The organism is Curtobacterium sp. GD1 (assembly GCF_020882855.1).
Taxonomy (GTDB): Bacteria; Actinomycetota; Actinomycetes; order Actinomycetales; family Microbacteriaceae; genus Curtobacterium.
Map to the genome: position 1 here is coordinate 56719 of NZ_JAFEVQ010000015.1, position 42500 is coordinate 99218.

At 72.5% G+C, this 42500-nt stretch carries 37 protein-coding genes and 1 tRNA gene (1 of these 38 running past the window's edge); 15 read left to right on the plus strand and 23 right to left on the minus strand.

The genetic code is table 11. The features are described from left to right. On the plus strand, nt 1-535 hold the 3' portion of the coding sequence (locus tag JSX79_RS10185) for a sugar phosphate isomerase/epimerase (protein ID WP_229086055.1). 389 nt of this gene lie to the left of the window's left edge; the window shows 535 of its 924 coding nt (coding positions 390-924); its start codon lies beyond the left edge, outside the window; it ends in the stop codon at nt 533-535. Nucleotides 536-629: 94 nt separating this feature from the next. Continuing rightward, nucleotides 630-2975: a bifunctional UDP-sugar hydrolase/5'-nucleotidase gene (locus JSX79_RS10190; protein ID WP_229086056.1), complete on the plus strand. Its 2346-nt coding sequence runs from the start codon at nt 630-632 to the stop codon at nt 2973-2975. 305 nt (nt 2976-3280) lie between these two features. Here the strand turns inward: JSX79_RS10190 and efeB are convergent, their stop codons facing one another. Genes efeB through efeU form a run of 3 tightly spaced genes read right to left on the minus strand, consistent with a single transcriptional unit; the run spans nt 3281 to nt 7399 of the window. Further along, nucleotides 3281-4606, minus strand: coding sequence for an iron uptake transporter deferrochelatase/peroxidase subunit (gene efeB, locus JSX79_RS10195; RefSeq protein ID WP_070418156.1), 1326 nt, complete (start codon nt 4604-4606; stop codon nt 3281-3283). After that, on the minus strand, nt 4603-5826 hold the full coding sequence (gene efeO / locus JSX79_RS10200; protein WP_229086057.1) for an iron uptake system protein EfeO: 1224 nt from the start codon (nt 5824-5826) through the stop codon (nt 4603-4605). Before efeO ends, efeB begins: the two co-directional genes overlap by 4 nt. After that, nucleotides 5813-7399: an iron uptake transporter permease EfeU gene (gene efeU, locus JSX79_RS10205; protein WP_229086059.1), complete on the minus strand. Its 1587-nt coding sequence runs from the start codon at nt 7397-7399 to the stop codon at nt 5813-5815. The genes efeO and efeU overlap by 14 nt, the downstream gene beginning before the upstream one ends. A 69-nt stretch (nt 7400-7468) precedes the next feature. Here efeU and JSX79_RS10210 point away from each other — a divergent pair, with 69 nt between their 5' ends. Together JSX79_RS10210 and JSX79_RS10215 are read left to right on the plus strand one after the other, a co-directional pair. Then, on the plus strand, nt 7469-8254 hold the full coding sequence (locus JSX79_RS10210; protein ID WP_070418153.1) for a trimeric intracellular cation channel family protein: 786 nt from the start codon (nt 7469-7471) through the stop codon (nt 8252-8254). A gap of 284 nt (nt 8255-8538) precedes the next feature. Beyond that, the gene (locus JSX79_RS10215; protein WP_070418152.1) at nt 8539-9168 is read left to right on the plus strand and encodes a TetR/AcrR family transcriptional regulator; all 630 of its coding nucleotides are present in this window, start codon (nt 8539-8541) and stop codon (nt 9166-9168) included. A gap of 116 nt (nt 9169-9284) precedes the next feature. Here the strand turns inward: JSX79_RS10215 and JSX79_RS18670 are convergent, their stop codons facing one another. The 5 genes from JSX79_RS18670 to JSX79_RS10240 form a co-directional block, all read right to left on the minus strand. Continuing rightward, a complete protein-coding gene (locus JSX79_RS18670) occupies nt 9285-11636 on the minus strand; it encodes a DUF3488 and transglutaminase-like domain-containing protein (protein ID WP_229086061.1) in 2352 nt (783 codons plus the stop codon). Then, on the minus strand, nt 11633-12964 hold the full coding sequence (locus JSX79_RS10225; protein ID WP_071302792.1) for a DUF58 domain-containing protein: 1332 nt from the start codon (nt 12962-12964) through the stop codon (nt 11633-11635). The genes JSX79_RS18670 and JSX79_RS10225 overlap by 4 nt, the downstream gene beginning before the upstream one ends. Beyond that, complete coding sequence (locus JSX79_RS10230) at nt 12964-13956, minus strand: MoxR family ATPase (RefSeq protein WP_083295231.1); 993 nt, start codon at nt 13954-13956, stop codon at nt 12964-12966. Before JSX79_RS10230 ends, JSX79_RS10225 begins: the two co-directional genes overlap by 1 nt. Nucleotides 13957-14131: 175 nt before the next feature. Beyond that, nucleotides 14132-15136: a sugar phosphate isomerase/epimerase gene (locus tag JSX79_RS10235; protein ID WP_229086062.1), complete on the minus strand. Its 1005-nt coding sequence runs from the start codon at nt 15134-15136 to the stop codon at nt 14132-14134. Beyond that, the gene (locus JSX79_RS10240; RefSeq protein WP_229086064.1) at nt 15133-16356 is read right to left on the minus strand and encodes a Gfo/Idh/MocA family protein; all 1224 of its coding nucleotides are present in this window, start codon (nt 16354-16356) and stop codon (nt 15133-15135) included. Before JSX79_RS10240 ends, JSX79_RS10235 begins: the two co-directional genes overlap by 4 nt. A 96-nt stretch (nt 16357-16452) precedes the next feature. Here JSX79_RS10240 and JSX79_RS10245 point away from each other — a divergent pair, with 96 nt between their 5' ends. After that, nucleotides 16453-17451, plus strand: a complete 999-nt coding sequence (locus JSX79_RS10245) for a LacI family DNA-binding transcriptional regulator (protein WP_229086066.1) — start codon at nt 16453-16455, stop codon at nt 17449-17451. Between the two features lie 66 nt (nt 17452-17517). Here JSX79_RS10245 and JSX79_RS10250 read toward each other — a convergent pair whose 3' ends face one another. Genes JSX79_RS10250 through JSX79_RS10260 form a run of 3 tightly spaced genes read right to left on the minus strand, consistent with a single transcriptional unit; the run spans nt 17518 to nt 19691 of the window. Then, nucleotides 17518-18183: a Type 1 glutamine amidotransferase-like domain-containing protein gene (locus tag JSX79_RS10250; protein ID WP_229086067.1), complete on the minus strand. Its 666-nt coding sequence runs from the start codon at nt 18181-18183 to the stop codon at nt 17518-17520. Then, nucleotides 18180-19193 (minus strand): glycosyl hydrolase family 18 protein, encoded by a 1014-nt coding sequence (locus tag JSX79_RS10255; protein WP_229086069.1) that lies wholly within the window; start codon nt 19191-19193, stop codon nt 18180-18182. The genes JSX79_RS10250 and JSX79_RS10255 overlap by 4 nt, the downstream gene beginning before the upstream one ends. A 48-nt stretch (nt 19194-19241) precedes the next feature. Further along, a complete protein-coding gene (locus JSX79_RS10260; RefSeq protein ID WP_070418145.1) occupies nt 19242-19691 on the minus strand; it encodes a MarR family winged helix-turn-helix transcriptional regulator in 450 nt (149 codons plus the stop codon). Between the two features lie 134 nt (nt 19692-19825). Between JSX79_RS10260 and JSX79_RS10265 the strand changes: the two genes are divergently transcribed. Beyond that, nucleotides 19826-21019, plus strand: coding sequence for an MFS transporter (locus JSX79_RS10265; protein WP_229086070.1), 1194 nt, complete (start codon nt 19826-19828; stop codon nt 21017-21019). Nucleotides 21020-21279: 260 nt separating this feature from the next. On the opposite strand, the gene JSX79_RS10270 is transcribed toward JSX79_RS10265, so the two are convergent. From JSX79_RS10270 to JSX79_RS10285, 4 genes are all read right to left on the minus strand, one after another. Next, nucleotides 21280-21369, minus strand: a tRNA-Ser gene (locus JSX79_RS10270). A gap of 396 nt (nt 21370-21765) precedes the next feature. Continuing rightward, nucleotides 21766-23226, minus strand: coding sequence for an LCP family protein (locus JSX79_RS10275; RefSeq protein WP_229086071.1), 1461 nt, complete (start codon nt 23224-23226; stop codon nt 21766-21768). Nucleotides 23227-23421: 195 nt separating this feature from the next. Further along, nucleotides 23422-24096, minus strand: a complete 675-nt coding sequence (locus JSX79_RS10280; RefSeq protein ID WP_071296032.1) for a GntR family transcriptional regulator — start codon at nt 24094-24096, stop codon at nt 23422-23424. Nucleotides 24097-24245: 149 nt separating this feature from the next. After that, nucleotides 24246-25703 carry an MFS transporter gene (locus tag JSX79_RS10285; protein WP_308061373.1) on the minus strand — a complete coding sequence of 486 codons (1458 nt, stop codon included), beginning with the start codon at nt 25701-25703 and terminating at the stop codon, nt 24246-24248. 212 nt (nt 25704-25915) lie between these two features. On the opposite strand from JSX79_RS10285, the gene JSX79_RS10290 reads away from it, so the two are divergent. Both JSX79_RS10290 and JSX79_RS10295 read left to right on the plus strand, forming a co-directional pair. After that, entirely contained in the window at nt 25916-27301 is a 1386-nt protein-coding gene (locus JSX79_RS10290; protein WP_070418142.1) for an AAA family ATPase, read from the plus strand. Then, on the plus strand, nt 27294-29306 hold the full coding sequence (locus tag JSX79_RS10295) for a VWA domain-containing protein (RefSeq protein WP_092386028.1): 2013 nt from the start codon (nt 27294-27296) through the stop codon (nt 29304-29306). The genes JSX79_RS10290 and JSX79_RS10295 overlap by 8 nt, the downstream gene beginning before the upstream one ends. Before the next feature lie 369 nt (nt 29307-29675). Here JSX79_RS10295 and JSX79_RS10300 read toward each other — a convergent pair whose 3' ends face one another. The 5 genes from JSX79_RS10300 to JSX79_RS10320 are packed head-to-tail and all read right to left on the minus strand — an operon-like array spanning nt 29676 to nt 33563. After that, nucleotides 29676-30449 carry an SCO1664 family protein gene (locus tag JSX79_RS10300; RefSeq protein WP_070418141.1) on the minus strand — a complete coding sequence of 258 codons (774 nt, stop codon included), beginning with the start codon at nt 30447-30449 and terminating at the stop codon, nt 29676-29678. Beyond that, nucleotides 30446-30973 carry a DUF3090 domain-containing protein gene (locus tag JSX79_RS10305; protein WP_070418140.1) on the minus strand — a complete coding sequence of 176 codons (528 nt, stop codon included), beginning with the start codon at nt 30971-30973 and terminating at the stop codon, nt 30446-30448. Before JSX79_RS10305 ends, JSX79_RS10300 begins: the two co-directional genes overlap by 4 nt. Before the next feature lie 34 nt (nt 30974-31007). Continuing rightward, a complete protein-coding gene (locus JSX79_RS10310; protein WP_229086073.1) occupies nt 31008-31730 on the minus strand; it encodes a histidine phosphatase family protein in 723 nt (240 codons plus the stop codon). Nucleotides 31731-31740: 10 nt separating this feature from the next. Beyond that, the gene (locus JSX79_RS10315) at nt 31741-32466 is read right to left on the minus strand and encodes an ABC transporter ATP-binding protein (RefSeq protein WP_229086074.1); all 726 of its coding nucleotides are present in this window, start codon (nt 32464-32466) and stop codon (nt 31741-31743) included. Continuing rightward, nucleotides 32463-33563, minus strand: coding sequence for an FtsX-like permease family protein (locus JSX79_RS10320; protein WP_229086093.1), 1101 nt, complete (start codon nt 33561-33563; stop codon nt 32463-32465). Before JSX79_RS10320 ends, JSX79_RS10315 begins: the two co-directional genes overlap by 4 nt. Nucleotides 33564-33738: 175 nt before the next feature. Here JSX79_RS10320 and JSX79_RS10325 point away from each other — a divergent pair, with 175 nt between their 5' ends. The 4 genes from JSX79_RS10325 to JSX79_RS10340 all read left to right on the plus strand — a co-directional run bounded on the left by JSX79_RS10325 (nt 33739) and on the right by JSX79_RS10340 (nt 37286). Further along, nucleotides 33739-34908, plus strand: coding sequence for a sensor histidine kinase (locus JSX79_RS10325; protein ID WP_229086076.1), 1170 nt, complete (start codon nt 33739-33741; stop codon nt 34906-34908). Next, complete coding sequence (locus JSX79_RS10330) at nt 34905-35525, plus strand: response regulator transcription factor (protein ID WP_070418136.1); 621 nt, start codon at nt 34905-34907, stop codon at nt 35523-35525. The genes JSX79_RS10325 and JSX79_RS10330 overlap by 4 nt, the downstream gene beginning before the upstream one ends. 63 nt (nt 35526-35588) lie before the next feature. After that, nucleotides 35589-36797: an MFS transporter gene (locus tag JSX79_RS10335; RefSeq protein WP_229086077.1), complete on the plus strand. Its 1209-nt coding sequence runs from the start codon at nt 35589-35591 to the stop codon at nt 36795-36797. A 60-nt stretch (nt 36798-36857) separates the two neighbouring features. Continuing rightward, on the plus strand, nt 36858-37286 hold the full coding sequence (locus JSX79_RS10340; protein ID WP_229086079.1) for a BLUF domain-containing protein: 429 nt from the start codon (nt 36858-36860) through the stop codon (nt 37284-37286). Between the two features lie 32 nt (nt 37287-37318). Here the strand turns inward: JSX79_RS10340 and JSX79_RS10345 are convergent, their stop codons facing one another. The 3 genes from JSX79_RS10345 to JSX79_RS10355 all read right to left on the minus strand — a co-directional run bounded on the left by JSX79_RS10345 (nt 37319) and on the right by JSX79_RS10355 (nt 39888). Further along, entirely contained in the window at nt 37319-37636 is a 318-nt protein-coding gene (locus tag JSX79_RS10345; RefSeq protein ID WP_229086080.1) for a hypothetical protein, read from the minus strand. Nucleotides 37637-37640: 4 nt separating this feature from the next. After that, entirely contained in the window at nt 37641-38252 is a 612-nt protein-coding gene (locus tag JSX79_RS10350; RefSeq protein WP_229086081.1) for a ScbR family autoregulator-binding transcription factor, read from the minus strand. Nucleotides 38253-38337: 85 nt separating this feature from the next. After that, complete coding sequence (locus JSX79_RS10355; protein WP_229086083.1) at nt 38338-39888, minus strand: alpha-L-fucosidase; 1551 nt, start codon at nt 39886-39888, stop codon at nt 38338-38340. A gap of 120 nt (nt 39889-40008) precedes the next feature. Here JSX79_RS10355 and JSX79_RS10360 point away from each other — a divergent pair, with 120 nt between their 5' ends. From JSX79_RS10360 to JSX79_RS10370, 3 genes are read left to right on the plus strand one after another with little or no spacing between them, the layout of a single operon-like run. After that, nucleotides 40009-41001: an aldo/keto reductase gene (locus JSX79_RS10360; RefSeq protein ID WP_229086085.1), complete on the plus strand. Its 993-nt coding sequence runs from the start codon at nt 40009-40011 to the stop codon at nt 40999-41001. Beyond that, on the plus strand, nt 40998-42008 hold the full coding sequence (locus JSX79_RS10365) for a LacI family DNA-binding transcriptional regulator (RefSeq protein WP_229086087.1): 1011 nt from the start codon (nt 40998-41000) through the stop codon (nt 42006-42008). Before JSX79_RS10360 ends, JSX79_RS10365 begins: the two co-directional genes overlap by 4 nt. Continuing rightward, nucleotides 42005-42436 carry an RbsD/FucU family protein gene (locus JSX79_RS10370; protein WP_229086088.1) on the plus strand — a complete coding sequence of 144 codons (432 nt, stop codon included), beginning with the start codon at nt 42005-42007 and terminating at the stop codon, nt 42434-42436. The genes JSX79_RS10365 and JSX79_RS10370 overlap by 4 nt, the downstream gene beginning before the upstream one ends. Nucleotides 42437-42500 lie beyond the last annotated feature (64 nt).

The following is a 42500-nucleotide window of genomic DNA, read 5'->3' on the forward strand; positions in this document are numbered from 1 at the left end:
TGACCAGGTGCTGCCGGAGCTCGTCGACCACGCCGGCGAACGCGGCGTGCGGTTGATCATCGAGAACTGCGTGATGGAGGGCTGGCACCCGGACGGGTACCCGGGCAACCTCGCGTACTCCCCCGAGCTCTGGGACTGGGTCACCGGGCTCGGCTTCGGCCTGAACTGGGACCCCTCGCACCTCACCTGGATCGGCATCGACCCGCTCGAGACGATCCTGCCGTTCGCCGAGCACATCGTGCACGCGCAGGCGAAGGACGTCGAGCTCTTCCCGCGCAAGCGCGACGAGTACGGGTTCTTCGGCAAGGTCGACAAGGGCGACGACCCGTGGGACATGGGCTGGTGGCGCTTCCGGGTCCCCGGTCGCGGGATCGTGGACTGGCCGCACGTGGTCGACCGGCTGTACGAGGCCGGCTTCGACGGCACCCTGAGCGTCGAGCACGAGGACCCGCTGTGGGGCGGGACCGACGAGAAGGTCCTCGAAGGGCTCCGGATCGCCCACCGCACGCTGCGGCCCCTCATCGCCGTCGAATGAGGCGTGCGTGCCCGTGTTGCGTGTGTGAACAACACGTGACGTGTTGCGGCATACCCTGGCGCGTCGGCTGTACGACTTCATAGGTTCTTGGGCGATGAACGCTCACACCTCCCCGCGCCGACGACGGCGCCTCGTCGGCGGCGCAGCACTCGCCACCGCCGGCGTGCTCGTCGCCCTGTCCGTCCCGTCCGCTGCCATCGCCGCCGACGGGGACACCACGATCGACCTCTACGACGTCAACGACTTCCACGGCCGCATCGCACAGTCGATCTCGCAGACCGACGGCAAGCCGACCCCGCGCGACGGCGACGCCGCCGGTGCCGCGACCCTGGCGGGTGCACTCGAGCAGCTCCGCGGGCCGGACCCGACGACGTCCGCGTTCGTCAGCTCTGGCGACAACATCGGCGGATCGACGTTCGAGTCCTTCATCCAGGACGACCAGCCGACGATCGACGTCCTCAACCAGATGGACCTCGCCGTCAGTGCCATCGGGAACCACGAGCTCGACAAGGGGCAGGACGACCTGCGCGACCGCGTCATCGGACCCCAGGGCGACCGGAACGCGCAGTGGGACTACGTCTCGGCGAACATCCTCGACACCGCGACGGGTGAGCCCGCGTTCGACCCGTACGCGATCGAGGAGATCAGCGGCAAGCGCGTCGGGTTCATCGGTGCCACGGTCGACCTCGTCGGACAGGGCCTCGTGAGCCCGGCCGGCATCGAGGGCCTCGAGATGGGCGACATCACGACCGAGGTGAACAAGGTCGCAGCGGACCTCACCGACGGCGTCGAGGGCAACGGCGAGGCCGACGTCCTCGTCCTGCTCGTGCACGACGGTGCCGAGTCCGCTGCTGCGACGGACCTCGACGGCGACTCCGACTTCGCCCGTGCCGTCCGCGACGTGGACCCCCGCGTCTCGGCGATCCTCTCCGCGCACACCCACCAGACGTACGTGCACCAGGCGAAGGTCGGCGACGGTCCGGCCACCCGCCCGGTGATCCAGACCGGCTCGTACGGCTTCAACCTCGGACACGTGCAGCTCACCGTCGCGGCGGACGGCACCGTCACGTCGACCGTCGCGGAGAACATCCGGCTCGTCGACGGGACCTTCACGCCCGACGCCGACGTGCAGGCCACCGTCGACGACGCGGTTGCCGAGGCCGAGGTCCTCGGTGCGGTCGAGCTCGGCACGGTCGACCGCGACCTGGGCCGTGCGAAGCAGCGCAACGGTTCCGAGAACCGCGGCGGCGAGTCCACGCTGGGGAACTTCGTCGCCGAGGTGCAGCGCGCCGCGACGACCCGCCAGGGCTCGCAGATCGCGTTCATGAACCCCGGTGGGCTCCGGGCCGACATCGCGTCGGGCACGGTCACCTACAAGGAGGCCGCGGTCGTCCAGCCCTTCGCCAACACGCTCGTCGTCCTCGACCTGACCGGCGCGCAGATCCGGCAGGCGCTCGAACAGCAGTGGCAGCCCTCCGGGTCGAGCCGGCCGTTCCTCAAGCTCGGCGCTTCGGACGGCTTCGCGTACACGTACGACCCGGGTGCTCCGGCCGGCTCGCGCATCACCACGATGACCCTCGACGGAACGGCGATCGACTCGGACACGACCTACAAGGTCACCGTCAACTCGTTCCTCGCGGGCGGCGGCGACAACTTCGCCGCGTTCAAGCAGGCGGCAGCGAAGCAGGACAGCGGCAAGGTCGACCTCGAGGCGCAGGTCGAGTACTTCCGCGCGGACCCCACGGTGACGGTCGCCCACGACCAGCGCTCCACCGGCATCCGCACGACGGCGACCCCGGACGGCGGGTTCCAGCCCGGTGACCGGGTCACCATCGAGCTCTCCTCGCTGACGTTCAGCAACGAACCCGACCAGGGCGGCACGGTCACCGTCAGCGCCGGCGGGAAGGAACTCGACCGCGCGACGGTCGACACGACGATCGTCGACACGACGGACGAGCAGGGACAGGCGACGCTGTCGTTCCTCGTCCCCGGCGGGACCACGGACCCCGCGACCGCACTCGGCCGGGCAGCCGGCACGACGACCCTCGCGGCAGCCGTGGCCCCGGCCGCCACGACCGACGAGCCCCTCGTCGTCACGCTGCCGAACGGGCAGACGATCACGCTCGCGGTGACGATCCCCGTCGCCGCGGCCGTGGACCCGACCGACCCCGCTGACCCCACGGACCCGACCGACCCCGGCACGCCGGGTACCCCGGGCGCCGGTGGCGATGACGACGGTGCGGTCGGTGTCGACACCGACGGTGACGGCGTCGTCGACGGCACGGTCCCGGCGAACGCCGGCGGAGCGCTCGCGTACACCGGTGCCGACATCGCGGCCCCGGCCATCGCAGCCGGCCTCCTGCTCCTCGCGGGCCTCGTGGCGCTGGTGCTCGCGCGTCGGAAGCGCGCCGAGCGCGAGGCGACGGACCTGACGGACTGACGCCGCGCCTCCAGGCAGGAGAACGGGCCGTCCCACCCAGGTGGGACGGCCCGTTCTCGTGGGTCCAGGAGGCGCGGTGCCGGTCCGCAGCGTCGGCGCCCGTCCGCGGGTGGCCCGCGACGCTTGTCCCATCACGGTACTTCCCTGCTGTACCGGCGATCGGCGGGGTACGCTCAGCCCTGTCGCATCGCGACGCGTCGCGCTGGGTCGCCTCTCATCCCGGACGGTGGTTCCGCCCGGGGGACTCCGCGACGCGGGTGCTCTCCGTCTCCAGGGAAACGACGGAGGGCACCCATCTCACTTCCTCAGCGGAAGAGCTGCTCGCCGATGTACGAGCCCTTGCGCGGAGCCGGCGGGACGGCGAACACGCCGCTCCCGATGTGCGAGACGTACTCGTTGAGCCGGTCGGAGGCACCGAGCTTCCGCTGCAGCGTCGTGAAGTGCTCCGGGTCGTTCATGTACGCCGCGAAGAGCAGCCCGGCGTCGAGCTGACCGTACTGGTTGAGCCCGTCGGTGTAGTTGTACGGGCGCCGCAGGATCTTCACGCCGCCGTTCGCCTCGTGGGCCGCGAGCGCGATGTGCGACGTCGGGTCGATCTTCGTCGTGCCGTCCGACGCCGTCGCGTGGAAGTCGGGCGTGGTGTGCTCCGAGCCGCCGGAGAGCGGTGCGCCCTCGATCTTCGTGCGGCCGAACACCCGCTGCTGGTCGCTGACGACGTCCGCGTCCCAGATCTCGATGTTCATCCGGATCTTCCGCACGACCTGGTACGTGCCGCCGCGCATCCAGCCGGCCCCGGACCCCGGTTCGTCGACCCAGACGAAGCGGTCGTAGTCCTCGTCGGTGGTGATGTTCCGGGTGCCGTCCTTGAACCCCATGAGGTTGCGGGGCGTGGACTGGTCGGGCCCGGCCGAGGCGCGACCGAAGCCGAGCACCGTCCACCGCACGGTCGCGGTGCCGCGGGCCATCCGGGCGAGGTCACGGACCGCGTGGTAGGCCACCTGCGGGTCGTCCGCGCAGGCCTGCAACGACAGGTCGCCGCCGGTGAGGGCACGGTCGAGGTTGTCGCTCGGCAGCGTCGGGATCGCGGCGAGGTGCGCCGGCTTCTTCGACGCGAGACCGAAGCGTTCGTCGAAGAGCCCCGGGCCGAGGCCGACGGTGACCGTCAGGGACGCGGGACCGAGGTCGAGCGCCTCCCCCGTGTCCGCACCGACGCCGTCGCCGTGGGCGGGTTCGACGCTGCCGACGGTCTTCCCGGCCTGCAGCTGCGCGATCGACGCCGACCAGCGGGCGAGGAGCACCTGCAGGTCGGTCCGGACCGTCGAGGACATGTCGAACGTCATGAACACGCAGTACCGCTGCGGAGCGGTCTGCACCCCGCCCTGCGGCTGCCGGGCGGCGGTTGCGTAGAACGGGTGGCTCCGCGAGAGGTCGATCGACTCGTCGCCGTTCGTCGCCGCGGTGAACGGGTTCACCCCGGTCGCTGCCGTGGCACCGGCGACCCCGGCGGCGGCGCCGAGGCCGGCTCCGGCCGCAGCGACACCGGCGGTCACGCCGGCGCCGAGGAGCCCGCGGCGGGAGAGGGGCGCGGGGCCCGTCCCGTCGCGGGCCGGCTCGTCGTGCGGGGTCGTCACGCGGTGGCGACCTTCTCGGCGAGGCGGGACAGCGGGTCCTGCAGCGCCTGGACCTGCTGCGAGATCGTGTTCGCGTCCGAGGCCTTGGTCGCGGCGTCCCACGTGTCGAAGCCGCCGAGGTCGTCGGCGTTGCGGTAGCCGTCCATGAGCGTGTTCGTGCGGTCGAACTGCGTCGCGATCTGCTTCGTCAGCGTCGGGTCGAGCTTCGTCAGGCCCGGCTTGAGGTACGCGAAGGCCTGGCGGGCGCCCTCCACGTTCGCGGCGAGGTCGACGAGGTCGATGTGGCTGTACGCCTCCTCCTCGCCGGTGATCTTGTTCGACTGGACCTCCTCGAGCAGGCCGGCGGCACCGTTGGCGAGGTCCTCCGGCTTGTAGTCGAGTGTCGGCACGAGCTTCGCGAGCAGCTGCACGTTCTCGGTCAGGTCGGCGGCGGTCTGCTTGGTCGAGGCGGTGATCGCCCCGGCCTCGAACAGGTCCTTCTCGACCGCGTGGAACCCGCTCCAGCCGACGGCCGGGTCGAGGTTCGAGGCGCGCATGTCGATGAGGTAGTCGAGGTTGCCGGCGTTGTCGGTGGCCTTGAAGCCCTTCTTCACGAAGCCGTCGACGTCGCTCTCGACGTGCTCGTAGAACGGGCGGGCGTTCGCGTAGTCGGTCTTCGCGGCGGCGAGGTCACCCGCGTCGATGTCCTTCTGCAGCTGCTCGACCGCGGCGACCATGTCGGTGACCTGGCCGTCGACGTACTCGGCGTAGCCCTTCGTGCCCTCGTCGAGGAGGGTCGCGGCGCTGCTGTTCGCCGTCGAGGTCACCTTGCCGGTGACGGTGAAGTCGGTGAGCTCCTGGTCGGCGCCGGGGCAGTACACCTGGTACTTGCCGCCGGTGAGCGTGGCGGTGAACGTGACAGCGGCCAGCCCGGGCGCGAGGTTCTCCTTCTCGCCGAGGATGCGCTGGTCCTGCAGCAGCTCGACCTCGGTGATCGCGGTCGACGACTCGTTCTTCACCGTGAACGTGACCGGACCGGCGGGGACCTTCGTGGTCGACACGGCGCACTTGTCGGAGCCGTCGTTCGTCAGTGTGACCGAGACGCGGGAGACCTTGCCGGAGCTGCTCGCGGTGTCACCCGCCGACGTGGACGAGTTCGCGCAACCGGTCAGGGCGAGGGCGGTGACGACGCCGAGGGCGCCGAGGGTGGTCAGGGGGCGGGCAGTCCTACCGAACGGCATACTCAGGGCTCCTCGTGGGGTCGTCCGCGGGTGGGCCGCGTGACGGGTCGGTTTCGGGGGTGGTGGTCGTCGGCTCCGGCCGCCGACGGCGGTCGCGGAGGGCGAGCAACGCCTGGGCAGCGGCGGCGACGCCCAGGGCGATCGGCAGCCAGGCCTTCCAGAGCAGCAGCTCGGCGGAGCGGGTGTCCGCGGCCGCCACCGCGGTGGCGGCCTGCTGGACGCGGGCGTCCGGCACGGACCAGACGGTGCGGTCCAGGGTCGTGGTGCGAGCGGACGGGAGGCCCCCACCGCTCAGCGTGAGCACGGTGCGTTCCGTGCGGCTCGCGTCCAGGACGCCACCCCGGACGGTCCAGAGGCTGACGGTGTCGCGGACGGCCCAGCGCGCCGAGAACGGCCCGGGGTTCGTGCTCGGTGAGATCCCGACGGGGACGCGACCGAACAGGTCGACGAGGTCGTCGAGCGTCAGGCTCGACGGCCGCTGCGCGGCCGACCCGTCCTCGGTCCGCCGCCAGCGGTCGGCGGTCACGCCCGCGCGGGTGACGCTCCGGTGGGTCGACGCCGGGAAGGCGAACCGCGCCTCCTGGCCCGTGCCGCTGGTGCGCATGCTCGCGGTCGTCCCGTCGACGGACGCGGTGACGGAGCCGCCGCCGGTCACGGCGGTCGTGGACGGGAGGTCAACGCCTCCGGTCGGGACCGCGATCGCCAGGGTCGCAGCGGCGACGGCGAGGACACCGGCGATGCCGAGTCGCACGGCGGGGACCCGTCCGCGGGACGGACGCCAGGCACGCGGCCAGAGGGAGATCGCGAGGACGGGGACGACGTAGAGCACCCAGCCGAGCACCTCGATGACCCGGGGGTCCGGCGGGATGCCGAGGACGCCGGTGACGAGGGCACCCTGCACGGATCCGTTCGGCGCGAGCCAGCTGAGGTCGACCGTGCGCTGCTGCCCGATCACGACCCAGCCGGCCTCGTGCGCGCGGCGGAGCACGGTCAGCACGAGGCCGCCGGCGACGAACACGAGGAAGATCCCCGTGCCGGTGAAGAACTTCGACAGGTTCAGCCGGACGCCGCCGGTGTAGATGCCGTACCCGACGACCACGGCGCCCGCGATGCCGATGACCGCACCGAGCGCCGCGAGCCCGGTGTCCGACGACGCCTGGAACGTGGCGAGCAGGAAGACTGCGGTCTCGAAGCCCTCCTTGAGGACGGCGAGGAAGGCCATGCCGGCGAGGGCCCAGGCGGTGCCACGGCCGAGGGCCTCGGTCGCGCTCGCCTCGAGCTCGGTCGTGAGCGTCCGCGCGTGGGTGCGCATCCAGACGATCATGCCCGTCACGAAGACGACGGCGACGATGCCGATGATCGCCTCCATGCCCTCCTGCTGGGCCTGCGGGAGCGCCTGCTCGACGACCTGCAGGCCGAAGCCCACGGCGATGCTGAGCACCACGGCGACCCCGACGCCGAACCACATGGGGGCGAGGGGGACGCGGTTGCGACGGAGGAACGCGGCGATGATGCCGACAATGAGCGTCGCTTCGAGGCCTTCACGGAGGCCGATGACGAGGGTGGCGAGCATGGCAAAGGTGAGGCTAACCTAACCAGCGCGCGACCCGCCACCTCCCGCCGGTGATGTTTGATGGTTCTCATGAACCTGCTGTCCGTCGATGGCCTGGCGTCGGTCACGAACGTGCTCGACCTGGCCGGGGTGTTCGCGTCGGCGCTGCTCGGCGGATCGCTCGCGCGGACGATGGACTTCGACCTCTTCGGGTTCCTCGTCGTCGGGTTCGTGTCCGGCCTCGGCGGCGGCATGCTCCGCGACACGCTGTTGCAGAACGGGCCGCCCGTCGCGCTCGTCGACCCGCTGTACGTGCCGGTCGCGATCGCCGGTGCGCTCATCGCCTTCTTCGTGTCGTTCTCCGAGCTGACCTGGGACCGGTTGTTCACCGTGCTCGACGCCGCGGTCATCGGCTTCTGGTCGGTGGTCGGGGTGCAGCGGACGTTCGACGCCGGGCTCGACTGGCCGGCCGCGATCATCATGGGCACGATCACGGCGGTCGGCGGTGGTGCGATGCGGGACCTGCTGCTCCGCCGGGTCCCGGCGGTGTTCGGCGGCAACGCGCTCTACGCCACGGTCGCCGTCGCCGCGTCCGCCGTGATGGTCGTCGCATCGCACCTCGGGTCGCCCTCGATCGGCATCGTCGCCGCGATCGTGCTCTCCCTCGGGCTGCGGTGGGGCGCGGTCCGGCGCGGCTGGGGGCTGCCGAACGGTCGTGAGTGGCAGCCGAAGTCCACGCTCGGATCCCTGCTCCAGCGCGGCCGGAAGCTCCGACCGGACGCGATCCGGTTGCTGCGACGGCCGGGGCGACGGTCCGGCGCGGGGAGCGTGCACCACGAGAACGAGTCGGGGCCCGCGGACGCGTCGGACGGCTGAATCCGCGAAGGGGCTGTCATCTGTCGGTGCTCGGTCGTACAATCAGTACCGCCGGGTATCGACCCGGCATCCATGGTCCGCTGGCGCACCGACGCGACCCGAACGCGCCGGTTCCGTACGGACCTGTGGTTGGGGGCTTCGCTGATGCCGCGCGGGATCAGACGCGCGGCGCGGCAGGTCTCCCGACGCACCCTGCCTCCAGCACAATGGTCGTGACCCACCACCACGCCAGCCCGACGAAGCCGGACCCGACGGATCACGGCGGGCCCGTCGAATCAGGAACCATGAGCGACGACGCCTCCGACCCCAGCCCCTCCGTCACCGGCTCGCCCACGCCCCGGACCCCGCGGGCCGAGGTGCGGGAACGACTCCTCACCGCCGGGGCCCAGGTCTTCGCCGAGCAGGGCGTGCACGAGGCTCGGCTCGACGAGGTCGCCGCCCGCGCCGGGTTCAGCAAGGGCGCCGTCTACTCGAACTTCTCGTCGAAGGAAGACCTCGTCGCGCAGGTCATGCAGCGCGCGACGAACCTGGTGCTCGGGTCGCTGCGGGAACTCGTCCGCGCCGACATCGCCGCGGTGGACATCGGCGACGTCGTCCGGGCAGCGTTCGGGCGGCACGACCAGAGCGGCCAGTTCGCCCTGCTGTCGGAGTTCCGGGGGTACGCCACGCGCCACCCCGAGTTCCTGCCCGAGTTCGTGCGGCAGCGGCGGGAGCTGCAGGACGGCGTGTTCGAGCTCGTGGAGCTGTGGTTCGGGGCGCACCCGGAGATCGATGCGGGGATGTCGCTCGAGGACTTCTCCCGGGTGCTCATCGGGGCGAACGTGGGGATCGTGTTCGATGCGGCGGCGCTGCCCGGGGTGAACCCGGGCGAGGTCGTCGCGGCCCTCGTCGAGGCGGTCATCCGCCGGCGCTGACGCCGCGGCGGGTGACGTAGTGTGCGAGGTTCCGCGCGCGGTGGGACCCTGCGGGCCCCGCACCACGCGCGGAACCTCGCACGCTACGAGCGCGCGGCGCGCGGCGCTACGCGCGGCTACGCCGCGCTGCGGCGTGCGCGCCGCCCTTCGTGCGACCACGCGGACGAGGGCAGCAGGCTCGGCGGCAGCAGGCGCGACCGGAGCACCCGCGCACCGGAGGCCGAGGCGTCCAGGGCGACCCGTGCCTCCTGGACCGCCGCGAGCAACGCCGCAGCGTCCACCGAGGCCGCACCGCCCGCGGCGAACCGCTCCCGGTCGACCGCGTCGACGATCGTCTCGAGGTGCGGCAGCACCGTCGCCGGCACCGACGGCCGGAGCCGCCCGAGCACCGCACGTGCCGTCCGCGCTGCGGCTGCGGCGTCACCCGGCGGCGCGAGGCCCGGCGCGTAGCCGTGGTCGGCGACGTCGTCGAGCGCCTCACGCCAGGCGTTCACCGCCGGTGACCTGCCCGATCGCACCGCGCCGAGTCGTGTCCGACGGCGGAGTGCCCGGACGAGCGCCGGGGACACCAGGAGCGCCACGGCGATCACCAGTCCCACCGCGAGCCCGAGCGGTCCGTTGCCCCCACCACCGGTCGACCCGGCGGCACCCGGTACGGCGGACGCGCTCGGCGTCGGCGTCTCGGACGTGGCGGGAGCGGATTCGCCCGGGGCGGGCAGCGGTGTCTCCGGGGCGGCGGCCGAGGGGGTGGAGGTGGCCTCGGTCGAGGGCGTCGCGGCGGCGTCGGAGTCGGGCGTCGGCTCGAACGCGACCCAGCCGGCGCCCTTGATGTAGAGCTCCGGCCACGAGTGCAGCTGCCGGTTCGACACCGTGTACTCGCCGTCGGCCTGCGTGGAGCCCGCCCGGTAGCCGACCGCGATGCGCGACGGGATGCCGAGCGTGCGGGCCATCACCGCCATCGCCGAGGAGAAGTGGACGCAGTAGCCCTCGCGGACCTGCAGGAACTTCGCGACGACGTCCATGCTGTCACCGTCGTAGCCCTGTTCGACCGGCGCGGTCTCGGAGTACGTGAACAGGTCGCTGCGGAACCACTGCTCGAGCGCACGGCCCTTCTCGTAGTCGGTGGCCGCGCTGCCCGCGACGCGCTGCGCTGTCCGCGCGATGCTGACCGGCAGCTTGTCGGGGAGCTCTCGGTCGGTCCGGAGCTGGTTCGCCGAGGGGGTCGCGAACCCCCGGCCGTCGGCACGTCCGAGCAGGCCGGAGCCGGCGATCGCGTCGAGGTACTCGCCGGACCACGTCGAGGCGCCGTACACCTCGTAGGTGGCACCGCGCGGGGTGGCCGGGCCGGTGGAACGCACCGTGCTCGACTCCCCCATCCAGCGCCACTGCGACAGGTCGAGGTTCGTCGAGCGGGACTCGATCGAGACCGCGCCGGCGGGGACGGGCAGGTAGTTGCTCGACAGCCCGGTGACCCGGATCGTGACGTCGCCGCGGCTGGAGAGCCGCGGGTTGATGCCGACCGCCCACTGCTGCTGGTCGGCGGTCTCGGACTTCGCGGCGTCGGTGGTGGTCGGCACCCAGTCGCCGGTGCCGAACTCGTCGAGGTTCGCGAGCTTCAGGTACTCCGGCCGACCGTCGGACGAGCGGTAGCGGAACACCTCGAGCTCGTTCGGCTGCCGGAGGTCCTGCCCGAGGTTGAGCAACGTGCCGGGGCGCCCGGGCTGCACGGGCGACTGGATCGCCCCGGTGACGCCGGACAACCAGCTGGCGTTGAGCGGCACGATCGCGGGCAGTCCCACCGCGACGACGAGTCCGATCGCCCCGACGACGGCGGCGGGGAACGCCCGTTGGACCGGCCGCACCGAGAGCCAGAGCAGGACGAGGAAGGAGATGCCGGTGGCGATCACGAGCCCGGGTGCCGCGGGGGCTCCGGTGACGACGCCCGGCACGATGAGGATCACGAGCGCGGGGACGGCGGCGAGTGCGGCGGTCGGGGCGACGGCCGCGAGGAACAGCGAGACGCCGGCGACCCAGCCGATCGCGACCGTGACGATGAGCCGGATCGCGTCGGACTGCGGCAGCGGTGCGGGGTTCAGCCGGATCGCCGCGAGCGTCTCGCCGAGCGCGCCGTTCCGGTCGAGCCACCCGAGTGGCTGGACGTCGTTCACGACCGCAGCGGCGCACGAGCAGACCACGAGCGCCGCGACGAGTGCCACGAACCGCACCCCGGGCGCCCGACGACGGACCGCGAGCATCGTGCCGACGAGGACGGCGGCGACGAGGACGCCGGACACCCACCACGCGACGCCCTGCACGAGGGGACGCATGGCGAGGGCGGCGATGAGGACGGGCACCGGTGCGAGTGCGACGACCCACGGGCTCGGCGAGTCCGGTCGGTCGACCCGTCGGTCGGGTTCGCTCCGCGCCTCGCCCCGGGGCGGGGCCGGACGGGTTGCGACGCCGCTCACCGGATGCTCCCGGGCGCGTGGGCACCGGCGACCGGGACCACCAGGGTCCGCCACCCGCCGCGGTCGAGGATGCCGCGCACCACCGGGTCCGGCGGGACGATGGTCGCGAGGATCCCCCGGCTCGACCCGGTCGTCGCGGAGACGAGCTCGGCCGCCTGCTCGGCGGTGCAGTTGCCGGTGACGACGGCGGTCATGCCGTGCACGTCGCGGCCGCGGACGTCCGGGAGGACCTCGGTGACCTCGCGGGCGTCGGAGCGGACCCGGACGTCGGCGAGCCCCACGAGCACGTCCGTCAGTCCGCCGGCGTCCCCCGCGTGCCGGGTGCTGCCGGACGGTCCGTCGCTGACGAGCACGACGCGCGAGGTCCGTGCGGCCAGTGCCCGTGCGACGCTCGCGGCGACGACGACTGCGTGCTCGAACGCGGCGTCGCCGCCGAGGTCCGAGAGCTCGGCCAGGTCGTCGCGGCCGAGGCGCTGGTAGGACTCGCGTCGGACGTCGAGGGCGATGACGGCCTCCGGCGGCTGCGCCTGTGTGGTCTGGCGGACGTGGAGTTCCCCGCGGCGGGCGCTCTGGGCCCAGTGCACACGGCGGATCGGGTCACCCGGGCGGTAGGGGCGGAGCTCGCTGTCGTCCGCCGACCCGCCCTGCCCCACCCGGCCTTCGTCGGCGGAGACGGCTCCGGCGAGCGCACCCGCGTCGAGCGACGCGAGCGGGGTCGATGCCGGGACGACGACGACCTCTTCCGCGGCGACCACCGGTCGGTCGATGCGGAGCAGGCCGAACGGGTCCTCGACGCGGATCGTCACCGGGCCGACCACGCTGCGCCCGCGGTGCATCGCCAGGGCCTCGACGTCGAGCACCGCCGGCGGCAGGTTCGGCCCGACGGCGGCGTACGTCTCGGCGGTGGACATGCTGACGAGGGCGTCGTCGAGCTGTTCGCGCACGAGGAGCATCGACCGCGGGCCGATCGGCAGGCTCGTCCCGCCGAGGGTGATCCGCTCGCGGTACACCTCGCCGACCTGGACGATCGCGCGCGCCGTGCTCCGGCTGCCGCGCAGCGGTGCGGCGACGACGAACGCCATGACGATGCCGAGCACCACGAGCACGAGGAGCAGCAGCCCCGCGGACACCGCGACGCTCGTCGTCCCCACGAGCCCGCCGCCGATCAGCCCGATGCCGACCGCGATCACGGTCCAGCCGCGCACGGTCGGTCGGGGGAACGGCGTGCGGCGCAGCAGCGCGAGGCCCCGCCGCCCGTACCGGAGCGCCCCGGAGCGCAGGGCGCCGGCACGCAGCGCGAGCGACGTCGGCGCCGGGGACCCGGACATCAGGAGCGGACGGGGGTCGCCGTGAACGGCACGGCCGTGTCGGACACGATGCGCACGACGATGTCGCGGACGGTGTCGTCGCCCGTCCCGCCGAGGCCGCGGGCGACCGGCACGAGCCGGTGCGCGAGGATGACCGGCGCCAGCGTGGCGACGTCGTCCGGCGTGACGAAGGGACGACCGAGCAGGGCGGCGTGGGCACGGGCGGCCGAGGCGAGGTGCAGCGTGGCACGCGGGCTGGCACCGAGCACGATGTCGGGGTGGCTGCGGGTGGCCCGGACGATCGCGACGATGTACGCCTCGACGTCGGGCGCGACGTGGACCGTGCGCACCGACTGGATGAGGTCGCGGAGGGTGTCCACGTCGACGATCGGACGGAGGTGCGCCAGCGGGTCGCCCCCACCGCGGTTCGTCAGCATCTGCCGTTCGGCGTCGGCGCTCGGGTACCCCATCGTCAGGCGGGCCATGAAGCGGTCGCGCTGGGCCTCGGGCAGCGGGTACGTGCCCTCCATGTCGATCGGGTTCTGCGTCGCGACGATCATGAACGGGCTGTCCAGCTTGCGCGTCACGCCGTCCACGGTCACCTGCGCCTCGGCCATCGCCTCGAGCAGCGCCGACTGGGTCTTCGGGCTCGTGCGGTTGATCTCGTCGCCGATGACGACGTTCGCGAACACCGGCCCCGGCGAGAACCGGAACGTGCCGGACGACTGGTCGAAGATGTTCACGCCGGTGACGTCCGACGGCAGCATGTCCGAGGTGAACTGGATGCGGTTCACGGACCCGCCGACCGATGCGCCGAGCGCCTTGGCCAGCACCGTCTTGCCGACGCCGGGGACGTCCTCGACGAGCAGGTGCCCCTCGGCCAGCATCACCGTCAGGGCGGTGCGGATGGCCTCGGTCTTGCCGTCGACGACGGTGGAGACGGCGGCGGTGATGTCGTCACCGACGTCCCGGATGCGCTCGATCGGGAAGGCGGGGTCGGTCGGTTCCGGCACGCAGGCCTCCTCGGCTCAGGACAGGTGTCGTGCATGCTACAACGGCCCGGTGACAGGGACCGGGGGATGCGTCACCGACCGGGCCGCCGGACACACGGCGACGGACTGGAGGCGCGGGTCGCGTGCGCCGATCAGCGCACGCGATCCGCGCCTCCAGTCCGGATCCCGCAGCACCTCAGACGCGAGCCGCCAGCGACGCGTCGGCGGCCAGCAGGACCTGCGCCGCCACGGCGACGCCCTCCTCGCGCCCGAGCTCGGTGTCCTCGTGCTCGATGTTCACCCACATGTCCGGGTCCACCTCGCGGAGGGCCTCGAGGAACGCCGACCAGTACGCCTCGTCGTGCCCCTTGCCGAGCGCGACGAAGTCCCACGCAGACGGCTTCGGCCACTCGTTCGCCCACTCGTCCCCGCCGAGGTTCGTGCGCGGCTCGTCCGGCGAGAGCCGACGGAACGAGTTGTCGAGCACGCCGTTGATCGCCGCCTGCGGGTTGATCCGGACGTCCTTCGCGGCGGCGTGGAACACGAGCGGACCGAGGTCGCGGACGACCGCCACCGGGTCCATCTGCTGCCAGAACAGGTGCGACGCGTCGAGCTCGACGCCCACGTTGGTCAGCCCGCCGCGCTCGACGAGCTCGCGGATCGTGGCCGGGTTGAAGACGACGTTCTGCGGGTGCAGCTCGAGCGCGACCTTGACCCCGTGCTCGCGGGCGAGGGCGTCGATCTCCTGCCAGAACGGTACCGCGACGCTCCACTGGTACTCGATCACGTCGAGCGCGGCGGAGTTCCAGGCGTTCACGATCCAGTTCGGCCGGGTGCCGCCGGGTTCCCCCGCGGGGAGACCCGACATCGTCACGACCCGGTCCTGGCCGAGACGGGCCGCGAGCCGGATGCTGCGGCGGACGTCCTCCGCGTGCTTCGGCCCGATCGCCGGGTCCGGGTGCAGCGGGTTGCCGTTGCAGTTCAGGCCGGCGATCGAGACGCCGGTCCCGTCGAACTGCGCGAGGAAGGCGTCGCGCGCCGCGTCGTCGTCGAGGATCTCGTCGACGTTCGGCACGTGCACCGGCGGCAGGAACCCGCCGGTGTTCAGCTCGATGCCGGTGAGGCCGTTGCCCGCGATGGCCTCGAGCGCCGCGGCGAGCGGGCGGTCGTGGAAGATCGCGTTGTAGAGACCGAGCTTCATGCGTGTGCTCCTCCGGTGACGGACGCTGCGGTGAGGTCGACGGTTGCTCCTCCGTCGGCGGCGGACCGGGCCACCGCGTCGAGGATCTCCATGTTGTGGACGCCGTCGTCGAACGTGGCGTTCGCCGGCAGCGGGTCGGCCGTGTTGCCCACGACCTCGTCGAGGAAGGCACGCGCCTGGTACTCGAACATCTGGTTCTGCCCCCAGCCGACACCGGGAGCGTCCATCGCCATGCCGCCGGCGACGTAGGGGTGGTCCGGGCCGAGGACGACCTGACGGTAGCCGCCGAGACGGGAGCCGTCGGACTGCAGCGCGAGTCCGATCTCGGATGCGCGCTCCTGGTCCCAGCGTGCGGCGCCGCGCTCGCAGAACACCTCGACGACGAGGCCGTTCGGGTGCGAGGTCGCGACCCGGGAGACCTCGAGCGAACCGACCACCGAGCCGTCGCCGAAGCGCGCGTTGAACGTGGCGTAGTCGTCGTTCTCGACGTCGGCGAACTCCCCGGTCAACGGGACGGCCTGGCCACGGAGGGCGAACCCGGCGGCGATCGGCCGCTTGGTGATGGCCGTGGTGAACATGCCGCCGTTGACGCTCTGCACCTCGCCGGCCAGGAACTCGGCGACGTACGCGAGGTGCGACCCGACGTCGGCGAGTGCACCGGTCCCCGGGGCCCCTGCGAAGCGCCACGAGAACGGGACGTCGGGCGAGGAGCCGTAGTCCGTCCAGTACCGCGCGGAGACGTGCAGGACGCGACCGAGGGTGCCGTCCTCGACGAGCTGCTTGATCGCCGCGAGCCCGGGAGCGCGTCGGTAGGTGAAACCGACGCGGGCGGTGAGACCACGACCGGCCGCGAGCGAGGCCGCGGACGCCATCGCGCGGGCGTCGTCGAGCGAGTCCGAGAGCGGCTTCTCGCACAGCACGTGCTTGCCGGCCGCGAGGAGCCCCTCCACGATCTCGCGGTGCAGCGTGTTCGCGACGACGACGCTCACCACGTCGATGTCGTCGGCCTCGGCGATCGCTCGCCAGTCGGTGTCGTGCCGGTCGTACCCGAAGCGCGTCGCAGCCTCGGCCGCGAGCGGTTCGTAGACGTCGCCGACCGACACGAGCCGGACGGGCGGCAGCGTGTGACCGAACAGGGACGGTGCGTTCCGCCACGCGGCCATGTGGGCTTTGCCGGCCATGCCGGCGCCGATGACGGCGACGCCGATGCTGTCGCTCATGTTCTCTCCCTCGAGAAGTCGGTGATGGCTCTGGAACGTTCCAGAGAGCGTCGGTAGACTGTAGACGCACCCACCCATGTCCTGTCAAGGAGCCGCGTGTCCCGACCACCGACGATCATCGACGTCGCGACCCGTGCCGGTGTCTCGAAGTCGCTCGTCTCGATGGTGATGCGCGACGACCCCGGCGTCTCCGACACCCGCCGGGCAGCCGTCCTCGCCGCGGCCGCCGAGCTCGGCTACCGCCCCAACCGTGCCGCCGCGATCCTCGCCGGCACGCGGACGCGCACGATCGGCGTCGTCGTCGACGACTTCCGGAACCCCTGGTACGTCCCGATGCTCGACGGCATCCGCGACGCGCTCGCCCCGCACGGCCTGCGCCTCACGCTCGCGGACACCCGCGCGAACGCCCACCTCGACTCCTCCCCGTTCGACGACCTCGTCTCGCTCCGTGTCGACGGTGTCGTGCTCGCCGCCGAGGGCTTCCCCGACCTCGTCGTCCCCGCGGACACCCCGGTCGTCATCGCCGGCGCACGCGCCGACGTCCCGGGAGGACTCGACGTCGTCGCCTCCGACGAAGCCGCCGGCGGACGTCTGGCCGCGGATCACTTGGTCGGCCTGGGTCACCGCCGCATCGCCCACGTCACCGGCGCAGGAGGCCCGGCTGCCGTCCGCCGCGAGGCCACCGTCGCCCGGATGGTCGCCTCCGGCATCGAGCCGCTGGTGTACGGCGAGGGACCGACCTCGGAGCAGACCGGCTACCGCGGCACCGTCCGCGCACTGGAGGACCACCCGGACCTGACCGCGGTGTTCGCGGCGAACGACGTCATGGCGATGGGCGCGATCGCCGCCGTGCACGAGGCCGGGCTCCGGGTACCGCAGGACGTGTCGGTCATGGGCAACGACGAGACCCCGCTCGCCGCGTCACCCCTGCTGCGCCTGACGACGGTGGACCCGCACAACGACGAGGTCGGGCGACTCGCGGCGGACCGGCTCGTCGAGCTGATCGGTGCAGCCGAGCGGCCGGAGCCGACCCGGGTCCTCGTGCCGCCGTCGCTCGTCGTCCGATCGACGACCGCTCCCCCGCGCGCCCGCTGACCGTCCGGACCGCGGGCGTCCGCCGGTCACCCGCTGACCGGTGTCCGCCGGTCGGTGCCGATACCGTCACGGCGCGAGCTGCACCCAGCGCCCCTCGGAGACGACCCGGACCGAGCCACCGTCGACCGCCACGGCGGTCTGCTCGTCGATGGCGTAGGCGGTCGGAACGCCGATCTCGGCCGCCCACCGCTCGGCGTTCTCGAGGGTGTTCTCCGGGAACGCGTCGAGGTGCGGGAAGATCGAGAAGTCGACGACTCCCAACGTCACGTCGTCGACCGCTGACGGCCACGCGACGAAGGACGCGCCGATGCGCGGCGTCATGACCATGCTGCCGGCGCTCACGCCCACCCACACCGTGTCGGGCAACGAGGGCAGCAGGTCCGCGAGCCCGGATGTCCGCATCCAGTGGGCGAGGTAGGTGGCATCCCCGCCGTCGACCAGCAGGACGTCGGCTCCCGTGACCCACCGCCGCCACCGCTCGGGGTCGATCGTCGGCAGCGCCGTGAGCTCCAGCACGCCGATCGACGCCCACCCGAGGCCGGTGAAGGCGCGGGAGTCGGGACCGCCGGCCACGAGGTCCCGGACCGAGGCCGGTCCGCACATCGGATGCCCCCACTGCGCCGTGGGGACGACGAGGGCGCTGGCCTCCTCGATCGGTTTGCCGAGCATCGACACGAGCGCGGCGTGGATCGTCGGGTTGGTGACGCCTCCCGAGGTCAGCAGGAGCTTCACGTCGTCTCCGATCCAGGCAGTTCCAGCGTGTTCAGGGACCACAGTGCCACGCCGTGCAGTCCGAGGTCCTCGGCGAGCGCGACCCGTGCCCGGTAGGAGCGCGCGTCGGACCAGTGCAGCTCGCGGCCGTCGTCCAGCGTCGCCGACCACTCGCCGGTCCGGGCCGACCACCGGGCATCGTCGCCCGCGAGCTCCCGCGCCCGCGCCGGGCTCACCTGCGCGTCACCCGAGCCACTCCACACGTACCCGTACCCCGCGATGCCGAGGTCGATCCGGTCGGCCGGGACGCCCGAGCGTTCGGCCGCATCGACCACCCGCTCCGCCCACGGCAGGGACCCGATGGTGCCGGCACCGCTCCAGGGCCCGTGCTGGTCGTACGTCATCAGGACGAACCGGTCGACGTGGTCCGCGAGCGCACCGAGGTCGTACCCGGTGTCGCGGTAGCCCCGCTCGTCCGTCGAGGCCATGACCGCGATCGACACCTCGGCGTCCGACCCGAGCCGCTCGTGCACGGCGTCCTCGAGCGTCGCGGCGAACGCCACGAGCCCGGCACGGTCGCGACTCCGGAGCGACTCGAGGTCGATCTGCACGCCGCGCATGTGCGCATCGGACGCGAGTTCCGCCAGGCGCTCGGCGACCCGCGAGCGGTTCCCGGCGTCCGACAGCAGCGCGGTGCCGACCTCGGGTGAGAAGTCCCCGATCGACTCGGAGAAGTTGCTGACGAGCAGTTCGGGTGCGGCTCCACCGGTACGCGCCGTGCGGGCGAGTGCCGCCACGCCGCCGGGCAGGTCGTTCAGCCCGGCACCGTCGTCCGCCACCGTGACGCCGTCGATCCCGATCGTCGTCGCACGACGGGACGCGTCCGAGACGTTCGCCGCCGATCCGTCACCTGGTTCGACGTACGCCTCGACAGCGAGGTCGGCGTCGGCACCCTGCGTGCCGACGCAGCCACCGAGGGCCAGCGCGACCACGACCGCGAAACCGACCACGAGTCCTGTCCGCCGCACCACCCGCTCACCGTAGCGTGCGGGGCGGGGTCGGGCCGCGCCTCCTGGACCTCAGACGGTGGCACCCTCGAGCCGGTCGACCGCGACGGCGAGCTCCTCGAGCTCGGGGACCTCGCGCGCCTCGGCGAGCGCTTCCTCGAGCGCGGCGGCGTGCACGGGCGTGGCCTCGTCGAGCAGCCGTTGGCCCGCGTGCGTGAGCTCCGTGTAGAGCCCGCGGCGGTCGTCGGCGCAGAGCACGCGGGTGAGGAGGGCGCGCTCCTCCAGGCGGTTCACGAGCCGGGTCGTCGCACTCGGGCTGAGCGCTGCCGCCCGGGCGAGCTGCTGCATGCGCATGTGGAAGCCGTCCTGGCGGCGGAGGGCGTCGAGCACCGTGAACTCGACGACCGACAGGTCGACCGCGCGCAGCGCCCGCTCGAGCCGCGTCTCGATGAGGCCGTGCAGGGCCGCGAGCGTGCGCCAGCCGTGGGCGCGGACGGCGACGGAGGAGTCGTCGACGGACATGAGGGGCCTCCTGGTGTGCTTCCGGGCAGGATTGGTTGCTTGCGCGGATACCCCGCGTGTGCAACTATCGATATCCCGTGTCTGCAACAACCAGCGTACGCGGCCCAGCTGCACCGCACAACGGAAGGACATCCATGCCCGCGGGACTCATCGCCCTCGCACTCGGCGGATTCGGCATCGGCCTGACCGAGTTCGTCATCACCGGGCTCCTGCCCGAGGTCGCCGCCGACTACGGCGTGACCGAGACCACCGCCGGGTGGCTCGTCACCGGGTACGCCCTCGCGGTCATCGTCGGCGCGCTCGGACTCACCGCCGCGACCACCAGGCTCCCCCGCAAGCCGGTGCTCATCGGGTTGCTCGTGCTGTTCGTGATCGGCAACACCCTGTCCGCCCTCGCGCCGGTGTACGGCGTGATGATGCTCGGCCGGGTCATCGCGGCCCTCTGCCACGGGGCGTTCTTCGGCATCGGCTCCGTGGTCGCGTCGAACATGGTCGCGAAGGAGAAGCGGGCGTCCGCGGTCGCCCTGATGTTCACCGGGCTCACGGCGTCGAACGTGCTCGGCGTCCCGTTCGGCACCTTCCTCGGCCAGGCGCTCGGCTGGCGCGCCACGTTCTGGACCATCGCGGCGATCGGTGTCGTCGCCCTCGTCGGGGTCGCTCTGCTCGTCCCCACCGTCCGCTCGGCCGACGCCGCGGTCCCCTCGCTCCGCCGAGAGCTCGGCGCCTTCCGCTCCGGCCAGGTGTGGCTCTCGCTCGGCATCACCGTGCTCGGCTACGGCGGGATGTTCGGCGCCTTCACCTACATCGCGTACACCCTGACCTCGGTGTCCGGGTTCTCGTCGGGCGCCGTGCCGTGGCTGCTCATCGTGTTCGGCGTCGGGCTGTTCGTCGGCAACTTCGCGGGCGGGAAGCTCGCGTCCCGGTCGATCGACGGCACACTGCTCGTGGTGCTCGTCGTCCTCACGGTGGTGCTCGCCGTGTTCGCGGCAGTGGCGGCCTCGCCCGTGCTCACCGTGATCGCGCTCGTGCTCATGGGAGCGTTCGGGTTCGCCACCGTGCCGGCGCTGCAGACGCGGGTGATGCAGTACGCGGACCACGCGCCGACCCTGGCGAGCGGAGCGAACATCGCGGCGTTCAACCTCGGGAACGCGCTCGGCGCCTGGATCGGTGGGCTCACGATCGCGGCGGGGCTCGGGTACACGTCGCCGATCTGGGCGGGGGCCGGGATCACGGCGGCGGCCGTGGTGCTGACGTCCGTCGCGGCGGGCGCGGCGCGGCGCGCGCGCTCGCGCGGCGCGGTGCCGACGGGCAGCGTCGCGACGGTCTGACGCGCGGGGCGCGGGGCGCGCGGGGCGCGCGAGGTTTCGTGAGCAGAAATGGTCGGGTCACGTGCGCACATCCGACCATTTCTGCTCACGAGATGCGCGGCAGTCACGGCGCGTACGCACGGACGGGAGGCGCGGTGCGGGCTGGCACCGTGCCTCCCGTCCGGCGGTGGTCGCGCCGCGCACTCGATGCGCCCGGTGCTCCCGGTGTTCCTCGGGAACGACGAAACCCCGGTCCTGGAGGACCGGGGTTTCGTGTGCCGCGGAGACGGAGGGATTTGAACCCTCGGTCCCCTCAAAGGGGACTCCACCTTAGCAGGGTGGTGCACTCGGCCGGACTATGCGACGTCTCCAAGCACTCTCGCGAGCGCTCCCACCACCATACAGGAGGTCGAGCACTGTCTCGACACCGAACCCGCGTCGGGCGCACGGCAGGGTCCCCCGAAGTGGGGACAGTCGGGGGTTGTCCACCCGTACCCCGGTCAATAGCATCGTCGAGGCGCGGCCATCACATTCCGGGGTCTCACCCCGTCGCCGCGACACAGCACCGATGTCGCTCCTGGGCGGCGAGCCCGACGCGCGCCCGATCGCGCGAGGCTCAGACCGAGGAGTGACCAGGGGGCGCGGCCCACCACCGCGCCCCCGCTCTCGGTGGTTCGGGTGCGCTGGCGCTTCTTCGCGCTGGGCGACACCTCACGGGCCGGGGAGCGCGTGGAGTGTCGGTGAGCGCGAAACCTCGGGGACGGGGGTCAGGAGCCGAAGGCCTTCGAGCAGGTCTGCTCGTCGGCGGACTGCCCCTGCAAGCCGTCGAGGGTCTCGGCCGGAGCCGTCGCCGCGGGGCTGCTCGCGGGCGCGGTGGCTCCGCCGGCGCTCGCACCATCCGTACCAAAACCCGCACCATCCGTACCGAGGTCCGCACCCGAACCGGCAGCCGCGCCCGCGCCGCTCGCACCGGCACCCGATCCCGCGCTCGCGTCCGTACCCGCGCCCGATCCCGCGCCGGCAGCCGCGCCGCCGGCGCCCGCAGCGGCCCCCGCGGCCGTGCCCGCAGCGGCCTCCGCGGCCGACGCCCCCGCGGCAGACCCCGCGCCCGCCGCGCGCTCCGCCCCGATCCCGGTGCTGTCCGCGCCGAGCGAGAACGACTGGTCCGCCCGGATCTTCGCGAACAACTGCGCCGCGAGCTCCGCCGACGGCTGCACCTTCCCCGAGTACACCCCCGTGCCCCCGGTCGTCCCCGGGTACTGCACGAAGTTGACCTGCGCGAGCGGGAGGTCCTGGAGCGCCCGCCCCATCTCCACCATCGTGCCGGCGTCGTTGAGGCTCTGCGACAGCTGCATGTTCGAGGCCGCTGCCCGGGCCAGCTTGTACAGGGTGGGCGGCGAGGTGAGGGTGTCGTTCGACTTCACCGTGCGCAGCAGCGAGGACAGGAAGGCCTGCTGGCTGGAGATCCGCCCGAGGTCCGAGCCGTCGCCCACACCGTGCCGGGAGCGGAGGAACGCCAGCGCTTGGTCACCCTGCAGCGTCGAGGTGCCCTGCGGCAGGTCGAGCCCCGTGTAGCGGTCGTGGATCGGCTGCGCGACGCACACCGGCACGCCGCCGATCGCGTTCGACATCTCGATGACGCCCTGGAACGACACCGCCGCCGAGTACTGCACGTCGAGGCCGGTCAGCCCCTGCACGGTCTGCACGACGCAGTTCAGCCCGCCCTCGCCCCACGCGCTGTTGATCGGCTGCGCGGCCATGGCGGGTGTCGTCCCGGAGCCGTCCTGCTTGCGGCACGCGGGGATCGGCGTGACGAGGTCGCGCGGGATGCTCACCGCGGTGGCGTTGGTGTGGTCGGCCGAGACGTGCAGCAGGATGTTGACGTCGTTCAACGTGGCGTCGCGTTCGCCGTACGCCGTGCCCTGCTCGGGGTCGTTGTCCGTGCCGACGACCAGCATGTTGAAGCCGCCCTGGTACGAACTCAGTGCTGCCGGTCCCTTCGCCGGCTGCGCTGGCTGCCCCTGGATCGCGACGCCGTCGCCGAAGTCGTCGGTGACCTGCTTGGCGGCGATCGCGGCGACCGACGCCGTGCTCACGAGGGCGACCGCGGCCACCCCGGAGAACACCTTCATCGCGGTGCCGACGGGGTTGCGGTGCCGGAGACGTCCGTGCCGTGCGATCCCGGTCGCTCGGTTCAGCCGGTGGGATCGGTCGCGGACGTCGTTCACGGGCACTCCTGTCGTGTGCGGACACGGTGCGTGCTCGAGCGGACGAGCACGCGGGCAGTGCCCTCCCTGTCGGGCACCGAGGGGTCCCGCGCTGGCCCGGTCGGTCCCGGTGCCGCGGGGACGGCAACCGGACCACCCTGCCATGCGCCCGCCTGTCGATTCAGTGCGAGCGGCCCCGGAATCCGCGGTGAGTGCTCAGGCGGCCGCCCGGAACCGTTCGGGCAGGCCGATCAGGGCATCGGCGAGCTCGACCAGCGCCACCGCGCACTCGTCGAGCGCGTCCCGCTCGGCCGCGGTGGTCGCGCGTTCGGCGATCTTCCGGCGTTCCCGACGTGCGACCACGGCGTCGATCCCGTTCGCCAGCGCCACGTCGTCCGTGAAGAACGCGTCGAGCACGGCACGCTGCGACAGGAGCCAGTCGGCGCTGACGGCCGCACCGCTCCGGCGGAGCCACCACGAACCGAGCTCGACGAAGACCCCGCCCTCGGTCACGCACTCGCGGAGCCAGGCGACGTCGAAGCGATCCGCGCACCGCACCGCGCCCGCCGAGGGCTCGGTGATCATCGTCCGCGCGATCCGGATCCGCTCGATCATGTGGTCGACGGTCCAGTGCGCGACGACCACCCCGACGTACCGCTGCACCGAGACGAGCCGCAGGTTCTCGAGCGGCACAAGTGCTTCGCGCACCGGCGTCCGGGACACCCGCATGTCGGCCGCGATCGTGTCGAGCCGGATCCGCTGGCCACGGCGGTAGACCCCGCGCAGCACGTTGTCGAGCAGCCGCGCGAAGACCGCGTCCCGCAGCAGACTGCGTCGGATGCCGTGCGGGTCGTCATCGTCGCGACCCGGTCGGTGCTGTGCTCGCTCCATGCCGCCAGGATCACGCACGGCCCACGCCGCCGGCTTCGCGAGTGGTCGGCCCGTGGACCGTGCAGGACACTGTCGTGCTGTGGAGGACTGCCATGCGAGGACGATGACAGACCCCGGAGCGCGGCGCTAAACACTCCGCATACGGAATACTACTTCCGCGCCGCGTCCGCCTCCTTGGTCAGGACCGACAGGGGTTGTGTGACGTCCTCGAGCCCCTTCCGGGCCGCGTCGACGCCGAAGATCAGCGCCACGACACCGCCCGCGATCATCACCGCGGACCCGAGCAGGTACCCCCAGAACAGCGGCTCGCGGGAGGACCCGTCGCCGATGAGCGCACCGTAGATGAGCGGCGCGACGGCTCCGAAGATCTGCGCCAGCGCGAAGAAGTACGAGATCGCCTGCGACCGGAGCTCGAGCGGGAAGATCTCGCTCACGGTCAGGTAGGCGCTGGACGCACCCGCCGAGGCGAAGAAGAACGAGATGCACCAGAAGACGACCTGCACCGGCGCGCTGATCGCGTCCGCCTGGAACAGGAACGCCGAGGTGGCGAGCACGAGCCCGGACACCAGGTACGTCGAGAAGATCATCTGCCGACGACCCCAGGTGTCGAAGAACCGACCGAGGATGATCGGTCCGAGCAGGTTGCCGATCGCGAACGGGAAGAAGTACACGCTCGTCTCGGCGGTCTTCAGGCCGAAGAAGTTCGTGAGCACCAGGGCGTAGGTGAAGAAGATCGCGTTGTAGAGGAACGCCTGCGTGATCATCATCGTCGCGCCGACCAGGGTCCGGGTCGGGTACTGCCGGAACAGCACCTTCACGATCGTCCGGAACTTCACGTTCTCCGTCGGCGTGACGGTCATCGCCTTGGACTCGTCGACCTCCGGCAGCCGGTGCCCGGTGGACTTCTCCACCGACTCCTCGATCTGCGTGACCGTCGCCTCGGCTTCCTCCTCACGTCCGTGCGTCATGAGCCACCGCGGACTCTCCGGGATGTGCCGCCGCAGGAAGATGATCGCGATGCCGAGCACCGGGCCGAGGAAGAAGCCGATGCGCCAGCCGATGTTCTCGGCGAAGTTGGCCGTGTCGAGCAGGTAGATGTTCGCGAACGCGCCGAGTGCCGCGCCGCCCCAGTAGGTGCCGTTGATCGCGATGTCGACGTGCCCGCGGTACTTCGCGGGGATGAGCTCGTCGATCGCCGAGTTGATCGCGGCGTACTCGCCGCCGATGCCGAGCCCGGCGACGAACCGGAAGGCCGCGAGGAACCAGAAGTCCTGCGCGAGCCCCGCGATGCCGGAGCCGATCAGGTAGATGGCCAGCGTGAGGATGAAGAGCTTCCGACGCCCCAGCCGGTCGGACATCCGACCGAAGACGATCGCGCCGACGACCTGCCCGACGAGGTAGATGGTGCCGAGCGAGGTCACCTGCTGCGTCGACAGGTTCAGGTCGGCCTGGAACCCGGCGTTCGACACGATCTGGATCTCGAGGCCGTCGAGGACCCACGAGACACCGAGTCCCACCACGACACTCCAGTGGAACCGTGTCCACGGCAGTCTGTCCATCCTGGCGGGGACCAGGCTCTTGATCGCCCCGTTCGTCGTGCTGCTCACGAAAGGGGAACGTACGCCCAGATCGACGAGATGGTTCAGATCCGGAAACGAACGGGTTCCGGGCTCGGAGCCGGATCCCCCTAATCGAATCCGGCTCCGATGCCGGAACACCAATCATTGCAATTGCTATGAAAACTCACAAGCAGGTGGCCTGGAGGCGCGGTGCCAGCCCGCACCGCGCCTCCAGGCCCGAACGGCGTAACGTCGAAGAGGTGACCCGACCCGACATCCGAACGGTCGGCGAGCTCCGCACCTCTGGCCACCTCCAGAAGACGGTCCGCGCCGAGATCCGCGACAACCTGCTCAGCGCCCTCCGCGAGGGCCGCGACCCCTGGCCCGGCCTCCACGGCTTCGCCACCACCGTCGTCCCGCAGCTCGAACGCGCCCTGATCGCCGGGCACGACGTCGTCCTGCTCGGCGAACGCGGACAGGGCAAGACCCGACTCCTCCGCACCCTGCAGGGCCTGCTCGACGAGTGGACGCCCGTCATCACCGGCTCCGAACTCGGCGAGCACCCCTACGAACCGATCACGACGGCGAGCATCCGCCGGGCCGCGGACCTCGGCGACGCCCTGCCCATCAGCTGGCGGCACCGCGACGACCGCTACGTCGAGAAGCTCGCGACGCCGGACACGAGCGTCGCGGACCTCATCGGCGACGTCGACCCGATGAAGGTCGCCGAGGGCCGCAGCCTGGGCGACCCCGAGACGATCCACTTCGGCCTCGTCCCCCGGGGCCACCGCGGCATCGTCGCCATCAACGAGCTCCCCGACCTCGCCGAGCGCATCCAGGTCGCGATGCTCAACGTGATGGAGGAGCGCGACGTCCAGATCCGCGGCTACGTCCTGCGACTGCCGCTCGACGTGCTCGTGGTCGCCAGCGCGAACCCCGAGGACTACACGAACCGCGGTCGGATCATCACCCCGTTGAAGGACCGCTTCGGCGCCGAGATCCGCACCCACTACCCGATCGAGCTCGAGGACGAGATCGCCGTAATCCGCCAGGAGGCGCGGCTCACCGCCGACGTGCCGGACGCGCTGGTCGAGATCCTCGCCCGGTTCACGCGTGCCCTGCGCGGATCGAGTGCGGTCGACCAGCGCAGCGGCGTCAGCGCCCGCTTCGCGATCGCCGGCGCGGAGACGATCTCCGCCGCCGCGGTGCACCGCGCTGCGCGGCAGGGCGAGGAGCACGCGGTCGCGCGGCCGATCGACCTCGAGACCGCGATCGACGTCCTCGGCGGGAAGATCGAGTTCGAGAACGGCGAGGAGGACCGCGCCGACGAGGTGCTCGAGCACCTGCTCCGGACCGCGACCGCCGAGACCGTCCGGGCGCGCTTCCGCGGGCTCGACTTCGCGGTCCTCGTCGAGGCGCTCGACGGGGGCACGATGGTGACCACGGGTGAGCAGGTCAGCGCCCGCGCCTTCCTCGAGGGCCTGCCGTCGATCGGCGAGTCCGACCTGTACGACCAGATCTGCGAACGGCTCGGAGCGACCGACGACGGCGAGCGTGCCGGCGCCATCGAACTCGCGCTCGAGGGGCTCTTCCTCGCCCGGCGGATCAGCAAGGAGTCCGGCGGGGGCGAAGCCGTCTATGGCTAGGGCGAACCGACGCCTGGCGCGGGACGCCCGCTACGGGAAGTACGAGGACGGCCCGGACCCGCTCGCTCCCCCGGTCGACCTGGCCGAGGCGCTCGACGCCATCGGCGAGGACGTCATGGGCGGCACCTCGCCCGAGCGCGCCATCCGGGAGTACCTGCGCCGCGGCGGTCAGGACCAGCGCGGCCTCGACGACCTGGCCCGCCGCGTGGCCGAGCGACGTCGCGAGCTGACGGCGAAGAACAACCTCGACGGCACCCTGCAGCAGGTCAAGCAGCTGCTCGACGAGGCCGTGCTCGCGGAACGCGGACAACTCGCCCGCGACACCGAGATCGACGACGGCGACCGAGCCCTCGCCGAGATGCAGCTCGACAGCCTGTCGCCGTCGCCCGCCACCGCGGTGCAGGAACTGAGCGGCTACGACTGGACGAGCCCGTCCGCGCGCCAGAAGTACGAGGAGATCAAGGACCTGCTCGGCCGTGAGGTCCTCGACCAGCGCTTCGCGGGCATGAAGCAGGCACTCGAGGGCGCCACCGACCAGGACCGCGAGGACGTCGCCGCGATGATGCGCGACCTCAACACCCTGCTCGAGGACCACCGTGCGGGGACGGACACGCAGGAGCAGTTCGACGCGTTCATGGCCGAGCACGGGCAGTACTTCCCGTCGGACCCGCAGAACGTCGAGGAACTGCTCGACGACCTCGCTGCCCGGGCGGCCGCGGCGCAGCGCATGCGCAACTCGATGACCCAGGAGCAGCGCGACGAGCTCGACGCCCTCGCCCAGCAGGCGTTCGGCTCCCCCGACCTGATGGGACAGCTCGCCCAGCTCGACGACACCCTCCGCTCGCTCCGGCCGGGCGAGGACTGGGGCGGCTCCGAGCGGATGGAGGGCGAGCAGGGCCTCGGCCTCGGCGACGGGACCGGGGTGTTCCAGGACATCGCCGACCTCGACGCCCTGGCCGACCAGATCGCGCAGGCCGGACCGGGCTCCGACCTCGACGACCTCGACCTCGACGCCCTCGGCCGCCAGCTCGGGAACGACGCCGTCGTCGACGCGAGGACCCTGCAGCAGCTCGAGAAGGCCCTGCGCAACTCCGGTGCGATGCGCCGCGGTGCCGACGGGCAGCTCCGGCTCACCCCGAAGGCGATGCGGCAGCTCGGGAAGAGCCTGCTCCGGGACGTCGCCGAGCGCATGTCCGGCCGCCAGGGTGCCCGAGACCTCCGCCGCTCCGGTGCGTCCGGCGAACCCTCCGGTGCGACCCGGCAGTGGCAGTACGGCGACACCGAGCCGTGGGACGTCACCCGGTCGATCACGAACGCGCTCACCCGCACGGCTGCCTCGGGACGGATGGGCCCGGGCGTCCGCCTGGAGATCGACGACGTCGAGGTGCAGGAGACCGAGGCACGGACGCAGGCCTGTGTCGCCCTGCTCGTCGACACCTCGTTCTCGATGGCGATGGAGGACCGGTGGGTGCCGATGAAGCGCACCGCGCTGGCACTCCACACCCTCGTTTCCACACGGTTCCGCGGCGACGACCTGCAGCTCATCGCCTTCGGCCGCGAAGCCGAGGTGATGGAGATCGAGCAACTCGTCGGCCTCGACGCGATGTGGGACAAGGGCACCAACCTCCACCACGCCCTGCTGCTCGCGAACCGGCACTTCCGGAAGCACCCGACCGCCCAGCCCGTGCTGCTCATCGTCACCGACGGCGAGCCCACCTCGCACCTCGAACCGAACGGCCAGGTGTGGTTCGGGTACCCGCCGGACCCGATCACGATCGCGCTGTCCGTCCGGGAGCTCGAGAACGCCGGACGGCTCGGCGCGCAGACGACGTTCTTCCGGCTCGGCGACGACCCGGGGCTGGCGCGCTTCATCGACGCGATGGCGAAGCGGGTGGACGGCAAGGTCGTCGCGCCCGAGAACGACGACCTCGGCGTCGCGGTGGTCGGGTCGTACCTGGGATCGCGCCGCGGTGGAGCGCTCTTCCGGGACGACTGGACAATCTGACGGCAGGGTCTGTTCCTCGGGCGATCTCGGTCGTATGCTGACGCCACAGCTGCCCCAGACCCCGGCCGCGATCACCGCTCCACCTGACCGACCACGTCGGTGAACCGACCACGTCGGTGAACCGACCACGTCGGTGAACCGATGCTGTCGGGACACCGACAGCGTCGGTGAGGTGGTGATGACCGACCGATGGCACCTGATCCGTCCTCGGCCGGTCGACCCCCGTGGGGTCCCGGAGGGCAACGACGCACTCCGTCCGACCGCCACGGGTCACCGCGCCCCGGCAGGCGGGACGCGGTACGGGTCGGTGGGTTCCGCACCCGACGGAACCCGCCGACCCGATCTCCGCGCCGGCGGCCGAGCGGTTCGCTAGAAGAGCGGCCAGGGCACGGCGGGCCCGTGTCCCGGTGGCGGCGGGAACAGCCCGACCGCCCGCAGCGCCGCGCACCGGGCGCGCAGGGTGTCGACCTCCGCCACCGTGAGGTGCTCGTCGAGTGCGGCACCGAGATCGCCGTGCAGCGCGTCGGTCACCCGGTCGATGCCCTCGAGCTCGTCCGCGTCGAGCGGTTCGCCGATCCACCCCCACAACACCGAGCGCAGCTTGTGCTCGACGTGGAAGGTCAGCCCGTGGTCGACACCGAAGCGGTGACCGTCCGGCATCGCGAGGACGTGACCGCCCTTGCGGTCGGCGTTGTTCACGACGACGTCGAACACCGCCATCCGCCGCAGTGCGGTCGTGTCCTCGTGCACGAGGGTCACCGGACGGTCCGCTTCGTCGATCGCCTCGAGCACCGGCCGCCAGCGGGGTGCTCCGTCGCCGGACAGCTCGGCCTCGGCGTCCTCGGTGGGGACGAGGTCGACCGCGTCCTGCTCGGGATCGACGTCCTGCCACCGCTGGACCATGCCGCGGCCGAACGGCCCCTCGCCCATCCACGTCGGGGGGACGACGTCCCAGCCGAACGCCTCCGACACGAGGTACGCCGCGACCTCTCGATCGGCGAGGGTGCCGTCCGGGAAGTCCCAGAGCGGTCGCTCCCCCTCGATCGGCTTGTAGACGACCGCCTCGCCGTCGAGGTCGGCGAGGAAGGTGGCGTTCGAGGCTTCCCGGATGCGTGCCCGGATGGACAGCGACCCGTCGCTCATGCGGCCCCTGGCGGACGGCCGGCGGCCACGATCTCCCGCGTGCGCTCGACGAACGCGCGAGCGGTGCCGACCGGGATCTTCACCTGGAACAGCTCGGCGGGCTCGGGGATCTCGACCACGGCCTCGATCTCCTCGCCGTCCTCGGTCGTCTCGGCGACGATCTCGAGCTCGTCGTCGATGGGGTACGCCTCGATCACCACCTGGGCGGTGGCGGGGTCGAACCCGAGGCTCAGGGCGCCGGCACGGAACTCGGCCTCGACCGGCTGGTCGAGCGGTTCACCGTCACGGAGTTCTGCCGGCGCGGACGGCGGGACGCTGAACCGGTTGTCCTCGACGGTCGCGACCTCGTCCAGGAGCTCGTCGATCTTGTCCGCGAGGACGGCCGACTGCTCCTTCTCGAGCGCGACGCTCGTGACACGGCGGCCGTCACGCGCCTGGATGTAGAAGGACCGCTCGCCCGGACGGCCGACGGTCCCGACGACGAGACGGTCCGGCCAGTCGAAGCCGTGCACGATGGTGGGCATACCCCGCATTGTAGGAGTGCCGGGCGACAGTCGTTCAGGCTCCGGCAGGAGCGGGACCGGTGGCGGGGTCGTCGTGGCCGGCGCCGCCCCCGACCGCGGCGTCCGCGCCCGGCGCCGGTGCTGCCGCGAGCCACGTCAGGTCACCCGACTCGGTGTTCGAGGCGACGACCTCGGGACGGTGCTCGCCGTAGCGCACGATGGACACCGACGCCGGTCCGACCGCGATGCGCTGGAACAGGTCGAGGTGCATGCCGAGGGCGTCGGCGAGCACGGACTTGATCACGTCGCCGTGGCTCACCGCGACCCACACGGCGCCCGGACCGTGGGCGGCCTCGACCTCGGCGTCGATCCGGCGGACGGCGGCGACGGCGCGCGACTGCATCCCCTGCATGGACTCCCCGCCGGGGAACACGACGGCGCTCGGGTTCGCCTGGACCGTCCGCCAGAGCGGCTCCTTCGCGAGGTCCGCGAGCTTCCGGCCCTGCCAGTCGCCGTAGTCGCACTCCGTGATCGCCCGCTCGATGCGGGTCTCCGGCTCGCCCGCCTGGCGTCCGAGCAGCGCGCGGGCGGTCTGCCGACACCGTTCGAGCGGGCTGGACACGACCGCGGCGAGCGGGACAGCGGCGAGTCGTCCGGCCGTCCGTGCGGCCTGTTCGCGACCGACGGCGTCGAGCGCCACCCCTGCCGTCCGTCCGGCGAGGACGCCGGTCGCGTTCGCGGTGGTGCGTCCGTGCCGGACGAGGAGGACGGTCGCCATGTGCCCGATCCTAGGCCGCGATGCGCCCGTCGCCCGTTGCCGCGTCGGACACCACCCGTCCGTCGACGACGGTCACGAGCGAGTCGAGCGCGCCCCGGTGCACGAGGTCGTGCGTCACGAGCATCGTCGCGGTGCCGCGCTCGTGGGTCAGCTGCGCGATGAGCGACATGATCGCCGCGCCGCGCTCCTGGTCGAGTGCGCTCGTGGGTTCGTCGACGAGCAGGACCTCCGGCTCGTGCACGAGTGCGCGGGCGATCGCGATCCGCTGCCGTTGCCCACCGGACAGCTGGGCCGGTCGCTTGTCGGCGTGCCCGGACAGCCCGACCGCGTCGATCAGGTCGTCGGCCCGATCGCGGACCGCCGCACCCCGCCGCCCGGCCCGCGGGCCCCCGAGGTGCGCCATGACGAGGAGCTGCTCGCGGGCGGTCAGCGACGGCAACAGGTTCGACTGCTGGAACACGATGCCGATGCGTTCCCGTCGGAGCGCGGTGGCCTCGTCCCGCGACAGCGCGGCGGCGTCGACCGCGTCGCCCCGCGCACCGGTGATGACGACGCGGCCGGAGTTCGGCCCGATGAGCGTCGCCGCGACGGCCAGGATCGAGGACTTGCCGGAGCCGGAGGGGCCGGTGATCCCGGTGACCTCGCCGGTGCGTGCCGTCAGCGAGACGTGGTCGACCGCGGTGACGCGGCGGTCGCCGTCGGGGAAGGTGAGGGTGACGTCGTCGAGGGTGATCATCGGTTGCTCCCGAGTGCGGTGAGGGGGTCGGCGGCGGTGACGGTGCGGAGGGCGACCGCGGCTCCGGCGAGCCCGAGGGCCGCCATCGCGATCGCCGGGACCAGCGTGGTGAGCGGGCTGAGCAGGAACGGCAGCGCACCGCCGGCGAGCGCCCCGAGACCCACGACCGCGGCGGTCCCGACGCCGATGCCGACGACGAGCACGACGAGCGCCTGGCCGAGGGCGTCCCGGACGAGCGACCGGGTACTCGCACCGAGTGCCTTCAGGACGGCGACGTCGCCCGCGCGCTGCATGGTCCACACCGTGAAGAAGGCGCCGACGACGAGGGCGGAGACGCCGAACAGCATCGCGATCATCAGGGCGAGCGAACCGACCTCCGACCGGAACGTCTCGAGGGCGGTGAGCGAGCCGAGGTGCGACGAGGCCGACGTGTGGGTCGCGGTGGCGACGGCGTCCCAGTCGGGCGACCCGCTCACGGCGAGGACGGTGGGGTCGCCGTCGCCGCCGAGCCGCCGATCGGCCGCGGACCAGGCGTCCGGGGTCATCGCGAGGACCGGCGTGTGGCTGTACCAGGCGTCGCCGCCGACGGAGGCGACCCGGTAGGTGGTGCCCGTGATCGTCACGTGGTCGCCGACGTCGACCCCGAGGTCGGCGGCCGCGCCGGCGGAAAGGCCGACCTCGTCGTCCCGCGTCGGCGCGAGCGAGGCGACCGAGCCACGCGCGTCGGCCGAGCCGCCGTGGTCGGCGGCCAGCCCGAACAGGGCGACCCCGACCGCCGACCCGTCGTCGTGACCCGACGTCGCCCGCCCCTGGACGATCCCGACCGGGACCACCTCGTCGACGCCGGCCGCCGTCTGCCAGCCGACCCGCGCCTCCTGGCCGATGGTCGACTCGCCGAAGGACGGCTGCCCGTCGGACGGTTGCTGCAGGACCAGTCGGTCACCCGGCAGGTCGAGGACGGCGGAGACGTTCTGGGCGGCGAGTCCGCCGGTGAGGCCCGCGAGGAACCCCACGAGCAGGGTGATGAGCGCGACGACGGAGCCGATGAGCACGAAGCGTCCGCGAGCGAACCGGAGGTCGCGCCAGGCGACGAACACGATGGTCCCTTCCCGGGTCACGGACCCTCCGCGACCACGACGGTCACGGACCCTCCGCGACCACGCCTCCAGCCTCGCCGCGCCGGTCCCGGCGGACATCGTCGACCGGACTGGTCCCCCGATCGAACTTTCGGTTGATCCGGTCCCGCACCCGGCTCCGTACGCTGGGACCGTCATGGCGCACAGCACGCTCACCCCGGTCTTCGTCGGTCTCCGGACCGGCCTGCACGTGCTGTCCGCCGCGCTCCTGGCCCTCGTCGTCATCCGTGTGCTGGTCAGCGACGGCCCGCGGCCCTGGGTGCCCCTCGGGCTGAGCGTCGTCTTCGCCGGCGTCTACCTGCTCGGCGCCGTCGCCGCCCGCACCGCCGAGCGCCGTCGTGCGATCGCCGGCGGGGTCTGGCTCGTCGCGCTGAGCCTCGTCTGGATCGCCCTGCTGGTGCTCGTGCCCGAGGCCGCGTACCTCGTCTTCCCGCTGTTCTTCCTGTACCTGCACGTCCTCCCCCGCGTGGTCGGTCCGGTCGCCGTCGTGGTCGCCACCCTCGTCGCGGTCGTCGCGCTCGGGCTGCACGGCGGGTTCACGGTCGGCGGGGTCGTCGGCCCGCTCGTCGGCGCCGGTGTGGCGTTGCTCATCGGGCTCGGGTACCGCGCCCTCGCGCGCGAGGCCACGGAGCGCGAGGCGCTCGTCGCTGAACTCATCGCGACCCGTGACCGCCTGGCCGCCACCGAGCGTGAACAGGGCGTCCTCGCCGAGCGGGCTCGCCTCGCCCGCGAGATCCACGACACCGTCGCACAGGGCCTGTCGAGCATCCAGATGCTCCTGCACGCCGCGGAACGCGCGGACGGCGAGCGCCCCGGGCTGGAGCACATCCGGCTCGCACGTGACACCGCGGCGGACGGACTCGCCGACACCCGGCGGTTCATCCGTGAGCTCACGCCGCCGTCGCTCGACCAGGGGCTCCCGGCGGCGCTCGGGCGGCTCGCCGAGCAGCAGTGGTCCGGCGACGGCCTGACCGTGACCGTCGACGTGCCCGACGTGGTGCTGCCGATGGACGTCCAGACGGCGCTGCTGCGCATCGCCCAGGGCGCGGTCGCGAACGTGGTGCAGCACGCGCACGCCACGCACGTCGCGCTGTCGCTCGCGGTCGACGGCCAGGAGGCGCGACTGACGGTCTCGGACGACGGCGTCGGTTTCGACCCGGTCACCGCCTTGTCGCGGGCGGTCGCGTCCGACTCGTTCGGCCTGCGCGCGGCCCAGGACCGCGTCGGCCAGTTCGGCGGACGGCTGGAGATCGACTCGGCGCCCGGACGCGGCACCACCCTCGTCGCCGTCCTGGAGGTGCCGTGATCCGGATCCTGATCGCCGACGACCACCCGGTCGTGCGGGCCGGCCTGCGCGCGCTGCTCGACGCGGAGGACGACCTCGAGGTCGTCGGCGAGGCCGCGACGCCGGGGACCGCGGTCGAGCTCGCCGCCGACCTCTCGCCGGAACTCGTCCTGATGGACCTGCAGTTCGGCCAGGACACCTCCGGTGCCGAAGCCACCCGGCGGATCCGTGCGCTCGACGCCGCGCCGTACGTCCTCGTGCTCACGAACTACGACTCCGACGGCGACATCCTCGGCGCGGTGGAGGCCGGTGCGAGCGGGTACCTCCTCAAGGACGCGCCGCCGCACGACCTGATCGCGGCCGTCCGGGCGGCGGCGTCCGGCCAGAGCGCGCTCGCGCCCGCGATCGCCGGCCGGCTGATGGCCCGGATGCGGACCCCGCAGGTGTCGCTCTCGGCGCGGGAGATCGAGGTCCTCGAGCTCGTCGCCGCCGGCGCTGCGAACGGCGAGGTCGCGGCGCGGCTCCACATCAGCGAGGCGACGGTCAAGTCGCACCTCGTGCACGTGTTCTCGAAGCTCGGGGTCGCCTCGCGGACGGCTGCGGTGTCCACGGCGCGCTCGCTCGGCATGCTGCGCTGACCTCGCACCGGCGGTCTGCGCCGTTCCCTTGACTCGACCACGGTGGGACGTTCTGATGGACCCATGATCGAGCGCCACCGCGCGGCACTCTTCGCCACGTCGACGATGACCGGGTTCGGGATCGCCTCGTGGATCACGCGCACGCCCGCGATCCGCGACGCGCTCGGGGCCTCGATCGAGGCGATGGGCATCGTCATCCTCGGGCTCTCGATCGGCTCGATGATCGGGATCCTCGGCGCCGGTGTGCTCGTCCGGCGACTCGGGACGCGCCCGCTCATCGTCCTCGGCGGGGTCCTGCCCGTCGTCGGCATGCTCCTCGTCGCCCTGTCCGCCCCCGCGCAGCTCGCCGCCGGGGTGTGGGGCGGGCTGTTCCTCATCGGCTTCGGGTCCGGCGTCGCCGAGATCGGCCTGAACGTCGAGGCGGCCGCGGTCGAACGACGGATCGGTCGGCCGGTCGTCCCGCTGCTCCACGCCTGCTTCAGTCTCGGCACGGTCCTCGGCGGGGTGGCGGGCATCGCGGTCACCGCTGCCCGGACGCCGGTCCTCGGGCACCTGCTCGGCGCCACCGTCGTCATGGCCGCACTCGCCGCGTTCGCCGCCGTGAACCTCCGTCCGGTCCCCCGCGTTGCGCCCGAGGCGTCGTCCGCGGTCGCACCGGCTCCGCGGCTCCGGGCCGTGCTCACGGTGCAGGTGCTGCTCATCGCCGTGATCACCCTGGCGATGGCGTTCGCCGAGGGTGCCGCGAGCGACTGGCTCCCGCTGCTCATGACGACCGACCACGGCGCTCCCGAGGCCGTCGGGTCCCTCGTCTTCACCGGCTTCGCCCTCGCGATGTTCGTCGGGCGGACGGCCGGCACGCCCCTCGTCGCCCGGTTCGGTCGCGCCCCGGTCGTCCGGGTGTGCGCGGCGGTCGGCACCGTCGGCGTGCTGCTCGTGGTGGTGTCGCCGAGCCCGGTGCTGACCGCGGCCGCCGCCGGGGTGTGGGGTCTCGGCATCGCCCTCGGCTTCCCGCTCGCGATCTCGGCCGCCGGCGACCACCCGACCGATGGTGACCGACGGGTGTCCGTCGTCGCGACCGCGGGCTACATCGCGTTCCTGGCCGGTCCTCCGGCACTCGGGTTCCTCGGCGAGCACCTCGGCCTGCAGGCGGCGATGCTCGTCCCCGCCGCACTCCTCGTCGTGGCGCTGCTCGCCGCCCCCGCGACCCGGAACCGCACCACGCTCGACGTGCGGGAGCCCCCGGTCGGCGCACCGGCCCCGTCCGCGGACTGACGGGACTACGTCTAGCGGACACCATTTCGTGTCGTCGGCGGCTCGCGCCAAGATGGAGCCGTGCTCGTCTCCATCGTCTACATGAGCCGGGCGGCCACCCCCTTCGACGACGCCGCCCTGACCGAGCTCCTGCGTGGGTCGCGGCTCCGGAACGAGGCGCTGGGGGTCTCCGGCATCCTGTTGGCGAAGGACGGCCGCTTCATGCAGCTGCTCGAGGGCCCGGCGTGGAGCGTGGACGACCGGTTCGCCGCGATCGCGCGCGACCCCCGCCACGGCGAGGTGAAGTCGCTCGTGCGCGAGGACATCGAACGCCGTCGGTTCGACGGCTGGTCGATGGCCTACCGGTCGCTCGACGACTCCGACATCGCCGCCGAGGAGGGCTTCAGCCCGTTCCTCGCCGACGGCGTCGACTTCCCGCGGTCCTTCGACCGCACGAGCGCGGCATGGCTGCTGAAGTGGTTCCGCGACCGCGAGCTCCACGACCGCTGACCCGCAGCGGCCCGGCCCCGTGCCGTCCCGCGTCAGTGCGCTCGTGGGCGCCGGACACGGGTGACCGCGGCCGCACTGCCCGCAGCGGCGAGCACGACCAGCCCGAGCGCACCGACGCCCAGGCCGAACACCCCGAGGATCCCGGCGCCGATGTTCGCGCCGCCGCCGTCGTCGACCGTGACGAACAGGGCCCAGAGCGTCACCGCGACGGCGACGAACCCGACCGCGAGCAGCACGGTCGCGACGACGTGCAGCGCGACGACGCTCGCGGACCACCCCACCCGCTCGACCCCGGACGTCGCGAGCGCCGGGTCGCCGTACGGAGGGGTGTCGTGCTCGCTGGTGTCCACGGCGTCAGTCTGCCGTGCCGAACGCGTCCGCCACGACCCCCAGCAAGCGGGGCCGGTGCCGAGGGTCCGCGACGGCGGTGAGCACCATCCGCCACATCGTCGCGACCGCGGGGAAGAGGTCCTGCCGGCCGGTCCGCACCGCCGAGACGAGCTGGACCCCGGTGAACATCGGGACGACGGTCGCGCCGAGCTGCTCGGGTGTGAGGTCCGTCCGGAGTTCGCCGCTCGCGATCGCGAGGCGGAACAGGTCGCTGATCCCACCGATCCACTGGTCGTAGAAGGCGGCGGTCGCGGCACCGAACTCGCCGCGTTCGAGCGAGAGCCGGATGCCGGCGCTCACGACGGGGTCGGTCAGCAGCATGCCGGCGATGTCCCGGGAGGCCCGGACGAGCGCCTCGGCGGGCGACGCGTCGTGGTGGCTCACGACGTCGAACGTCCGCACGTTCTGCTCGTCGATGACCCCGAGCGCGAGGGACAGCTTGGTGGGGAAGTGGAAGTGCAGAGCGCCCTGCGAGACGCCCGCCTCGCGGGCGACGGCCGCGATCGTCGTGGCGGCGAAGCCGACACGCTCGAACTGACGGGCGGCGGCCTCCAGGATCAGTGCGCGTCGTTCCACGCTTCCAGTGTCACGGACTGGAGGCGCGGTGCGGGCCCGCACCGCGCCTCCAGTCCGAGGGGGGGGTCACCGTCGGACCGCTCGCTCACCCGTGCAGCGAGTCGGTTCGTTCCTGCCGCTCCTCCGGACGTAGCCAGACCTTCACGACCGGGCCGGAATCGGGATCGGTACCGGTCGGCACCACGACCTCGAGCGCCGTGGCGGTCTGCGTCCACTGCACCTCGCCGCCGGCGCCGAGCACCTCGACGCTGCGGATCGGCCGTCCGAGCAGGTTCGTCCCGCTGCCGAACGAGCGGATGCGCGCGACGCCGTCCGTCGGGTCGGCGAGCAGGACCGCGTAGACGTACTCGCCGGTGACGTCGTGGCGGGTGGTGAACCGGACGTCCTCGGACGTGTAGGCCGGAGCGGCGCCGTCGACGAACGACCCCGCCTGGACGTGCGTCGGACCCTCGCCGAAGACGCGCCAGGGACGGGTGCCGTAGATCGCCTCGCCGTTGGCGGTCAACCACCGGCCGATGCCCTCCAGCAGCCGCTGCTCGGGCTCGGCGATCGTGCCGTCCGGCTTCGGGCCGACGTTGAGCAGGAGGACGCCGTTCTTCGCGACGACGTCGACGAGCTCGGCGACGAGGTCGCGCGCGGTCTTGTAGTCGTGCCCCTCGATCCAGCACCAGGCGGACTTGGACACCGAGGTGTCGTTCTGCCAGACGACCGGCGGGATGTCCCCCATCGCACCGCGCTCGATGTCGTAGACGGCGGAGCCGTCCGCGAACGCCTGCCACTTGTAGTTGATGACGACCTCGCGCCCCCACTCGGCGGCACGGTTGTAGTAGTACGCGGCGAGGGTGCGCAGCCACGGCTCGAACGCTGGCTGCTCGATCCACCAGTCGAACCAGAGCACCTGCGGCCGGTACTTGTCGATGACCTCGACGGTCCGGAGCAGCCAGTCCTCGAGGTGTCGCTCGTTCGGCGCGGTCTCCTCGCGCTGGGCCGGGCCGTAGAAGTCGATGAACCGCGGGTCGAGCACGTCCGAGTCGAACCGTGCTCCCCCGTTCATGAAGAACCAGTGCTCGGCCCGGTGCGAGGAAGCGCCGCGGACCATGAACGCGTCGTCGACCGCCTGGAGCAGGTCCCCGAACACGTCGCGCTCCGGCCCCATCCGCGCCGCGCTCCACCGGGAGCGGTCGGTGTCGTACATCGCGAAGCCGTCGTGGTGCTCGGCGACGGGGACGACGAACTGCGCCCCCGCGCGACGGAACAGGGTCGCCCAGTCCTGCGGGTCGAAGTGCTCCATCGTGAACGACGGGATGAAGTCCTTGTAGCCGAACTCCGACTGCGGTCCGTAGGTGGCCACGTGGTGCTCGAACTCGGGGGTGCCCGCGCGGTACATGTCCCGCGAGTACCACTCGTTCCGGAAGGCCGGCACCGAGTAGACGCCCCAGTGCAGGAAGACCCCGAACTTGGCGTCCTCGTACCAGCGCGGCGGCGAGTACCCGCGGAGTGACTCCCAGGTCGCCTCGTACGGGCCGGCAGCGACGACCTCGGCGACGGCAGCGAGCGCCACCGAGTTGTCGCTGACGTCGACCGGCGCCGGCAGGGCTGCCGGGTCGATCCGTGGCAGGTCGTGGGGTTCGGGCATGACTCCTCCTCGAGTCGAGCGAAACGTTTCGTCCTGGAGACGGTTCTACGGTAGCGTGCATTGCACCCGCATGGGTGAAACGTTGAGTGATGCGCGACGACGCGCAGGAAGCAGGCCACCGTGGACGTCCCGACGAGCCGACCCCTGCGGACCGGCGCACGCATCCCGACGATCGGACTCGGCACGTTCGGCTCCGACCGGTACGGCCCGGACGAGGTGGCGGCGGCGGTCCGCGGCGGCCTCGACGCCGGCTACCGGTTGGTCGACTGCGCCTCGGTCTACGGCAACGAGCCCGAGGTCGGCGCAGCGATCGCGGCGAGCGGTGTCCCGCGCGAGGACCTCTTCGTGATGTCGAAGGTCTGGAACGACGCGCACGACCCGGCCGATGCGGTCGCGTCGGTCGAGCGATCACTCCGGGACCTGCGGGTCGACCACCTCGACGCGGTGTTCGTGCACTGGCCGTTCCCGAACCACCACGCGCCGCACGCCTCGGTCGAGGACCGCGACCGGTCGGCCCGCCCCTACGACCACGCCGCGTACCTCGCGCTCTGGCGGTCGCTCGAGGGGCTCGTCGACGCCGGACTGGTCCGGCACCTCGGCACGTCGAACACGACGGTCCCGAAGCTGCGGCTGCTGCTCCGCGACGCCCGGGTCCTCCCGGCGCTCAACGAGATGGAGCTGCACCCGACGTTCCAGCAACCGGAGCTGTTCGACTTCTGCCGCGCGAACGACATCCAGCCCGTGGGCTACTCGCCGCTCGGGTCACCGTCCCGCCCGGAGCGCGACCGCGAGGACGACGACCCCGTGGACGTCGACCACCCCGTCGTCCGGCGGATCGCCGAGGCGCACGGCGTGCACCCCGCCGTGGTCTGCCTCAAGTGGGCGGTCGCGCGCGGGCAGGTCCCGATCCCGTTCTCGGTGAAGCCCGAGCAGTACCGCGCGAACCTCGACGGCGCGCTGACGGACCTGCTCACCGACGAGGAACTCCGGGCGATGCAGGACGTCGACCGCGGCGTCCGGCTCATCAAGGGGCAGGTGTTCCTGTGGTCGGGCGCCGCAAGCTGGCACGACCTGTGGGACGAGGACGGCACGATCCCCGGGGGCGTCGGGTGACGGCGACCTACAAGGACCTGCAGCGGGCGACGGGGCTCTCGCTCGCGACGATCTCGAAGTTCTACAACGGCGGCACCGTCCGTGACGAGAACGCACAGGCGATCGAACGGGCGGCGGCGACGCTCGGGTTCCGTCCCAACGGGTTCGCCCGGAGCCTGCGCTCCCGGCGGTCCGGCACGATCGGCGTCCTGCTGCCGGCGCTCGACAACGACTTCCACCTCACCGTGATCGCCGGGGTCGAGAGCGCGCTCCGGGCGCACGGGACGAGCGTCATCGTCTCGTCGAGCCCGGACGCCGCCGCGGGCGCGGTCGACCTGCTCCTCAGCCGGATGGTGGACGGCATCATCGCGGTGCCGTCGGACCACGACGTCGAGGCCCTGGCGCGTGCGGCCGAGCGGATGCCGGTCGTGCAGATCGACTGGCGTGCGGACGCCCTCGACACCGACGGCGTCTTCCTCGACAACCGCGGCGCCGGCGCCCTCGCCGCCCGCCACCTCCTCGACCACGGACACCGCCGGGTCGGGGTGGTCGCGGGCGACCCCGCGGTCTCCACCATGCGGGAGCGCACCGCGGGCTTCCGTGCGGTGGTCGAACGGGAGGGCGGTGTCCTCGGACCGGACTCGGTCGTCGAGGGCCCCCTCACGGTGCAGCACGGGCAGGCGGCGATGCAGCGGCTCCTCGTGCAGCAGGACCGCCCGACCGCGGTCTTCTGCGCGAACTACGAACTCACGCTCGGAGCCGTCATCGCACTGAACGAGTCCGGGCTGACCCTCGGCCGGGAGCTCTCGGTGCTCGGGTTCGACGGCCTCGAGCTCGCCCAGGCCACCGTCCCGAAGCTCACCGTCATCGTGCAGCCCACGCACGAGCTCGCCGTCCGGGCCGCCGACCTCATCCACGCGCGCCTGACGGACCCCGAGGCCGACCCGGCTCCCGTCGACGTCGTCGTCGCACCCCGTCTGGTCGCCGGTGGATCGGTCGCCCGACTCGTCACCCCCACGGAGGCATGATGCTGCGCTACACCCTCACCCATCAGCCGACGCTGAGCGCGCTCGCGTCGCTCGGGCACGGCTCCAAGGTCCTGGTCGCCGACGGGAACTACCCGTTCGCGACGGCGATGCGTCCGGGCGCCGCGCTGGTGCACCTCAACTTCCGCCCCGGACTGCTCGACGTCGACGAGGTCCTGACGACCCTGCTCGACGCGGTGCCGGTCGAGGCGGCGACGGTCATGGAGGCTCCGGCGGACACCGTCGTCGCGGCGCACGAGGGCTACCGGCGCATCCTCGGGCCGGACGTGCCGCTCGGTGCGCTCGACCGGTTCGCGTTCTACGACGCGGTCCGGGCGCCCGAGACCGGGTTGGTCATCGCGACCGGCGACCAGCGCTCGCACGCGAACCTGCTGCTCGAGATCGGGTTCCAGCGCGCGCCGGAGCGGTAGGGCGCGCGGGCGCGGGCGCGGTCGCGACGGGCGCGCGGGCGGCGGGGCGCGCGCCCGTCGCGAC

Bases quoted from the DNA above. Each gene is read 5' to 3' on its own strand.
- JSX79_RS10190 (WP_229086056.1), top strand. From the start codon at position 630: ATGAACGCTCACACCTCCCCGCGCCGACGACGGCGCCTCGTCGGCGGC.
- efeO (WP_229086057.1), bottom strand. From the start codon at position 5,826: ATGCCGTTCGGTAGGACTGCCCGCCCCCTGACCACCCTCGGCGCCCTC.
- efeU (WP_229086059.1), bottom strand. From the start codon at position 7,399: ATGCTCGCCACCCTCGTCATCGGCCTCCGTGAAGGCCTCGAAGCGACG.
- JSX79_RS10210 (WP_070418153.1), top strand. From the start codon at position 7,469: ATGAACCTGCTGTCCGTCGATGGCCTGGCGTCGGTCACGAACGTGCTC.
- JSX79_RS10215 (WP_070418152.1), top strand. From the start codon at position 8,539: ATGAGCGACGACGCCTCCGACCCCAGCCCCTCCGTCACCGGCTCGCCC.
- JSX79_RS10225 (WP_071302792.1), bottom strand. From the start codon at position 12,964: ATGTCCGGGTCCCCGGCGCCGACGTCGCTCGCGCTGCGTGCCGGCGCC.
- JSX79_RS10235 (WP_229086062.1), bottom strand. From the start codon at position 15,136: ATGAAGCTCGGTCTCTACAACGCGATCTTCCACGACCGCCCGCTCGCC.
- JSX79_RS10240 (WP_229086064.1), bottom strand. From the start codon at position 16,356: ATGAGCGACAGCATCGGCGTCGCCGTCATCGGCGCCGGCATGGCCGGC.
- JSX79_RS10260 (WP_070418145.1), bottom strand. From the start codon at position 19,691: ATGTCCGTCGACGACTCCTCCGTCGCCGTCCGCGCCCACGGCTGGCGC.
- JSX79_RS10265 (WP_229086070.1), top strand. From the start codon at position 19,826: ATGCCCGCGGGACTCATCGCCCTCGCACTCGGCGGATTCGGCATCGGC.
- JSX79_RS10280 (WP_071296032.1), bottom strand. From the start codon at position 24,096: ATGGAGCGAGCACAGCACCGACCGGGTCGCGACGATGACGACCCGCAC.
- JSX79_RS10295 (WP_092386028.1), top strand. From the start codon at position 27,294: ATGGCTAGGGCGAACCGACGCCTGGCGCGGGACGCCCGCTACGGGAAG.
- JSX79_RS10300 (WP_070418141.1), bottom strand. From the start codon at position 30,449: ATGAGCGACGGGTCGCTGTCCATCCGGGCACGCATCCGGGAAGCCTCG.
- JSX79_RS10305 (WP_070418140.1), bottom strand. From the start codon at position 30,973: ATGCCCACCATCGTGCACGGCTTCGACTGGCCGGACCGTCTCGTCGTC.
- JSX79_RS10310 (WP_229086073.1), bottom strand. From the start codon at position 31,730: ATGGCGACCGTCCTCCTCGTCCGGCACGGACGCACCACCGCGAACGCG.
- JSX79_RS10315 (WP_229086074.1), bottom strand. From the start codon at position 32,466: ATGATCACCCTCGACGACGTCACCCTCACCTTCCCCGACGGCGACCGC.
- JSX79_RS10325 (WP_229086076.1), top strand. From the start codon at position 33,739: ATGGCGCACAGCACGCTCACCCCGGTCTTCGTCGGTCTCCGGACCGGC.
- JSX79_RS10335 (WP_229086077.1), top strand. From the start codon at position 35,589: ATGATCGAGCGCCACCGCGCGGCACTCTTCGCCACGTCGACGATGACC.
- JSX79_RS10355 (WP_229086083.1), bottom strand. From the start codon at position 39,888: ATGCCCGAACCCCACGACCTGCCACGGATCGACCCGGCAGCCCTGCCG.
- JSX79_RS10370 (WP_229086088.1), top strand. From the start codon at position 42,005: ATGATGCTGCGCTACACCCTCACCCATCAGCCGACGCTGAGCGCGCTC.